Below are 55,938 nucleotides of genomic sequence, written 5' to 3' on the forward strand. Positions count from 1 at the left end.
ATTATGCGTGACAACGTTGTAGCGGCAAAGTTGTAATGTCCGGTTTTGGCAAAGTTCAAATGTCCGCCTGAGTGGTCCATTCGTGGTATTCAGCCTGCCCGGTTGAAACACGATGGAGACGCCAGAGGATGGCTAAATCCGAGGTCATTACAGTCAGCATGCATGAGTTAGACAGGCTCAAGACCGTCCAGGCGGTCGTGGATGGTCAGTTACGGCCTGGTGTGGCCGCCGAACGGTTGGAGATCACGGACCGGCAATTGCGGCGGTTGCTGGAGCGCTACCGGCAAGAAGGCCCGTCAGGGCTCGTGACCCGCAAGCGCGGCCGCCCGAGCAACAACCGGCTGCCGGCCGACCGTGAAGCCGCGGCGCTGAACCTGATCCGGGAACACTACGTCGACTTCGGGCCGACGCTGGCCTGCGAGAAGCTGCGCGAACGCCATGGACTCACGTTGTCCAAGGAAACGATACGCCGCCTGATGACGGCATCTGGGCTTTGGATACCGCGCAAACAGCGGCCGCCGAAGGTCTACCAGCCGCGCAACCGCCGTGCCTGCTATGGCGAGCTGATTCAGATCGACGGCTGCGATCACCGCTGGTTTGAGGAACGCGCGCCGGCCAGCACGCTGCTGGTCTATGTCGACGACGCCACCAGCCGGATCATGGAGCTGCGCTTTACCCATTCCGAGGCCACGTTCACATACTTCGCCGCGACGCGCGCCTATCTGGAGCGCCATGGCAAGCCCGTGGCGTTCTACAGCGATAAGGCCAGCGTGTTCCGAGTCAACAAGCCGAACGCGACCGGCGGCGATGGCCATACCCAGTTTTCCCGGGCCTTGTTCGAGCTGAACATCGAGGGCATCTGCGCCAACAGCAGCCAGGCCAAGGGCCGCGTCGAACGGACCCACCTGACGTTACAGGACCGCTTGGTCAAGGAACTGCGCCTTCGCAATATCAGCACCATGGAAGCTGCCAACGCCTTCATGCCCGAATTCATCGCGGACTACAACGCGCGCTTCGCCAAGGTCCCGCGCAACAGCCATAACGCCCATCGTCCGCTGCGACCGGACGAGAACCTGGATCTGATCTTCGCCTGGCGCGAGCCGCGCTGCGTCTCCAAGAGCCTGACGATCCAGTACGACAAGATGCTCTACCTGCTGGCAGATACACCCGAGCATCGGAAGTTGGCCGGTCGCTATATCGACGTCTATCACTACCCCGACGGCAGGATCGAGCCACGCGCGAATGGCGTCGCCCTGCCCTACACCATCTACGACAAGCTGTCGGAAGTCGATCAGGGGGCAATCGTGGATAACAAGCGGCTGGGGCACGTATTGCAACTGGCGCAGTACGTTCAGGAGAAACGCGACAACACGCGATCTCTCTCTTTGCCTGCCACCGAAGGCGTTGTCCGCAAGCGTGGGCGACCGCCAGGCAAGAAGTCACAGCGCTCGCTGGATCAGAACGACATGTTGGAAGCGCTAAAACGCTTACAGCAGCAACCGTGGCCGCTTAACGGAACTGAGAACTGATTTCCGCTTACTCCTGGGAATTCAAATCCGCCCTGCTGGAATGACAGCCCCACCCTGAGCTGGACTCCGTCGTGTCAGGCCAGCACCACCGCCCTACGGGAACCCCAAAAGACTGAACAAACAAGCTGAAAAGACGCCGGACAACCGGACATTTCAACTTTGCTGGAGCCCGGACATTTCAACTTTGCCTCGACAAACGTTGTTGGCCCCAAATAGTAATGTCGCATTTGAGCCAAATAGAAATGTCGTACCCCCGTCCCGGATCATGCCAAGCTGGCGGCCTTGTTGCCCAGCCAGGAGCGCGATCATGGGCCGACCCGACACGATCACCATGAGCATGCGGGACTGGATCCCTGCAAGATCATCGAGGCCGCCGTGCAGGACGGCCTGATGGTCTGGCGCGCCGCCGAGAAGCTCGGCCTGTCCCGGCGTCAGGTGGAACGTCTGGTGCTGCGCTACCGCGAGGACGGTCCCAGTGGCCTAGGCTCGCGCAAACGCGGCCGTGACAGCAATCGCCCCCTCTCCTTATGGCTCCTGCAATGTCACTCCCTGGCTGGCGAAGATGTGGGCCAGTTCCCCCTTTCGCCGCAGCGCCTGCAGTGCATTCTCCAGCGCTTCGGCCAGGGGCTTGTCGTCAGCCTTGATGGCCATGCCGATGGCCCATCCGCGTGGCGGCAACAGCGGTGAAGCGATGTCAGCCGCGGCAAAGCGCGAAGCGGACTGATTTGTGGCCTTCAGCGCGCTCTCGTATTGCGCGCGGGTCACCATGGCAGCGGCGATGTCGCCGGAAAACAGCGCGCGCAGGACTTCGTCGGCCTCGGGGTAGATCTTCACCCGGTCACGCAGGGCGCCGCCCGCGCCGGACAACAAGGCATTGGCACCGGCGGACCCCGCGGTGGCGCCGGTGGCCTGCCCGCCCAGGTCTTCCAGGCCGCGCAGGTCCGGCACGCGCTCGCGGTCGCGCACCAGCACGATGGTTTCGCGGTAGTACGGCGCGAAGATCAGCGCCTTGTCGTTGGCACGCATGAAGGCGCGGTCGACCGGCACGTGCAGCATCACGTCCGCCGGGCCATAGCCGAGATAATGGCCACGCCAGACCATCGAGCGCAGGTCGTCGGCCATGTCTTCGTCGGCATCGAACGGCAAAAGCGATAGTTGCATGCCCAACTCGCCAGCCAGGGCTTTGGCCAGCGCCACGTCGATGCCGTCATACTGGTTGCCCGCGGCCGCCGAGAACGGCGGCAAGCCTTTGTAGACCGCTACCTTCAGCGTGCCGCTCTGGCGGATGCGGGCCAGGTCTGCCATTGCCGGCCGGGTACAAAGCAGCGCGCCAGCCGCCAGCAAGGCGCCGCAAAACCCGCGCCGGGTACCGGCCGGCGCGGCCGGATCCGGACAAAGCCGCGGTGACATGGGCAGTGACATCGGGTTTCTCCTCAATGTGGAAACGACGCTTCTGAAACAGGGGTTCGCTGACGGACTGCGCCGCCTCACTCGCGCCGCGACTCCAGATAGGTCTTGATCGCCCACACGGCTTCCTGGCTCAGCACGCCGTCAAAAGGCGGCATGTAGACACGGCCATCCCGGGTGCGGCCCTTGCGCACGGTGGTGGTGAAGTACTGCGAGATCTCGCCGATGCAGGCCTGCTTCTTCTTGGCATCGGCCAGCGACATGCAATCGCCATCGAGCTTGCGCAGGTCGGGAGCGATGCCGCCGGACACCGCCTCCAGTCCGTGGCAGCGCGCGCAGTTCTGGTTATAGGCCGAGCTGCCGATGCGCTGGGCCTCCTGCTGTTCGGCGCCGGCGCGATAGGGGTTATCCGGACGCCATTCGCCGCCAAGCTGTGGCAAGGTCCTGGTGTCGACCGCTTGCGGCGTGACATCGCCGTGGGCCCATGCGGTTATGGCGGGGGCGGTGCCCAGCAAGGCGCACAGCGAGAACAAGGCAAGCAGGCGGCGCTGCGATTTCATGGATGTCTCCTACAGTGGTGGATGAGGTTTTGTTTGCCACCGCTTCCGCAAGAGCCATACCAGCCCCGCAGCAGGCTTTCGGACACCGGCTCCCGGCGCGTGCAGCGCACCATCGCCACGGAGGTGTCCTGGAATGCCACATACTGGCAAGCGTTTTGCTACATGACGCAACACTGTCGACCGCACCCCAGCCACGGCGATGAAGGCGACGACAGCGACCCGCGCAAAAATAATCGCGGGCGACTATTCCACAGGAGATCCAGACATGACCACCCCAGCGGAGCCCGGCTACCCTGCCGCGTCCGGCAATGCGGGCGATCTGGCCGGCCAGCCCGAGCGCGCCGAGCAGATTGCCCTGGCCCACCAGCGTTCCACGTCTTATGGCCTGCGCCCCTATGAGTCGCCGGACTTCTGCCCCGTGCTGCAAAGCGAGTTGAAAACCCGGATCGAACGCAGCCAGTCCCTGTTTACCTACGCGCTGCCGGTGATGGAAACGCTCTACGACCAGATCGTGAACACGCAGAGCATGGTGATCCTGACCGATGCCGATGGCCTGATCCTGCACTCGCTGGGCGACGACGATTTCCTGGCCCGGGCCGACAAGGTCGCGCTGCGCGCGGGCGCGGACTGGTCGGAGGAGAGCCGCGGCACCAATGCCATCGGCACCGCGCTGGCCGAAAACCGCGCCACGCTGGTCCACGGCGCCGACCATTTCCTGGAAGCCAATCAGTTCCTGACCTGCTCCTGCATGACCATCCTCGACCCCTACGGCAAGACCGTGGGCGCGCTCGACGTGACCGGCGACCAGCGTGGCTTCCACAAGCACACCATGGCGCTGGTGCGGATGTCGGCGCAGATGATCGAGAACCAGCTGTTCGGCAACGCGTTCCGCGACATGGTGTGCATCCGCTTCCATTCGCGCGCGGAGTTCCTGGGCACGCTGGTGGAAGGCATCGTCTCGTTCACGCCCGGCGGGCGCTTCCTGTCCTCGAACCGCAGCGGACAGTTCCAGCTGGGCCTGTCCATTGCGGCGCTTCAGGCGCACACCTTTTCTTCGCTGTTCGGGATGCCGATGTCCCTGCTCTTCGATGCGGTGCGCGGCGCGCCGGCCGGCATCGTGCAGTTGCAACTGCCGAGCGGCGTCAAGGTCAGCGCGCGCGTGGAATGGAAATCGAGCCCCGCTTCGATGCCCGGCACGGCCGCAGTGGCCGCTGGCACCATGGATGCCGTCACGGCGCCGCGCCGCCTCTATGCCGCCCCGCCCCGGCCGGAAGGACTGGCTGACCTGGACACCGGCGACGCGCAGATCCGGACCGTGATCGGCAAGCTGCGCAAGGTCATCGGCAAGGACATACCGGTGATGGTGCTGGGTGAAACCGGCACCGGCAAGGAGCTGATGGCGCGCGCGATCCACGCGGACAGCCCGCGGCACGCAGGGCCGTTCATCGCGGTGAACTGTGCGTCGATTCCGGAGAACCTGATCGAATCCGAACTGTTTGGCTACGAGGAAGGCGCCTTTACCGGCGCCCGCAAGAAGGGCGGCATCGGCAAGATGCTCCTGGCCAACGGCGGCACGCTGTTCCTCGATGAGATCGGCGACATGCCGCTGCACTTGCAGGGGCGGTTGCTGCGCGCGCTGCAGGAGCGCGCCGTCCAGCCGCTGGGCAGCAGCAAGGTGATCCAGGTCGATGTGCTGGTGGTGTGCGCCACCAACCGCAACCTGCGCGAGATGGTCGCCGCCGGCCAGTTCCGCGAAGACCTGTACTACCGCCTGAACGGGCTCGTGGTGCGCCTGCCCGCCCTGCGCGAGCGCAGCGACCTCGACGTGGTGGCGGGCAAGCTGCTGCGCCAGGACCAGGGCCAGGCCGGCGGGGAACCGCCTCGCATTCGGGATTCCGTGATGGAACTGTTCCGCCGCTATCACTGGCCGGGCAATATGCGCCAGCTCGGCAACCTGCTGCGCACGGCACGCCTGATGGCCGAAGGCGAAGCCGAAATCACCGAGGACCACCTGCCCGACGACTTCCTGGACGACCTGCGCGAGCGGCAGGAGCAGGCGTTGTCGGACGGGCACGTAGGGCGCGGCTTATCGGTTTCCGTGGCGCGCCCGGCCGGCCAGCCGGGCACACCCCCGACCCGGCTGGCCGACGTCGAGGCACAGGTCATCGTGGCTACCGTCAAGGCGCACCACGGCAATATCTCGGCCGCGGCCAAGGCGCTGGGCATCTCGCGCAACACGGTCTACCGGAAGATGGACGAGGCGCGCGGCCTGCCGCAAGCTCCGGACTGATCTTTCCGGTCTCGGCGTGCTGTCACCCTCGCTGCCAGCGCGCCGCGGCGATCGACGCGGCCAGCGCCCTGCCCAGCGCGCCTGTGGCGAGGTGCCCGCCGTCGACCCACTGCAGCTGCGCGCCAGGCATGGCGGCCTGCAGGCGCCGGGCATTGGCGGGACGGCAGACCGCGTCCGCCCGGCCGTGCAGCAATGTCACTGGCAGGCCATGCGCGGCAATTGTCTGCGCCGCCCGAAGCAGGCCCGGCTTGCCCAGACCGGCGCGATTGCGCAGGTAGTGTGACTGGATACGGTACTTGGCGACCATCGCTTCCCGCGTGCGCAGTGACGGGCGGCGCAAGGCTTGCCGCGCGGGCAGCCCCAGCAAAGCCAGTTCACTGTCGCGCCACGCCGCGGCGGTGTCCCATTTCTGGACAGGTGTTCCACTTTGCAACAGTCGTGACACAGTGAGCAGGTCCGCACGGGCATCCGGCAGGCGCTCGCCGCACGGCGTGACGCGTTGCAGCATGCGACGGCCTCCGCGGCGCGGCGCGAACAGGCTGGCGACATCGTCGCGCCCGGTCAGGAACGTTCCCCGCAATACCAGCGCCGCCACCGCGTCCGGGTAATTCGCCGCATAGGCCAGCCCCAGCGCTGCGCCCCAGGAGCCACCGGCCACGCCCCAACGCCTGATGCCCAGCGCCTGGCGCAGCTGCTCGATGTCGGCAAGCAGCGCGCTCACGCAATTGCGACGCAGGGAACCGGTCGGCCGCGACTTGCCCGCACCGCGCTGGTCCGGCATCACGACACGGTGCCGTTGCGGATCGAACCACGCTGCCATCGCCGCCGAGCAACCGCTGCCGGGACCGCCGTGCAGGACCAGCCATGGCTCGCCATGCGGTGGCCCGGCCAGCCGCACATGCAGGCGCTGCGCATCGGGCGTGCGCAGGTAGAAGCAATCGGATGCGAGCGGCAAGTCGGGCATGGATGTTGCCTTGAAGGGAGGCGGCAGCCAGCCTGCCGCGCCAAGTCGAACTATCACTAAACATGCCAACCAAGGAGAGAGACATGAACTGGACCACGCCTGCCTATACCGAGCTGCGGCTGGGCTTCGAAATCACGATGTATATCGCCAACCGCTGAAGCCCGCTGCGCGCGGCGACATGTCAGCGTCCCGGCATGACCGCCGCGAGCGCAGGCGCACGGTACGCAGGCGCGACGCACGCACCGTGAAGCCGGGCCGGCATCGGCTCCGGCTTCGCGGCCCGCGCGCCTGCCCCTTGCGACCATGATCCACCCCAACTCGCTCGCGCCATGACAACCATCCGGGTACTCGGGTCGGCCGCCGGCGGCGGCTTTCCGCAGTGGAACTGCAATTGCCACAACTGCGACGGCGTCCGCCGGGGCACCGTGCGGGCCACGCCGCGCACGCAATCATCGATCGCGCTGTTCGGCAACGGACCGGATTCGATCCTGGTCAACGCTTCTCCCGACATCCTGCAGCAGCTGCGCCAGACGCCCGCGCTGCAACCGGCACGCGCCCCGCGCGATACCGCGATCGCCGCGGTACTGCTGATGGATGCGCAGATCGATCACGTCACCGGCCTGCTGATGCTGCGCGAAAACCGCCAGCCCTTGCCGCTCTATGCCACCGCCGCGGTGCTGGACGACCTGGGCAGCGCGTTCCCGCTGACCCGCATGCTGTCGCACTACTGCGGCTTGCAGACGCATACGCTGCCCTGCGACGGCACGCCGTTTTCGGTAGCACAGCTGGAGGACGTCGTGCTGACCGCCGTGCCGCTCCAAAGCAAGGCACCGCCCTACTCGCCCGGCCGCCACGCGCCGCGCACCGGCGACAACATCGGCCTGCGCATCGAAGACCGGCGCAGCGGCCGCCGGGCGTTCTACGCGCCAGGCCTGGGCAGCGTCGACGACCACGTCTTCGCCGAACTGCACAGCGCGGACATCGTGCTGGTGGACGGCACCTTCTGGCGCGAGGACGAGATGCAGGCGCTCGGCTTCTCCGCCAAGGCCGCCGCCGACATGGGCCACCTGCCCCTGTCGGGCCCCGGCGGCATGATCGAGATCCTCGACCGGCTGCCCGCGAGCCGCAAGATCCTCATCCACATCAACAATACCAATCCCGTGCTGGTGGACGACTCGCCGGAGCGCGCCGTGCTGGCGCGGCACGGCATCGAACTGGCCTGCGACGGCATGGAAATCGCGCTATGACATCTGCCACTGCATGGAACCCCGCGGAATTCGAAGCGCGGCTGCGCGCCAGGGAAAGCGGGTACCACATTCACCATCCGTTCAACCAGCGCATGGCGGCCGGCCAGTGCTCGCCTGAACAGATCCGCGCCTGGGTCGCGAACCGCTTCTACTACCAGGCCAACATCCCGCTCAAGGATGCCGCCATCCTGGCCAACTGCCCCGAGCGCGACACGCGCCGCGAATGGGTGGTACGCATCCTCGACCACGACGGCACCGACACCCGGCCCGGCGGCATCGAGGCCTGGCTGCGGCTGGGCCAGGCCGCGGGACTGGAGCGCGAGGCCTTGCTCGACCAACGGCACGTGCTGCCGGGCGTGCGCTTCGCCGTCGATGCCTATGTCAACTTCGCGCGGCGCGCGCCGTGGCAGGAAGCCGTGTGCTCGTCGCTCACCGAGATGTTCGCGCCCGGAATCCACAAGGAGCGTCTGGCCGGCTGGCCCACGCACTACCCGTGGATCGAGGCCGCCGGGCTGGACTACTTCCGCTCGCGCATCCCGCTCGCACAGCGCGATGTCGATCACGGCCTGCGCGTGACGCTGGGCTACTTCCGCACCCCGGAACAACAGCAACGCGCGCTCGATATCCTGCAGTTCAAGCTCGACATCCTCTGGTCGATGCTCGACGCGATCCAGCTCGCCAATCCATGACCGCCAATCCGCCAGAACTCGCCCGCCCCGTCCTGCACCGGACCTTCCGCCTGCAGTGGGAAGAGGCCCAGCAAAGCTGGGTACTGCTGTATCCGGAAGGCATGGTCACCCTCAACGACAGCGCCGCCGCCATCCTGCAGCGCTGCGACGGCGGCCATACGCTGGACATGCTGATCGACGACCTGCAGGCCGCTTTCGGCGTGCAGGGCATCGCCCCGGAGGTACATGCCTTTGTCAAACATGCAACCGAACGCGGCTGGCTGGTCTGAGCCGTCGGCCGCCACGCAGCCCGGGCCGCCGCTGTGGCTGCTGGCCGAACTGACCTACCGCTGCCCGCTGCACTGCGCGTTCTGCTCCAACCCGGTCGACTATGCCAGGCACACGGCGGAACTCGATACCGCGCAATGGTGCGAGGTCTTCACCCAGGCCCGCGCGCTCGGCGCGGTGCAGCTCGGCCTGTCCGGCGGCGAGCCGCTGCTGCGCAAGGACCTGGAACAACTGGTGCGGCACGCGCACGGGCTGGGCTTCTATACCAACCTCATCACGTCCGGCGTGGGCCTGACCGACGACCGGCTCGCCGCGTTGCGGGAAGCGGGCCTGGACCATATCCAGCTGTCCTTCCAGGACTCCACCCGCGAGCTCAACGACTTCCTGTCCAGCACCCGCACCTTTGACCTGAAGCAGCGCGTGGCAAGGCTGATCAAGGCGCATGGCTACCCGATGGTGATGAACTGCGTGCTGCATCGGCACAACCTGCCGCATGTCGGCACCATCATCGAAATGGCACTGCAGATGGGCGCCGAATACCTTGAACTGGCCAACACGCAGTATTACGGATGGGCCTGGCACAACCGCCTTGCATTGATGCCGTCGCAGGAACAGTTGCTGGAAGCCGAGGCGGTCGTCAGGCAATATCGGGCGCGCGTCGGCAGGCAGTGCCAGATCCTGTTCGTGGTGCCCGACTACTTCGAAGGCAAGCCCAAGAAGTGCATGAATGGCTGGGGCACGACCTTCCTTGGCGTGGCGCCCGATGGGACCGCGCTGCCGTGCCATGCGGCACGGATGCTGCCCGGCCTGGCATTGCCGAATGTCACCGCGCATGGACTGCGGGAGATCTGGCGCGACAGCGAGGCGTTCCGCCGCTTTCGCGGCACCGGATGGATGCAGGAGCCCTGCCGCTCATGCGACCATCGCGAGAAAGACCATGGCGGCTGCCGCTGCCAGGCGCTCCTGCTGACCGGCGACCCCGCCGCGACGGATCCGGTGTGCGAGCGGTCCGGCGAGCATGGCAAGGTCCAGGAAATCGTGCTGCAGGGCCGGCTGGCCACACTGCAGCCGAACACCGACGTGCAAGCGATGGTGTTTCGCAGCGATGGCAACTCGCTGCGACTGGGCAGCGGCAACGAATGATGGGATGTCCCGCAGCGCGCGTGGCACTACGGACGTAGTGCCACGCACCCACTGCCCCTTACCTACCAGACGCTCAGCACCCACTCCGCCAGTTTCCGGGCATCCGCCTCGCTCAGGTTGCCGTGCGCCGGCATGGGAACCGGCCCCCACACACCCTTGCCACCTTCGCGGATCTTCTTGCCGAGCCGCTCGGCCGCCTCGCTGTCCCCCTTGTACTTGGCCGCCACCTCCGCAAAGCCGGGACCCACAAGCTTCGTTTGCATGCCATGGCAGGCGAAGCATCCGTTCTTGTCCGCCACGGGCTGCATAGCGGCCGCCGTGCCCGCCAGAACCACCCCAGGCAGCAGTAGCGAAGCCGCTACGCATACCATCCATTCCTTCTTCATACCGCTTCCCCGCTCTATCACGTTGCAAATAAGAGGGCGTCGCCGCGGCGACGCCCTTGTCTGGCCATCAAGCGGCCCGGATTCAGCCCTTATGCAGCTTGAACACCCACACCGAACCGCCCTGCTCCAGGAAGTTCACGCGCTTGGCGACTTCCCCGCCCCACAGCGGTACGGCGCCGCCCCAGCCCGATACCACGGCCACATATTGCTCGCCGTTGTCTTCCCAGGTGACCGGCGGCGCCACCACGCCACTGCCGGTCTGGAACTTCCATAGCTCCTTGCCGGTCCTGGCGTCGGCGGCCTTCAGGAAGCCTTCCGGCGTCCCCCAGAACACCAGTCCACCGGCAGTGGTCATGACCCCGCCCCACAGCGGCGCGTTGTTCTTGACCTCCCAGACTATCTTGCCGGTCTTGGGGTTGATCGCGCGCAGCGCGCCGATGTAGTCCTCGTTCAGCGGATGGATGGTGAAGCCGGCGCCGAGGTAGGCGGCGCCCTTCTTGTAGCTGACGGGCTCGTTCCAGATATCCATGGCCCACTCGTTGGCCGGCACGTAGAACAGGCCCGTCTGCGGGCTGTATGCCATCGGCTGCTGGTTCTTGCCGCCCAGGAAGCCGGGCGCGGCGAGCACGGACTTGCCCTTCTTCGGGTCGGTGCCGCCGGCCGGGTCGCCGGGGCGGCCTTCGTCGATGTAGTTGGGCCGGCCGGTCTTCAGGTCGATGCCGGTGGCCCAGGTGATCTTCTTCACGAACGGGAACGCATTGACCAGCTTGCCGCTGGTCGCGTCGTTGACATAGAAGAAGCCGTTGCGGTCGGCCTTGCCGCCCATGCGCTTCCCGTCCAGGTCGAAGGTCACGAACTCGTTGACGCCGTCAAAGTCCCAGCCGTCGTTCGGGGTGTTCTGGTAGTGCCAGACGATCTTCCCTGTGGCCGGATCGATGGCGACGGTCGACGCCGAGTAAAGGTTGTCGCCCTTGCGGATATGGCTGTTCCACGGGCCGGGGTTGCCGGTGCCGAAATAGACCAGCCCCGTGGACGGATCATAGGTGCCGCCGAGCCAGGTGGCGGCGCCGCCGGTCTTCCAGGTCTCGCCGGGCCAGCTGGCGTTCTGGGTGCCGGTCACGCCGTTCTCGGTCTTGTTGCCGTCCTTGTCGTACTTGTAGCCCATGTGGCCTTCGACCACCGGGCGCGACCATACCAGTTGCCCCGTCTTGGCATCGCGCGCCTCGACCCGGCCGACCACGCCGAACTCGCCCCCCGAAATGCCCGTGAGCACCATGCCTTTGACGACCAGGGGCGCTGCCGTGTACGAATAACCCTCGGCATAGTCCGCCAGCTTCTCCTTCCACACCACCTTGCCGGTCTTCTGGTCGAGAGCGACCAGTTGCGCATCGAGCGTGCCGAAGATGACCAGATTGTCGTAGAGCGCCGCGCCGCGGTTGACCACGTCGCAGCACGGCATGATGCCCTCCGGCAGCCGATGCTCGTACTTCCACAGCTTGCTGCCGGTCTTCAGATCCAGCGCGTAGATGCGCGAGTACGACGCCGTGACAAACATCTTGCCGTCGTGGATCAGCGGCTGCGCTTCCTGCCCGCGTTGCTTCTCGCCACCGAACGAGAACGACCACGCCGGCACCAGGTCGCCGACATTCCTGGTGTTGATGCGGGTCAGCCCGGAATAGCGCTGGCCTTGCGGTCCCATGCCCCATGACAACACGTCGCCGGGGCTCTTCGCATCGTTCTCGATCATGGCATCGGTCACCGCCGCCTGCGCGGCCAGCGTGGCCACGGCCGCCGCCACTGCCATCACTACTCGTAACGTCCTCATTGTCTTCTCCTCGTTATTTTCCGTTTCCACCGGTGCGCCACTGCGCCGCAACCAGTGGCCCACTTGGCAATTCCCATGCCAATCGGTTTTCGGCGCCAACCCGCCGCTTCCCGCCGCATGGTGGCGTGGGGGCTGTGTCAGCACGCAACATGGCGTTGCACCTGCTCCGGAACTGAACAACCGGCATTGGCCGCGATCAGCCGAAGCCGTGCGCCACCGCATAGCGATGCATCTCGACGCGGTTGGCCAGCCCCATCTTCTTGCGGATCAGCGTCTGGTAGTTGGCCACGGTCTTGGTGCTGAGGCAGAAATGCGCGGCGACGTCCTCGATTGCGGTGCCGCGCGCGAACTGGCGAAACAGGTCGAACTCTCGCGGCGACAGTGCGAAATGCGGCGGCTGCGCACCCATGTCGGCCAAACCGGCAATGTCATCGGACAGCACTTGCTGCCCCGCCGCGATCTTGCGTACCGCGTCCACCAGTGCGTCGGGGGCGCTGCTCTTGGTCAGGTAGCCCGCCGCGCCGGCGCGCATCGCCTGCATCACGACGGCAGCGCTGTCGTGCATGCTGAACACCAGCGTGCGCAGCGCCGGCACACGCACGCCCAGCCGCTGCAGTATCTCCAGGCCGCCGCGGCCCGGCATCGACAGGTCCAGGATCAGCACGTCAGCCCGTGTACGGACCAGCCAGTCGTAGGCGGCATCGCCATCGCCGAACTCCGCCACCACGCGCATGCCTTCGTCCAGTTCGAGCAGGCGCCGGTAGCCGGTGCGCACCACGGCGTGGTCGTCGGCAATCACCACATCGATCGTGTTCATGCTGGCTGGCTCCGTGCCTGCATCGGTGATGGCTCGGGCGCGGGCAGCGGAAAGCTCGCGCTCACCCGGCAACCGCGCCTATCCCCGGTGCGTTCGGCATCCCCGACCAGCAGCGTGGCGCAATGCGCCCAGGCGCGTTCCTGCATGCCCCGCAGGCCATGGCTGCGCTGCAGGGCTGCGTCGATGTTGCCGATGCCCGCGCCGTCGTCCTCCACACACCAGCAGACCTGGTCACCATTCCTTGCGATGCAGATCGACGCCCGGCTGGCGCCGGCGTGGCGCATGACATTGGTCAGCGCCTCCTGCGTCATCCGGTAGAGCGTCAAGGTCAGGTCCGGCCCCAGCACGGCGCCGCCAAGATCGACGGCGCAATCGAGCCTCACCGACTGGCCCGGCTGTCCACGCCAGCCGCGCACCAGGTCCTGCAGCAGCCGGGCCACGCAGGCGACGTGTCCGTCGGGCTGCGCGCCATGCGGGCGCAGCCGATGCAGCAGGTGTCGCACTTCGTCCTGGATCCGGGCGCAATGGCCGGCCAGGTCGTTGGCCACGATCTGCAGCATTGGGGCGTGCGCGCTCTTGCGCACCAGGTAGGTGGCATCGGCGCGCATGGCGGTCAGCACCTGGCCGAACTCGTCGTGCAATTCACGCGCCAGCCGCGCACGCTCGCATTCCTGCGCGTCCAGCAGCTTGCGGCTCAGGGCGCGCCGCTCGGCCTGGTGATGCGCCAGCGCGCCGGCCAGGTGGTTCAGCGCGCGGCGCACCTGATCCAGTTCGCGGATGCGCATGGCGGGCAGGCGCAGGCTGTAGTCCTTGCGCTCGTAGTGGCCAATGGCGTCGAGAATCTGCTGCAAGGGCGCAAGCGCCCGGCGCAGCAGCCATGACAGGCAGCCCAGCAACAGCACGCTGTACGCGCTCAGCAGCGCCAGGTTGCCGATGACGTCGCGGCGTGCCTCGCGCACTTCACTGTCCGGGTTCCAGCGCAGCGCGGCATGGTAGACCGTGCCATCGCGCGCGCGGATGTCCCATTGGCTTTCCGCGTGGGCCAGCTCCGCTTTCGGCGCCGTTTCCACCAGCGCGTGGCCGGCGGCGTCCTCGACGTGCAGGCGCAGGTGGCGCATGCGCGCCGATTGATTGATGGCGCGCAGCGCGGCGAGATGGGCCGCACGCTCCGCCGGCCCGGCGGACTGCAGCGCCGACAGCCGCGCGATCACTTGCGCCGTGGCGGCGGCACCGCTGCGCTCTTCGCCAATGGCCTGCTGCGCCAGCCACAGCGTCACCAGCAAGGCGCAACCGAGGCAGGCGCAGGACAGCCAGAGCGCACGGCTGGCCAGGAAACGCAACATCGTCATGGCAGTGCTCCTCCGGAGGAAGGTGGAGTCCGCGCGGGGTCGGGAGTTTTTCCCGTTGCGCGCGGTACGGAACCTGCTCCCCATCCCCTCAGTTTGTTCAGGTCCAGTCGCTGCCCAACGCAGGCAGCGCGTCCCGATTCCGGAGGAGATGCAAGATGCCAGCCAACCCGTTCCCTGCACCGCCATTGCAGGCCATCCCGCAGGCCATTGAACGCGCCCAGGCGCGGCGCGGCAAGCGCTGCTGCCGCACGGCCACGGCGATCGCCCTGGCCGTGGCCGCGCTGGCGCAGCGCCCCGCTGTTGCGCAATGGGACACTGCTGCTCCAAAACAGGACAGTGCCGTGTTGCCGGAGGTGATGGTGGTGGCGGCCGCGCCGCTGCCCGGCATCGGCGTGGACAGCAAACTGGTGCCCTACACGGTGCAGACCGTGCGCGGCGATGACCTGAACGGCACGCGCGCCGGCAACCTGGCCGACTACCTGGGCCGCAACCTGGCTGGGGTCAACGTCAACGATATCCAGGGCAGCCCGTTCCAGAGCGACATCACCTACCGCGGCTACCGCGCTTCATCGATCGCGGGCGTGCCGCAAGGCCTGTCGGTCTATCTCGATGGCATCCGCGTCAACGAGCCCTTCGGCGATGTAATCAGCTGGGACATGATCCCCGAGGCCGCGCTGCAAAGCGTGTCGCTGGTCTCCAGCGCCAACCCGGCCTATGGCCTGAACAGCCTGGGTGGCGCGCTGGCCATGACGACCCGCTCCGGCCTGGATTCGCCCGGCTTCACTGCCGACCTGTCCTATGGCAGCGGCAACCGCAAGCGCGCCGACCTGTCGGGGGGCTTGCGCAGCGCAGGCGGCTGGCATGCCTTTGCCGCCGGCACGCTGTTCCAGGAGCACGGCTGGCGCGACGACTCGTCGGGGCAGCTTGGGAACATCTTTGCCAAGGCGGGCTACGCGGGCGATACCGACAGCCTGGATGTGTCGCTGCTGCACGGCCGCAGCACGCTGACCGGCAACGGGCTGGTACCGGCCTACCATGCGAGCGGCCATGCCACCGAGCCGGACATCTACCAGCTGAATCGCCGCGCGGTGTACACCTATCCGGACCAGACCCGCAACCAGGTTACGCAGGTCGCCGTCAACGCCCGCCACTGGTTCGACGACAAGACCAGCGCCGCCGCGCTGGCCTATGTGCGCAACAGCCGGCGCGACACCACCAGCGGCGACGTCAACCCCGACTACGAGACCTATGCCGAAGCCTGCGAGGACGGCTTCAACGCCGACGGCAGCGCGCGGGGCGACAGTTGCGGCGTGACCCGAGCCGAAGGGGCGGCACTGCATCCCGCCGTGGTCAACACCAGCCATATGCGGCAGCAGACCGTGGGCGTGGCGCTCAGCCTGGCCAGGGAGACGGAGCGCCATGTGCTCAACGCCGGCATCAGCCTGGACCGAAGCCGGCTGACCTATTCGCAGTACGCCCAGCTTGGCGCCTTCACCAACGACCGCGGCGCGGTGGCCGACCCCGATGCGCCCAACAACCTGGTCTCGGGCGTCGGCGGCAACGCGCGCACGTTCGGCATGTACCTGTCGGACACCTGGACCCTGACGCCAGGCACGTTCCTGACGGCGTCGGCACGATGGAATCTCGCCACGGTGAGCAATACCCTGCAAAACAGCGATGGCAGCGAGCAGGCGCGCGAGAGTTTTACTTACCGCCGCCTCAATCCGGCGCTGGGCCTGGTGCAGAAGCTCGGTGGCGGCGTCTCGGTGTTTGGCGGCTACGCGCAGAACAACCGCGTGCCCACGGTACTCGAACTGGGCTGCGCCGATCCGGCGCAACCGTGCCGCCTGCCCGCCGGGCTGCAGGCGGACCCCTACCTAAAGCAGGTGGTCTCGCACGCGTATGAAGCCGGTGTGCGCTGGCGCCCCGGCAAGGACACGGACGTCACCGCGACGCTCTACCGCATCGACAACCACGACGACATCCTGTTCCTGCGCGCGCCCAACACCCAGATGGGGTACTTCGCCAACTTCGACCGCACCCGCAACCAGGGCCTCGACCTGACGGCCCGCCAGCGCGTGGGCGATGTCACGCTGCGCTTTGCCTACAGCTACCTGCAGGCGACCTATCAGTCGACCGGGCAGTTGGCGGTCGGCGAGCGCACCATCGACGTCCATCCCGGCGTGCGCATAGCTGGACTGCCACGCCACACATTCAAGTTCGGTGCAGACTGGCAAGCGCTGGCGGGACTGACGCTGGGCGCCGATCTCGTCGCCGTATCCGACAGCGCTTCCAGCGGCAACGAAGACGGGCTGCGCAGCGACCCGCAGCCGGGCCAGCCGCCCAAGGCGGCCAACTGGCACGTACCCGGCTACGCCACGGTTAACCTGCGCGCGACATACGAGGTCAACAAGCACGTCGAGTTCTATGCCCGCGTGGCCAACTTGTTCGATCGGCGCTACGAGACCTACGGCCAGATCGCCAACAACCTGTTTCCCGGCGGCACGCTGGTGCAGCCGCATGTCGCGCCGGGAGACAGTGCGACGGCGCTGTTCGTGGCGCCAGGGGCGCCGCGCAGCATCTGGCTGGGTATGGTGTACCGCATGTAGCGGGGGCAGGCTTAGCAGCAAGTCAGCTTTGTTCAAGCGTGAGCAAGAATGAGTCAGTCTGACCGAACGGTTGCTGAACTAGACTGAAAGCATCAGCAAGGGGATGTCCGATGCAGTCGATTGCAGGCGGTAACAGCGCCCCGCATAAACGAAGGGCTCACAACATGACGAAGCGGTTCAAGGTCGGCGACCATGTCAGCTGGGATTCCGAGGCGGGCCGGGTGTCGGGGACCATCATCGCCGTCCATACGCGGGATTTCGACTATAAGGGACATGTCCATCGTGCTTCAGAAGACGAACCGCAGTACGAAATCAAGAGCGACAAGACGGACCATATCGCTGCCCACCGGGGCGCAGTGCTGGCACTGACACCCCACAAGGGCAGCAGGTGATGTCCCGCTCCCCGCCGCCTATCTGGAACGATCGCGCCTGCCCGGCAGCATGCGCCGCAGGCAGGCTTGGGCGTCGAGGCACTCGTGCCTGATCACGCCGGCAACGTGCAGGACAAGCAGCCCAAGCAGAAGATACGACATCGTGGTATGCACCGAGTAGAACAGTTGCCGCAAGCTCGCATCGAGCCAGCCCCAGCGCGGCAGCGGCAAGCCCCAGAATCGCGTGCCGTACTGGTTGAACGAGGATCCCAGATAGCCCGATAGCGGCATGACGGCCATGCACAGGTAGCGCGCGCGGTGCGTGATGCGCGACACCTCCGCTTCCCAGCAGCGCAGCCCTGGCATGGGGGGCGGCTCGGGCCGTCGGATCCGCTCGGCAACCCGCCACGCGATCACGAGCGCGACTGTGAGCCCCAATGACTTATGCAGATTGACCCATTCGGCTTTTCCGGGCGCCCCCCGCGGCAGAGTGGTCATGTAATAGCCCAGCGGGAACAAGGCAAATAGCAACAAGGCGCTCACCCAATGCAGCGCGATCTGAATCCCCGCATACGCACGCAACGCAGTGGGAGATCCCTTCCCGCGCGTTTGTGCCACTGCGCTAGCGTGGCGCATCGAGGCTCCCCACCATGACCGGGTAAGTGACCACGCCCCACGGCATTTTGTAGCCCTGCAACGTATCGACGACCTCATAGCGCTGCGCGTCGATCACCTGCAGGCTGTTCGAGCGCCCGCAGGCCAGCAGCACCTTTTGCGCATCCGGGGTGAAGCTGAAATGCCAGCAGCGCTTGCCGACCGGGACCGACACCACGGGGGCCAGGCTCTTTGCGTCAAAGACCTGCAGGCGATCCGCGCGGCTGGCAGCAACCCAGAGATACCGGCCATCGCGGTCAAACGCGACACCATAGGGACCGCGTTCGGTCGGCACGGTCCTGATCGGCTTGAGGCCGGCGTCCAGCAGCAACAGGTTGTCCGAGTTTTCCATCGTGACCACATAGGTCTTTCCATCTGGCGCCACTTTGACCCCTCGCGGCCGGCTGCCATATGGCGATACATCGATCGACCTGGTTTTTTGCAGCGTCGCGAGGTCGTAAGCGACCAGCGTATCGTCGCCTTCGTTGGCTACCACCAGCAATTTCCCGTCCGCCGAGAACTCGATGCCCTCGGTTTCACGCGCCGCCTGGATACGGCCGACCACGCGCCATTGGCCGAGGTCGACCACGGCCACTTCGGCCGGGGTCTCGTCGCCCTCCTTCCCGTCTTTGCGTTCCCTGCCCTGCGGTCCGCCGCGCGAGGAGGGCTCATAGGTCACGAACGCACGGCGACCGTCGGGCGAGATCCGCATGAATTCGACGTTCTTGCCGATCGCAATGCGCCTGACTTCCTCGCGCGTGCCGGTGTCGACCACCGACACGTCCGAACTCCCCTGGTTGGCAGTGAGCAGCCAGCGGCCATCCTGCGACACCGCCAGGCCGCGCGGGTCGCGTCCTACCGCGATGTCGGCGATTGGCCTGAAGGTGCGCGTGTCCAGCACGGTGACGCCGCCTCCTTGATTGGTGACATAAGCGACCCCGCCCACGGCGGCATGCGCCGGCAATGCCGGTACCAGGCTGCACGCCGCCAGGCCGATGCAACGGATCAGTGGATTCACAGTCTCGCTCTCCTTGTGTTGTGGGCCGCATCAATGGCGCTTGCGCACAGCAAGATGCAGGCCATCCGTGAAGCAGGCGCAGAACGGGAGGAAGCCTGCCCGGCCCTCGCCGCAAGCTGTCTCAGGACGGAACAGTTGTTGTGCGGTTGCTCTGCCATGTCACACCGGACGCTGGCCCCATGCCATGGGAACGAGCGCCCCGTCGTCGGGTCGTCCCTGGTACGCACCTTGCAGAGGCGCGGCCGGTGCCAGGCCCCATTCGAATCGAACTTCTGGCACTGACTTGGCAATGGAGACCTCACCGGTCCCAATAAAAAAAGGAGACTTCATGCAGCGCAATGACATGCTGGGAACCCTCGGCGCAATTGCCATGGCCTGTGCCGCGAGCACGGCCATGGCGCAATCGACGGTGACGCTTTATGGCACCGTCGACTCCGGAGTTCAGTACCGCAACAAGAGCGCGAACAACACAGGCAGCCTCACGGAGTTGAGGTCGGGCGGCATCAGCCCCAGCATCTGGGGCATGAAGGGCGTGGAGGACCTTGGCAGCGGGCTGAAGGCTGCCTTCAACCTCCAGGGGCATTTCAGCAGCGATACCGGCGAGCTGACGAGCGGACCTGGCTTTGGGGCGGAGCTTTTCCGCCGCGAGGCAAACGTCGGCCTCATCAGCAACTGGGGGACCATCACGCTGGGACGCCAGTACAGCCCGGCGCTGATCGGTGTCATCGGCACGGAAGCGCGCGGCTTCAAGGAGCAGTTCTCCAACCTGTACGCCTGGGCCTACAACCAGCTCTCGGCTCCCGGCAACGCGTTGAATGCGGGTGCCAACAGCGGCAACGACATCGGCGTGTTCATCGGCAACGCCGTGCAGTACTCGAACAGCTTCGGTCCGGTCTGGGTGGCCGGTGCCTACTCGTTCGGCGAGATGCCCGGCAGCATGAACAAGGGCAATGAAGTCTCGCTCGGTGCGACTTACAGTGGCCCGGCAACCGTCGCCCTCGGCTATCAGGCGATGAAGGACAGCACCAGCGGATCGACCGTCAGCCGGCTCTGGAGCGCCGGCATCGCGGTGCCATTCGGCGGCGCCTTCCACGGCAGGCTGAACTACATGGATATCGCCAGCAATGCCACGAGCGGGGCGCGCATCTCCACGGTCCAGTCGGCCGGCGCCGGGATCGACTACAGCTGGAACGGCAACAACACGACCACCCTCGCCGGCTACTACAGCCACTACAAGAGCGATGCACACAACAGCTCGACCCGGTCAGTGGTACTGAGCAACGACTATTCGTTCTCCAAGCGCACCACGCTGTACACGCAACTGGCGTATGTCGACGCGGGCTCGGTGGGTACCGCCGATTCGCTCGAGGGCCTGAAGACCACCATCGTTGCCGGAGGTACCGCACCCGGCGCAAAGACGCTGCTGGTGGGTGCCGGAATGAAGCATTCGTTCTGACCGGCACGGACGCGGCCCGCGTCCGCCCGGCGCGGGTTGGTCGCGTGTAGGACATCCTCGGATATCCCACCCCGGCCATACGACGCGAGACTGATGTCATGGCAGCTCATAGCGAGAGCATCATGAAAGACATCACTGTCATCACCAGCGCCGGGCCTCTCATTTCGCTGATCGCCGGCATCCTGATCCTGATCATGCCGCGACTGCTCAACTACATCGTCGCCATCTACCTGATCGTCATCGGACTGCTGGGACTGTTTGGCGGACACCTGCACTGAGCGCAAGCCGTGACCCGCCAGTGACGGTGGCAGCCCCGGACGGAGAATCCGTCAGCGGGAATACACCTTGAACGTCTCGCCTCCCCTGCCCGCGCGGTCCACCGCAGCGATGCGATTCCGGCCATTGTCCTTGGCATGGTAGAGCTGCGCGTCGGTCAGATTGACGAATGTCGCCGTGTCTTCGCGGTCAGTCGGCACCACGGTGCCCACGCCAAAGCTTGCCGTCACGCACTGGTTGTACGGCGAGCGGACGTGCGCGATCGTCTGCCCGGCAATCAGCTCGCGGCAACGCTCCGCGGTAAGCACCGCGGCGTCGGCGCCGGTATCAGGCAGGACCAGCACGAATTCCTCGCCGCCGAAGCGCGCCACGAAGGCGTCCGGTCCGGCAGCCTGCTGCAGCAGGCCGGCGACGCGCTTCAGGCAGGCATCGCCCTGCAGATGGCCGTAGTAATCGTTGTACGACTTGAAAAAGTCAATATCGGCCAGGATCAGTGACAGCGGCTTGCCCGACGCCTGGCCTGCGGCCCATTCGCGCTCCAGCGTGCGGTCGAACATGCGTCGATTGGCAATGCCGGTCAGGCTGTCGCGAAATGAGAGGTCTTCGAGCTCTTTCTGCAGGCGCGCCAGTTCCTGCTCGGTGCGCTTGCGTTCGCTGATGTCGAACATGAAGCCGACCAGGGCATCGACCTCGCCGCGCTCGTTGCGCACCACGTGCACCACGTCGCGCAGCCAGACGTAGCCACCGTCGCGCGTCAGCGCGCGGTAGTCGGCCTCGTGGTCGGTGCCGCTCTGCGACTGCGCCACGCAGAATTCGACCACGGCGGCGCGGTCGTCGGGGTGCATGCGCTCGGCCCAGTCGTTCACGGTCTGCCAGCTCGACGGTGCCCACCCGAGCAAGGCTTCGATCTGCGGGCCGATATAGGTGAACGTCATGGTGGCCCAGTCGATTCTCCACGGGATGGCCTTGGTCGATTCCAGCAGCGTCCGGTAGACGGCGCCGTCGCCATCTCCGAAAACGTGCTGGTTCCGTGCCAGGGTTTCCTCATGCCGCAGGAATGCTGCCTGAAGAAGGATGTGAGACGATTCCGGGCTGTTCATGTTGGCCACTCGCGGTTGCAGGTTGGGAGCACGACTGGCTAACGGCAGGGCGGGCGTAGTTCTTAAGTAAACTTGGCCCTCCCCTGCCCTCGACCCGGTGATCGCTGCCGCGAAGCCGGGAGCCCTTTTGCCCGCAACGCGGCATCGACGCGTCAGGGATCGGAAGTGGCGGCGGCCAGGGCCGGCCTCGGTGGCCGGCCCTGGCCTTCACGTGTCACATCACTTGGTGGCGCAGGTATAGCTCGCGGCCATGTTGACATCGCCGGATCCGCTGTACTTCGGCCAGTTCGGATACTCGCACAGCGGCCGGGTCCGGCCCGGGACACCGACGGTGTCGGTCACGACCTGCGAAGACGGTGCCGTATTCTTCTCGACCCAGTTCTCCAGCGCAGTCAGCGAATCCCACGAGGCGTTGAATACTGAGCTCACGGCATGGCCATAGCCGGGGATCTCGTAGTAGCGCATGAACGCGCTGACATTGTCCGCGCCGCCCATGGTGCTTTGCACCCGCGTGAAATAGTCCTCAGTCGAGCGCGTGCTGACCAGCGCGTCGGACATCCCGTGCGCCATCAGGATCTTGCCGCCATGGTTCTTGAAGGCGGACAAGTCGGTCTTGTTGACGTCCTGGATCGCGGTGAGCTGGCTGATGCGGTCCTGCCAGGACCCCGGGTTCTGCGGGTCGAGCGTGAGCGAGTTGAAGGTCGGGTCGCGCGTGACGAAGTAGCGCACCCACTGGTCCCAGAACACGCTCATGTACGGCGCGGTGGCCGGCATCGGGTTGGCCGGGGCGTCGGTATTGAGGGCCAGCGAGATGACCGTAGGCTGTACCGATGCAGTGCCGGCAAGCCCGAGGTCAGCGCCCCAGACGTTGAAACCAGGATATCTTGTCTCTCCGCTCCCCAGCGCATAGCCAAACACGATTTCCGAGTTATAGACCTTCAAGGCACTGATCTGCGCGTCTGACAGGCAAGTGTCGCCGGTATCGGCGCCGTTGGCGCAACGCACAGCCTGGCCGTTCAGCATCGCCGTCGACGGGTCGAAACTGGCGTTGCAGGCCGCGATATTGCTGATCAGGCCGTCCTTGACACCGTCCAGGTTGTCGCATGCGGCAATGGCTGCGTCATACAGGACCTTGCGCTTGGCCTGGTTCGGATAAGCACCCGGCGCGGCGAACGCGCGCGTGATGCGGCCGAACTGCAGGTCCAGGCTTGCGGCATTCCACGCCGGATAGAGCACGATCGCGCCATCCCAGTCCGTAGGCCAGCGCTGCACCACTGCCAGCGCTTCGCGGCCGCCGGATGAACCGCCGGCGAAATAGGCCTTCTTCGGGCCATCGGCCTGATAGTGCAGCTTGATCAGCGCCACCGCGACGTCGCGGGTTTTCTTCAGCGCGTCGCCGGCGAAGTTGCGCAGCGCCTCGTCATTGGTGCCGAACGAGCCGTCGCGGCTGCCGAGTGCGCCGGCCTGGTGGCCGGAATCGCTGGCGAACGTGGCATAGCCGCGCGCAAGCGGCGTGGGCTGGTCAGTCGGGCCTGCCGGCACGTTGCCGGCCGTGTTAGGGATGGTGCCGTCGTAGCCGCCGCCACCGAACATGACGACCTTCTGGTTCCAGCTCGCCGGCATGTCGACTTCGAACTTGATGGCCGGCGCGGTCGGATCGACCGAGGTGATCGTGCCGGTCACCTTGCAGTACTCGCCGGTGCCAAGCTGGCCGCCGCCGGAGGCCGGCACCTTGACCGCGGCAGTGACGGTCGCGCCCTTGGTGGGCAGTCCGATGCTGCTCGATGCAACGGTCTGGCCGGGCATGTTCTCGCACGACACCGGGGTCACCGGGTGCGTAGGATTATTGGCTTGGTTATCATCGCCACCGCCGCCACCGCAGGCGCTCAAGACGAGTACAGCGGCAGTCGCCATGAGGCGTGGGGCCAGTCCGACTGGCGCTGGCAAGCGTCTACATCCAATGTCTTTTGACATTTTCTTCTCCAGGTGTCTCCAGGGGTGGGATAAGCCTGCGGTGTCGCCGGACGAGATATCCCGGAAGACCTTCCGCAATCGACGTGCCAGCGCCGGTGCGGGAGCGGATGTGGATTGGAATATGCTGTGGCTTTCATATGTGGTGCGCTTGTTATACGTGGCTCAAAATCGCCTGCGCGCGTCGATATGAATCTTTTTCAAACGCTTGAAAGAATCTGCATAGGGGGCAGGCAATAAGCCGTCCTGGCGCTCAAAAATAGGACGGCCCGATGCGCAGCTGGTGGACGAGCGCAAGACTGTGTAACCCATGCAGCCAGATTTCATCCGAAATCGCGAGGGCAATCAGCCAGGACGCCGCGACGATGACAAGGTCGCAGCGCCCGCTCTTCCACCAGTTGAGGGAATGCCGGCCGGCGATCCACGGCACCCCAAGTGGATTCGGCCAGTCGGCCAGCAGGTGCATGACGCCCCCGCAGGCAAATCCGAATGCCGGCGCCGCCAAGACGTGTGTTCCCAGTGCATGGTAGGCCCCCCCCAGCAGGCCGACCCACGCGATGCCCCAGTGCGTCCAGGTCCGATGGGTAATCCAGAGGCGGCGCGACCTTGACCACCATGCCACTTCGAGCCAGTCCGGCGCGGTGCTGCCCAGCAGCGCCGCCACGAAACCTGCCGCGCTTTCCCATACCCACCCGCCACCGCCGCACTTTGCAATGACGGAGGCGGCGATGACCGCCGTCGCCCAACCCGTGGCGTGGTGTGCTTTTGTTGAGGCCATGATAGGACTGCGTTGCTTTGCCGGTGATCAGTGAGGGCGCGCATCTTGGCAGATATGTCCTTAAAACGCCAGAGCCGCCAGAGCCGGATCGCAGGCGCCTCGGGCGATGTCATTGCTGTGCCGCAGCACACGCCGCCCGATGGCCGGGACGCGCGCGAGAGCATTGCCGTCTCGCCTCCATCCACGACACAATGGCACCCGTTCCGGAAACCGGCCGATTCGCGCCTGAGCCGACCTTGCGCAGCCCATCCCATGAAACTTCACCAGCTCCGCGCGCTCGCCGCGGTCGCCGACGCCGGCAGCATCCAGGAGGCCTCGCGCGTGCTGCACATCACGCAGCCCGCGCTCAGCAAGGCCATGAAGGAACTGGAAACCTCGGTCGGTGCCACGCTCTTCGTGCGCTCCAGCAAGGGCATCCGCCTGACGCCAATTGGCCAGCGGCTGGTCGGCCATGCGCGGCTGATCAGCGAGAATGTGCGCCGCGCGCGCGACGACCTCGAGGACATGAAGGGCGCCGTCGTCAGCGAAATCAGTTTCGGCGTCACGCCGGTGACGGCCCTGATACGGCCGGTGGCTGCCGTGCTCGACACCTTCCGCCGCGAATTCCCCGGGGCGCGCCTGCGCATCCAGGAAATGCGGCCGGCGCAATTGCTGGAGCAGGTACGCGAGGGCATGATGGATTTCGCGCTGACGTCGCAACTGCTGCCGGCCGATCGCGGGCTCGACTGCACTCCCGTGTGCCGAGTGCCGTCCGTGATCGGCGCCCGCAAGGGCCATGCGCTGCGCGGCTCGCGCTCGCTGCGCGAGCTTCAGCAGGCCGACTGGCTCACGCTGGATCCGCTCAGCGATTTTCACTCGCCCTTTCCGTTGCTGTTCGCCAGCGCGGGGCTGGAGTTGCCGCAGCGCGTGGTGGAATGCACGTCGATGAGCCTTGCGCTGGACCTGTGCTGGAAGTCCGATGCGCTGCTGCTGCTCTCGGCCGAATCGCTGCGCAACGCGCTGATCCTGCAGACCATCGACTTCATCACCGTCGACGAGCCGCTGCCGGACCGCATGGTGTCGCTCGTGACGCGGGACCGCCACACCCTCACCCGGGCGGCGGAACGCCTGCATAGCCGCCTGCTTGACGGGCTGCAGCAGGTGCACGGCGTAGCCGCCCACGCCGCCTGATGGCGACTAACGAACCCCTTTGCCCGTTCGCACGGCGCCCTTCTCCGGGATTACCCGAGCATAGCCATTGCTCATACCCATGAACAAAAGCTAGGACCGCGAACGCGGCCGTCCTCGTACCATCTGACGCACACAGGATCGGGCGCACCGGTCTCCTGTTCCGGCTACTGCGCCCCAGCGCCATACCAGCGAGGACTCAATGATCGATTCGCAGCCCGCGTCACTCACCCTCCCGCCTCAGGCCGGCGCCGCTGCAGGTGCCGCGCCAGCAGCCGAACGCTCGCATGCGCGCCGCGCCGTGGTGGCCGCCGCCATCGGCAATGGCCTGGAGATGTATGACTTCACCGTCTACAGCTTCTTCGCCGCTACCATCGGCCGGCTGTTCTTCCCGAGCAGCAGCCCGCTGGCGTCGCTGATGCTGTCGTTCGCGACCTTCGGCGCCGGGTTTGTGATGCGGCCGCTCGGCGCGGTGCTGATCGGGCATTTCGCGGACCGCCGCGGCCGCAAGGCAGCGCTCACGCTGACCATCGGCCTGATGACGGCCGGCACTGCGCTGATTGCCTTCGCGCCCACGCACGCGTCGATCGGGCTTGCCGCGACCGTGATCGTGGTCATGGGACGCCTGCTCCAGGGCCTGTCGGCTGGTGGCGAGATCGGCGCGGCCTCGGCGCTGCTGATGGAATCGGCCGGCAAGCAGAAGCGCTGCTTCCTGGTGAGCTGGCAAGGCGCCACCCAGGGCGGCGCCGCGCTGGCCGGCGCGCTCACCGGCGCGGCCATCACCGCGGCATTGTCGCCGGAGGCCATGATGTCGTGGGGCTGGCGCATTCCGTTCATGATCGGGCTGCTGATCGCGCCGGTCGGCCTCTACATCCGCCGCAACCTGAAGGAAACGCATACGGGCGGCGCCGAACACGCCGACCTGAAGTCCGTCTTTCGCAAGTACTGGCGCGTGCTGCTGCTGGGCATGCTGCTGATGACGGGCAGCACCTCGGGCATGTACATCACGGTCTTCTACATGCCGACGTACCTGATCCAGTCGATCCACATGCCGCCGGTCACGGCCTTCCTGGCCGCGTGCATGGCCGGGCTGGCCATGCTGGTCATGTCGCCGCTGTTCGGCAAGCTGGCCGACCGCCTGCCCACGCGCAAGCCGATGATCGTGGCGGCCATCCTGGCGTCGCTGGCCTGGTGCTATCCGAACTTCCTGCTGCTGACCACGCATGCCACGCTGGTGTCGGTGGTGCTGCAGATCGGCGTGAGCGTGACCATCATGTCGATCAGCGGCGGCGCCGGCGCCGCCATGATGATGGAAGCGTTCCCGCGCGAACACCGTGCCACCGGCATGTCGGTGATGTACAGCCTGGGCGTGACCGTTTTCGGCGGCTTTGCCCCGCTGGTGGTGACCTGGCTGATTGCCACCACCGGCTCGCCGATGGCGCCCGCCTGGTACCTGATGAGCGCCAGCACCATCAGCCTGATCGCCCTGTCGCTGTTTCCTTCGCACCCCGGTCGCGACTGACGCGAACCTTTCACGCACGACACCATGAACCAACTGCCCGAGAACCTGAACATCCCCGCGGCGCTGCATGCGGCCTCGCAGCGCTTCGCGCAAGTCCGCCAGCGCATCCATGCCCGTCCGGAACTGGGCGCGGACGTCGGCCATACCGCCGAGCTGGTGGCCGGCCTGCTGAAGCAGTGGGGCTACAGCGTGCACACCGTTGGCGGCCGCGGCCTGGTGGGGCAGCTCAAGGTGGGCGACGGCACGCGCCGCATCGGCCTGCGCGCCGACATGGACGCCCTGCCCCTGCAGGAACGCACCGGACTGCCCTACGCCAGCGAAATCCCGGGCCGCATGCATGCCTGCGGTCACGACGGCCACACGGCCACGCTGCTGGCGGCCGCCGAGTACCTCGCTTCGACGCGCAACTTCACGGGCACGCTGAACCTGATCTTCCAGCCGGACGAGGAAGGCCTGACCGGGGCCCTCGCCATGATGGCCGACGGGCTGTTCGAGCGCTTCCCTTGCGATGGCATCTATGCGTTCCACAATGCGCCCGGGCTGCCGCTGGGTGCGGCCGTGGTGCAGGAAGGTCCGCTGGGCGGCTCGTCCGACCGCGTCACCGTGACCTTCCGCGGCCGTGGCGGACACGGTGCCATGCCCAACCTCGCCGTCGATCCGACGCTCGCCATGTCGGCCACGGTGGTGGCCTTGCAGGGCATCGTCGCGCGCAACGTGGCGCCGGTGGACGCAGCCGTCATCAGCGTCGGCGAAATGCATGCCGGCACGACGTACAACATCATTCCCGAGACGGCAACGCTCAAGCTCAGCGTGCGCGCCACCAGGCCCGAAGTGCGCGAACTGCTGGAGCGCCGCATCCGCGAAGTGGTCTCGCACCAGGCGGCCTCGTACGGCGTGCAGGCAGAGCTCGAGTATGAGCGCATGGTCCCCGCGATCCAGAACAGCACGCGCGAGGCCGGGATCGCCCGTGACGCGGTGGCATCGGTGGTCGGCAACGAGCGCGTGATCCGCGTGCCGCCGTCGTCGCAGATGGGGAGCGAGGACTTTGCCTGGATGCTGGAGAAAATGCCCGGCTGCTACTTTGCGCTGGGCAATGGCATGGCCGGGCAGGCGTGGGTCGGATGCTCGCTGCACAACGATGGCTATGACTTCAACGACAAGCTGATCCCGATCGGCGCGGCATGCTGGGTGGCGCTGGCCGAGCAATACCTGTGCTGACGCGGCTTGCAAGAGCGGGGGCTGTGCGAATCGCTTCGGCCTGTTTCAATACTTACGGATTGTCACGAGTTCTGCGTCATCGCGGCCCGGCGCCGTGCCGTTGTAGGAGGCAAGCACGGCGCAGTGCCGCGCTCTCAAACGATCCTCAGGAGTTGACGCCATGAAGAAGCTGTTCGCTGCCCTCGCCTCCGCAGCCCTTGTCGGTACCGTCTTCGCGCAGACTGGCGTGCCAGCTTCCGCGAGTCAGCCACAGGCGGCCGCGACGAAAGACCAGGCAACGGCGGTCAAGGAAAAGACCGACGCAACGGGCGACGCAAAGGCTGGTGCAAAGGCCGGTGCCAGCAAGTCCACCGCGAAGAGTACCCACCACAAGTCGGCCAAGATGGGGGCTGCCAAGTCCGAAGCGGGCAAGACAAAGGTGGATGCGAAGAAGGAGGGCAACCAGGCTAAGAACAACGCGGAGGCTGCCAAGCCTGGCACGCCGGCCGACGCGGCCAACCCCACAGACAGCGTCAATACCGACAAGACGAAGAAGCAGTAAGTCGCTCCGCTCACGCGAACGGGAGGTCGGTTGCAGGGCAGTCATCGCAACGCTGTTCGCAAGCGGTAGCTTTGGGGAGAGTGCCGGGTGGCTGGCAGGTTCCACCTGGCCTCTCCGCCTTTGTCATCGTTGTGGAGTCGCCATGAAAGTCATTGTCGCGCTGCTGATTGCCATTTCCACGCTGCTCGGCGGCTGTGTCGTGGTGCCATACGGTGGCGGCTACTACGATGGCTACCATGGTTCGCGCGGGTACTGGGGCCACGGCCACGGTTACCGGTGATATCCGTCCCCGGGATGAAGCGCCTTGGCTGGCGCTCCCTTAATGCGGCAATACGGTCAGCCCGGACGCGCCGAGTGAAGTCGTCCTGCGCTGGCTCCTGAGCACGCCATCCTGGTCGAACTCGAACAGGACGGTCGACGATCGGATCTCGCCGCCCGAGAACAGCGGGCCGATGAAGGGAATAAAACTCTCCGCGTGAGGCTTTGAGGTCGCAAACGAATAGACCAGTATGAGCGCCCCATTGCTCAAGGCCGCCCGGGATGTCGGTGCGCCAAGTTGTCCGGTCACGTCGCCGATGGTGGTAAATCCCGGAAGGAAGTTCTCCAGTTGTTCCGGCATGACGTCGACGCCCGTCGATACACAGCCCGTCATCAGGCTGCATACGACAATCCATGCGTGAACCCGGTTCATCTCGCCACCGTCCTGCTGCCTGTACCGCAACGCTGGCGAGACGCCTCGCGCGTGGCGCGAGCGCGGCCCGGCGATGCGTCCAATACCCTCGTCCTTCAAGGATAGGACTTTGCGGTGAGACCGGAATTCGATGGGCGACGATCTTGCCGCGGTGGCGTCGCTTATCCGGTCGAGCGCTTTAGCCGCATCGACAGCGAGAAGCTGTCCGCGGGGTGCACCGTCACCGAGAACTCGAACGCTTCGCCGGCCGCGTCCAGATAGCGGCGCAGGATCTTGAGCACGGCCGCGCCCTCCTCCAGCCCGAGCGCCTTGACGACACGCGCGTCCGCAAGCGTCGAGGCGCGCACGTCCTGTTCGATCTCGGCGATCTGCCGGCCATAGCGCGACTCGATCAGCGTACTGACCAGCTCCGGTGACGTGGTCACCAGCTCGCCAATGTCCGTGTAGGCCGGGTCGATATAGATGTCCGTCCACGCCATCGGCGAGGCGGCAGGCCCTTCGTCCAGGCGGATGCTGGAGATCCGCAGCCTCGGCGTGCCTTCCGCACAGCCGATGTCGCGCGCGAGTTCCCCCGCCACGCTGACGATCTCCACCGATTGCACCCGGCGCGAATGTTCGACCCCGAACTGGACCAGATCGTCGACCGACGCCAGCGTGGGCCGGAATTTCGCCTTGGGCCGCGACGCCTCCACCCGGGTGCCCACGTTCTTGCGCCGCGACACAAGGCCCTGGTCCTGCAATTCCTGCAGCACCGCGCGGATCGTGTAGCGGCTCGCGTTGAACTGCTCGCATAGCTCGAACTCCGTGGGCAGCAGCGACCCGACGGGAAACTGGCCGCCGACGATGCCGTCAAGAAGTTGCCTGGCGATCTCCGCCGAGTTGGTTTTGCTCATCTGGTTCCGACTACATCCGTTGTCATGGGAATCGGTTAAGGGGTAAACCCTCATTTCATAAATATGTTCGAACATATTTAATGCTGAACATGTTCGAACATATTAGCGAACCCGATCTCTTGCCACAAGGTAGCAACATGTCCCTCTACGCGATTCCCGCCGCCAGCACCGTAGTCGACTCCGCGCTCTTCCGCGACGCTTTCGGCACCAAGAAAATGCGAGCCATCTTCTCCGACGGCGCGCTCGTCCAACGCTACATCGACGTCGAGGTCGCCCTGGCCAAGGCGGAAGCGCGTGTCGGCGTGATTCCGGCTGAAGCGGCCGAGGTCATCGCGCGCGAATCGAACATCGAACGGATCGACTTCAACCACATGCGCGAGGAGACCGACATTGTCGGCTACCCGATCCTGCCGCTGGTGCACCAGCTCGTGACAATGTGCGGTGAAGCCGGCCGCTACGTGCATTGGGGCGCTACCACGCAGGACATCATGGACACCGCGGTCGCGCTCCAGGTCCGCGATGCGCTGGACAGCATCGACGCCGACATCCGCGAACTGCGCGCCATTCTCGCCGATTTGTCGGGGAAGCACCGCAATACCCCGATGGCCGGCCGCACGCACCTGCAGCAGGCGCTGCCCGTCACCTTCGGCTACAAGACCGCGATCTGGCTGGCGATGTTCGACCGCCACCAGCAGCGCCTCGCCGAACTGCGTCCGCGTGTGGCCGTGGTGGAGTTCGCCGGCGCTGCCGGCACACTCGCGTCGCTCGGAGACAAGGGCTTCGAAGTGCAGCGCGCGCTGGCCGAGGAGCTGGGCCTGGGCGTGCCGGCCACCACGTGGCACGTGGCGCGCGACGGCTTCGCCGAAGCCGTGAACCTGCTTGCGCTGGTCACTGGCTCGCTGGGCAAGATCGCGCTCGACATCATGATCATGGCGTCGACGGAATTCGCGGAAGTCTATGAGCCGTTCGTGAAGGGCCGTGGCGCCAGCAGCACGATGCCGCAGAAGCGCAACCCGATCTCGAGCGAACTGATGCTGGCGGCGTCAAAGGCCGTGCGCCAGCACGCCGGTCTGATGGTCGACGCGATGGTGCAGGATTTCGAACGCGCAACCGGCCCCTGGCATGCGGAGTGGATCGCCATTCCGGAAAGCTTCATCCTGACCTCCGGCGCCCTGCACCAGGCGAAGTTTGCGCTCGGCGGACTCGTGGTGGACACCGCGCGCATGAAGCACAACCTTGGCATCACCAATGGCCTGATCGTGGCCGAGGCCGTAATGATGGGCATGGCGCCGCATATTGGCCGCCAACAGGCCCACGACATAGTTTACGACGCCTGCCGCACCGTCAATGAAGCCGGCGGCACGCTGGCCGAAGCGCTGTGCGCTCTGCCCGCCGTGACCGAGCATTTTGACCGCGCGGCGATCGAGCGCCTGTGCGACCCGGCCAACTATCTGGGGCTCGCCCCGCAGATGGTGGATCGCGCCATCGAACTTTCAGGCAAGGTGGCCTGAGCACGAACCCCGGTGGAGGAAGACAACATGCAAGACCAGACCATCCAGACCCCTGCCGCACCGCCGGCTGCCCCGCGGCTGCCTTGGTATCGCAAGCTCGGCATGCAGGTGCTCGTTTCGCTGATCCTCGGCATCGCCGTCGGCTTTGCGTTCCCGGCGTTCGCGTCGAAGCTGAAGCTGCTCGGCGATATGTTCCTGTCGCTGATCAAGGCCGGCGTGGCGCCGCTGGTGTTCCTGACCATCGTCCACGGCATCGCCTCGGCCGGCGACGTGAAGAGCGCCGGGCGCGTGGGCTGGCGCTCGATCCTCTACTTCGAGGTCATCTCGACCATTGCGCTGCTGATCGGCATGCTCGCCGGCAACCTGCTGGAGATCGGCAAGGGCATGTCGAACGTCGCCGGCAGCGCCGCCGCGCCGGCCGCGAAGGCCGCCGCGCCGCAGGGTTTCCTGGAGTTCATGATGCATATCGTGCCCGACAATTTCGTCGGCGCCTTCGCCAAGGGTGAACTGCTCCAGGTGGTGGTGCTGGCGGTGATGGTCGGCATCGGCATCCTTGCCATTCCGGAGACGCGCCGCGCCAGGATCAACGACGGCCTCGACACCATCTCGGAAGTCCTGTTCTCGTTCATCAACCTGGTCATGAAGCTGGCGCCGATCGGCACATTCGGCGCGGTGGCCTACTCGGTCGGCAGCAACGGCGTCGCCGTGCTGGTCGCGCTGGCGCAGTTCGTCCTGAGCTTCTATGCGGTGGTGGTGCTGTTCATTGCCGTCGTGCTCGGCATCGTGGCCAAGCTGGCCGGATTCAGCCTGTGGCGCTTCCTGCGGTACATCAAGGATGAAATCCTGATCGTGCTCGGCACGGCATCGTCGGAAAGCGCCCTGCCGCGCCTGCTGATCAAGCTCCAGCGGCTGGGCTGCGCCAAGCAGACCGTCGGCCTGGTCCTGCCGACCGGCTATGCCTTCAACCTCGATGGCACGTCGATCTTCATGGCGATGGGCGTGATGTTCATCTCGCATGCCTACGGGGTGCCGCTCACGCTCGACCACCAGCTCGGCATTCTCGTGCTGATGCTGCTGACGTCGAAGGGCGCGGCCACGGTGTCGGGCGGTTCCTTCGTGGTGTTCGCCGCAACCGTGACGTCGACCGGGGTGCTGCCGGTCGAGGGCCTGGCGGTGATCTTCGGCGTGTACCGCTTCCTGTCGATGGCGATTTCCACCTGCAACACGATCGGCAACAGCGTCGCGACCGTGGTCGTGGCCAAGTGGTCCGGCACCTTCGATGCCGAGACCGCGAAGCGCCACCTGTATCCCGAGCGCTATCCCGACATGGCCGCCGCCGATGCGACGCTCGACGACGGCACGCTGCTGGGGGACGACGCCAACGCCGCCAATCCGCATTCGTCGGGCATCCCGATGCAGCGCGCCACCGCCCACTGAACGGCACCACAGGAACGAACCTATCATGGCAACGTACCGCACGGAGCATGACGCCTTCGGTCCGGTGGACATTCCCGCCGACCGCTACTGGGGGGCGCAGACGCAGCGCGCACTCGGCGTATTCGAGGTGGGGGAGGAACGCTTCCCCGGCTGCCTGATCCATGCTTTCGGCCTGCACAAGATGGCCGCCGCTCAGGCCAATCTGCGTTGTAGCGTGCTCGATGCCCCGCTCGGCGACGCCATCGTCGCCGCCGCCGCGGAATTGCGCAGCGGCCGCTTCGACGATCATTTTCCGCTGACGATCTGGCAGACCGGCTCCGGCACGCAGACCAACATGAATGCCAACGAGGTCATCGCGAACCGGGCCAACGAACGGCTGGGGCAGCCGCTGGGCACCAAATCGCCCGTTCATCCGAACGACCACGTGAATGCCTCGCAGTCCTCCAACGACAGCTTTCCATCGGTCATGCACATGAGCGCGGCCATCGAGCTGGAAGACCGGCTTGTCCCGGCGCTTGGCGGCCTGCGCGACAGCTTGCGCGAGCGCGCCGCCGCGTTCGCCGACGTGCTCAAGATGGCCCGCACCCACCTCATGGACGCAGTACCCACCACGCTTGGCCGCAGTTTCGACGGCTTCGCGGCGCAGGTCGACAACGCGCTCGCGCGCCTGCGCGATGCCATGCCGCGCCTGCTGGTGCTGCCACAAGGGGGCACCGCCGCAGGCACTGGCCTGAACGCCCCGCCCGGCTTCGACCATGCCTTCTGCGAGGAGGCCAGCCGGCTGAGCGGCCTCGCATTCCGACCCAATCCCTGCAAGGTCGAAGGGATGGCGGCGCACGATGCGCTGCTGGAACTCTCGGGCGTGCTCAATGTGATTGCCGCCTCGTTCACGAAGATCGCCAACGACCTGCGCTGGATGAGCTCTGGCCCGAACTCGGGGCTGGGCGAACTGCTGCTGCCTGACGACAGGCTGACGTCGTCCATCATGCCGGGCAAGCGCAATCCGACCATCGCGGAAGTCATGGTGCAGGCGTCCATGCAGGTCGCGGGCAACCACGTGACGGTGACCATGGCGGCCTCGTCCGGCAACTTCGAACTGAACGTCGCGAAGCCCGTGCTGGTCTACAACGTGCTGCAGTCGATCCGGCTGCTGGCCGATTGCGCGAACGTGGTGGCGACGCGCCTGATCCCGGGCATTCAGCCGGGCGCCGAACGGCTGGACCGGGATCTGCAAAGCCCCTTGCTGGCCGTGACGGCGCTCAATCCGGTCATCGGGTACGACCGGGCGGCTGCCATTACCCACCACGCCACGCGCCGCAAGATCACGCCCCGCGCGGCGGCGATCGAGCTTGGATTGCTGGATGGGGAAACCTTCGACAGGCTGGTGGACCTGCGGCGCATGGCGGGAAGATGATCGGATGAGGCCGGTTCGAAGACGGCGCGACGCGAACCGGCTATCCTGACGCCTGCCGAGACTCCCGCGCGCGCCAATCGGGAACGGCAACGCAAACCATGCAGCGCCTTTTCCCCGTCGCCACCGTGATGACCGCAACGCCGTCCCCGCCTCTTCTCGACGAAGTCCTGCGTACCGTCACCCGCCGCTACCAGGTGACGGAGACGCCCGTTCCATCGGGCCAGAGCCGCGAAGCCCGCGCGGCCGAGCGGGTCGCGATGGCCATCGAGCAGGCGCGGCACTCGCTGGCCCGCGGCGAGGTGCCGGACGCTTCGCTGAAACGCCAGTTTGCCGACGCGCTCGCGGACATGATCCATGAAGCCATTCATCCCGATTCCGGCGACCCGGTCTTCCAGGCCATGGTGCTTCGGCACAGGGCCGCGCCCGTGCGCGAGTTCGCGTCGCTGTCGGCGCGCGCCGAAGGGGACCGGCGCGCGGTCCTGGCTGCCGTGAACGCGGTGGCGCACCCGAACCGGCAACAACGGATGACCCCAGGCTCGCAGCGTGAAGCATTGGCAGACCTGCATGCGTCGGCGGCCGCTTCATCATGGCCATCGCTGCGCGGCATTGCCCAACGCCTCATCGACGCGCCGGATAGCAAGAATGACTCGCCCGTAGCGCTCGCCCTGACGCGGCTGCTGGACAACCCTGCCCTGCAGCGCTTGCAGCGCATCGAAGCCCTGCAAACGGACGAACTGGTGCGCCAGTACGCTTCGCTATGGGATCGCGCCGGACCTCGCCCGGGAAGCGCGACAGCGGTTGCCCAGGGTGCGTCAGCGCAGCAACGCGGGGCCGGCGCCGAGGCCTTGGCGGCGCAAGCGCTCCAGGTTCTCGCGCAGCGCCTGAACGAGGCGGAACGCGACCCTGCGCGCTATCGCGTCGTGACTTCGCTGCGCGTCCCGGCTTCGATTCCCGCGAGCCATGAACGCGCAAAGACCGAATGGGACGTGGTCTTGCTGCGCCGGTCGGTTCCGGTCGATCGCCAGCCAGCCTGGGATGTCTGCCTGCTCGTAGAGGTCAAGGCGTCCGTGGACGCGGCGACCACGGACTTTCCGCGCCTGCTGCGCGGCCTGCGCCTGCTTGCCCACGCGAAGGACGATGCGGCTTATGCGTTCGCCTCCCACGAGGGAACGGTGCGCCTGCGCGGCGCCGCGCTTGCCGCGCTCTGTGCCGCGCCCACGCTGACGCGTACGGTGCTCTATTGCTGCGACGCCCGCGCCGAGACGGCCCCGCGCCTGCTCGGCGCGGCGAGTCGCATGCAGCTCCTGTCGGCGGACGAGAGCCTTGCATTCGCCAGCCACCTCGCGGCAAACGAGCCTGCGGATGCCGGGGACCTTGAACCGCTCTGGCTTCCGTTGCTGGAAGCCGAGCGCTGGAAAACCGTGCTCAACCAGTATTCGACGCTGCGGCAGGTGCGTGAACTGATGGTCCATACCGAAGACCTGCTTCGTGCGATCGACCGGGCCGTTGGCAAGGTTTGATGGCCCGATCGATAGTGCTGGCCCCCGCCTTCCCCGCTCACCCGTTTCAATTCTGACTCACACTTTTGCTTTCCCCCTTCGTGGGGTTGCCTGATCGGCCTCCATCGGCAGTCGGGGTGTCGGACCGTAAACCACGACTTTTCCGCGGGAAAACTCGACCTTTTCCATACCGATGGTCAGCACTCTGGACCATGCCCGGCTCGTCCATAGAGCGTATTTCCGCCTCCCTGTCGCGCGACTAGATTGAACGCATCGCTGGCATCGAAGAAGTGCCATCGAACTTCGATCATTCGCACAACCCGGGGAGCGGTCATGAAAAACATCCACGTGAAGCTGGCGGTCGTGCCACTAGCATGCCTGGCCGTCGTTGTTGCCGGTTGTGGCGGAGGCGGTGGCGACTCGGCCCCGGCCGCTACCACGGCGGCTCCAGGCTCCAGCACCACCGCGCCAGTGACGACGCCGACTGCGTCCACCAGCGCCTTGCTGTCGGGCACCACCGATCCGGGGCCCGATATCGGCAAGGACGGGGATTTCTACGTGAACACCACCACCGGGATGCTGTTCGGGCCCAAGGCAAACGGCGCGTGGCCTCCCGGTGTTGCGGTCGCAGGATCTCCGGGAGCCAAGGGGGATACGGGCGCACCCGGCAATACCGGTACCGCCGGCAGCACGATCCTGACCGGCTCGGTGGACCCGACCAGTACCGTTGGCAATAACGGCGACTACTACATCAACACCTCGACCGGGACGCTGTTCGGGCCGAAGGCCGATGGCACCTGGCCACCGGGCGTGCAGCTCGGCGGCGGCTCATCGGGAAGCGGTAGCGGCACGGTCCTGACCGGCCACGGGGCGCCGGGCAACGATATTGGCGCCGATGGCGACTACTACCTCGACACCGATACCTGGACGCTCTACGGACCCAAGGTCAACGGCCAATGGCCCGCGGGCGTGGTGCTGGCCGGCCAGCCCGGTGGTGGCAGTGGCGGCACTGGCGGCACCGGAGGCACCCCTGTCGGCAACGGCGGCCAGGTGATCTACGGCAGCGGTGCGCCGACCGACAGCATTGGCGTCGATGGCGACTTCTACTTCGATACATCGACCGGCACGCTATATGGGCCCAAGGCCGGCGGCCATTGGCCGACCACGGGCGCCACCGTACCTACGGTCTATAACGGCAACTTCAACGTGCCGGACTCGCTCAGCCGCGGGCTGTATGTCATGACGGGTGCCGGGGGCGCGGTGGCATTGCCGTCGGACTTCGCCGTCGTGATTCCTTATGACTGCGCCAGCGTCAAGCTGACCGCGTCCACGCTCGGCAAGCCCATCGGAAGCCTCACCATGGCGGTTTACAAGGTCACGGGCTCGGGCGCGGGTGCGACCAGTACCCCGGTGAGCAACCTGAGCTGCCGGATCAGCAACGGGCAGCAAAGCTGCAGCCAGGAAATGCCGGCCGGGACCGTCAACCATAACGACAAGCTGCAGGTGCAGCTCAACACCAACCAGGCTACCGGTTGGGGCGGGCTCGCTGTCAATCTGGCCTGCGTGAAATAAGGCCAGGCTCAAACAGGGGAGCGGAGGTGCCAGGGCGGCGGCAGGATGCAAATCCTGCCGCCGCTCTGGCGTTCAGAAGTTCGCTTCGATGGCGGCCTTTGCGCCCTCCGGGACCTCGTTCGGAATGACCCGGTGCGCAAGGATCTCGTAAGTGCGGGCCGTCGCCACTTCCTTCGGATCCACCAGCCGCTTTGGGCCGCCAAGCCAGGCAAAATGATCCATGCCATCGTCGCTTCGGAACCAGGCGAAATCGCCAATGCGGTCGAGGCCGCGCTTGACGACCTTCAACAATGCCAGCGCCTCATTCGACACGCCAAGATAGCGTCGCGTGTCATGGACGATCGTGCCGAGGTTGCGCAGCTTGTCCGCGCCTGAACGGCCGCCGTCCTCCGTCACCTGGTTCTGCACCAGTTCGACAACCAGAATCCCCTTGTGAGCAGTGATGCGCGCGTGCATGGAACCTCCAGACTGTGCGAGTGGCTTCACACAGCAGGAGAAGCAATTTTCCGGCCAGTATCGAGGCCTTGTGCGCGAACCGGCCCATTGCCACCCGGGCCGGTCCGCCTTGCACGGCAATTTGTGAGCGGGACACCACGCCTTGCGCGGCGAGGCAGGATATTTGCCGGATCCGATGATTTTCCCGGCGGCGCCGCTGCCTGGTCCTGTTGGTGCGGAGCCAACGAAAATCCTCCTCGGGACCAGCGCCCTTTTACATCGCTGCCACCGCCCGCTGGCGAGCAACTTCGGCCTGCGGGGCGCCCGCGTTGTCGGCATGCAGCGTGAAGTCGAAGCGGATCAGCGAGAACGGCTTGTCGACGCCGAGCGCCTGCATCGCGGCCGCGTCGTCGATGCGCGTCACCGGCGGCACCAGCCCTTCGCGCGTGGCAAAGGCGAAGTCGTCCCACAGATAGGGATCGCCGTCGATGTTGATCTGCGTGGTCAGCTTGCGGTGGCCCGGCGCCGAGACGAAGAAGTGGATATGGGCCGGGCGCGTGCCGTGGCGATCGAGCGTCTTGAGCAGGCGGTCGGTGGCGCCGCCCGGCGGCACGCTGTAGCCCACCGGCACGATGCTGCGCAGGCGATAGCGCCCTTCGCTGTCGGTGACGATGGTGCGGCGCAGGTTGAACGCGCTCTGGGTCGGATCGAAGTACGAGTAGTTGCCCAGCGAATTCGCATGCCAGACCTCTACGTTCGCATTGCGCAGCGGCTTGCCGGTTTCGTCGAATACCCGACCCTCCATCACCAGCACCTCGCCGTCGTCGGTGCCGTCGTCAAGCCGGGCTTCGCCCTGCGCGACCGGCGCGCCGGCCACGTACAGGGGGCCCTCGATGGTGCGCGGCGTGCCGCCGCCAATGCCCGCGCGCGCTTCGGCTTCGTCCATGCGCAGGTCCAGGAAGTGGTCGAAGCCCAGGCCGGGCGCGATCAGGCCGAGTTCGCCGCTGCGGCCCGCCTCGGCCAGGTAGTTGAGGCCGGCCCAGAACTCCTCGGGCTGGATGTCGAGATCCTCGATCATGTGGAACAAGTCGCGCACCATCCGGTGCACGATCGCGGCGATGCGCGGATTGGCATCCGGGCCGGTGGTCTCTTCGATGCGGTTCAGTACGGCGTCGATGGCGATCTTGTCCATGGTTGTCTCCTATGGCCTTGTGGGTGAAGTGATATGGGGAACGTTGTCGATGTCAAAGCGAGCGGAACAGCGGGCTGCGGGTGGCCTGGCTCGCGTCGGCCGCCGACAGGAACTTCTCGGTGAAGATGTCTTTCTCGAACAGCCGGCCCTGCATCAGCGTGGCGATGCAGGCCTCGATCATTGGCGGCGGCCCGCACAGGTAGGCGCGCCAGCCGCGGAAGTCGTGGCGGAAGTGGCGCCCGGCCAGGTCGTGGACATAGCCGCGTTCGCCGCTCCAAGCGCTCTGCTCTGGCTCGCCGGACAGTACTGGCAGGTAGGTGAAGTTGTCGTGCTGCTGCGCGAGCGCCTCGAATGCTTCGCGGTAATACAGTTCGCCGGCATTGCGCGCGCCTTGCACCAGCACGATCTCGCGCGGGTCGCCGCATGCCAGCAGGTCGAGGATCATCGAGCGCGGGCTCGACAGCCCCGAGCCGCCGGCCATGAACACCAGCGGCCGTGGATCACTCTTGCGCACGAAGAAGCGGCCCAGCGGGCCGGATAGCTGCAAGCGTTCGCCGACCTGCAAGTGCTCATGCACATAGGTGGTCGCACTGCCGCCCGGGACCAGCCGGATGTTCAGCTCGATCTCGCCCGCCGCCGGCGCGCTGGCAATCGAGAACGCGCGCGGCGTGGCTTCCTTGCCGATCCACACATTGACGTACTGGCCCGGCTGGAACTGCAGCGGCTCGCCTTCGATGCGCAGGAACACGCCCTTGATAGTTGGCGTGAGCGCGTCGATGCGGGCCACTTCCGCGGTGAAGTCCAGCAGCGGCAGGCATTGCGCGTCGGGGTCGGGCTCGATATCGGCCTCGATCACCATGTCCGACATCGGCCTGGCGCAGCAGGCCAGGCACTTCGCTTCGTCGCGCTCGAAATCCATCAGGGCGAACGGCGAGGCCTCGCCATGGTCGAGTTCGCCTTGCAGGGTCTGCACCTTGCAGGTTCCGCACAGGCCGTGGCCGCAGGCATGCGGCAGCCAAACTCCCGCGCGCAGGCACGCGTCGAGCACGGTCTGGCCCTCTTCGATGTCGATGGTCTGGCCGAGTGGTTCGATGGTCAGTTGGTAGGTCATGTCAGCCTCCGTAATGCCGTAATGCCGTAATGCCGTGGTGCCGTGGTGCCGTGGTGCCGTGGTGTGACAGCGTCAGTTGCCAGAGCCGCCAATGCCATTCAGGCCGGGGGTACGCAGCCGCAGCAGCGACTTGTGCCCGAGGCCGTTGGCCGCAAGGCTGGCGGACGTGTCCGGCGCGAATGGCTCGCCGCCGCGCAGCCATTGGACTTGCGTCCAGTCGATAGCCGCACCATCGGGATGCGCCGCCAGCAATGGCGTGATGACATCACTGACCAGGGCGCCGAACGGCATGTCAGGTGGCAGCGGGAGCGTGAAGGGGCTGCAGAACAGCAGGTGCTGGTCCCAGCCGAAGTACACCAGCTGGTTGCCGTGGAAGTTCTCGACGCGGTCGCGGGTTTCGCCCGCGTAGCCGGGATTCAGTGCGATGACTGGCATGATGGTCTCCGGTGTGGGGTTCAGTCGTGTCCGTGGTCGCAGCACGGCGCGCTGCCGCCCTGCTCCGCTGCCGGCGTGCCTGCGGCACCGGTCCAGCGGTCCCAGTTGGCGCGGTCCTGCGAGTCGGCGAAGTCGCCGCGGTCGGCGGGGCTCAGGTGGTACCAGTCGAGCACCTCGGGCAGCGTCGCGCCGCCGCAGTTGCCCTGGAAGATCTGGTGCACCGGCAGCCAGGCCTGCACGTACTTCTCGGGCTCGTCAACGAAGATGTCGCGGCAGCCGTCCGAGCAGAAGTGATAGCGGTCGCCGTCGTGCTCGGCCTCGCGGTAGCAAATCTGCGTCGGGTCGTCGGGCTCGGTGAAAGCCATCGGGATCTGGCACACCTGGCACAGCATCGGCAGGCCCGGGTTGTACCAGCGCTGGCCGGCCTGCTGTTGCTGCTGCCAGTAATCGAAGCGCGGCTTGTAGTGCCGGTCGAAGCTGTCGGGATACTTCTCGGCCAACCACGTCATTTCGGACGCCTCCGGCACCCAGGTGTGGATCGCTGCGGCGTGGTTGAAGTTGTAGAAGATCGACCAGGCGATGTGCGACAGGTGGTCCTTCTCCTTCGCGGCCTGCTCGTGATACTTGGGCATGCGGATGCCGTAGCGCGCCAGGTCGGCGAACAGCGCGCCGCCGTTCTGCTCGAAGTAGATTTCCCAGGCTTCCTTCCAGCTCATCACGCGCCTGGGCAGCATGTAGTCCATCATCATCGCCACCAGCGTCAGCAGCCGGTAGCCGCGCCAGAACCACTTGTCGATCCACTTCTGGATGATCGGACGGTTGGCCGGGTCCTGCTCCAGCATGAACTTCACCACTTCGAGCCCGAGCGTCATGTGGCGCGATTCATCGGACTGCGCGGAGAAGCCGAAGGTCACCGTGGCCATGTCGCCGTTGTAGGCGGCGCCCGACATGAAGGGCATGAACAGCAGGTTGGTCAGGACGTACTCGAACGAGAACGAGATCGCCGTGATGAACTCGAACGGCCCCGCCGTCATGGCGTCTTCGAAGTACGACTTCGGCACCGACAGGTACCACAGCCGGTCATGCAGGTGGCGCCAGTCGGAAAAGCCGTTGAAGTACTTGTTGTAGTGGCTGATGGTGTGGACCTGGGTCTGGCAGTGGCGCAGCTCGTCGATCGACTGCATCTGGCACGCCACGCGCGCGCCCACGCCGCGCAGCGTGCGCCCGGCCATGGCAAAGCCGCGGTGCGCGGCATACTCCAGCGGCGACACGCCTGTCAGGAACAGCTTGAGCGCGTTGACGTAGCGCGCGTCGCTGACATTGAGCTGGCCGTTGTTCTGCTGGAACGCGTCGATGATCGCGTACAGCTTGCGCTCCTTCTCGGACTGGAATTTCCAGTACGCATCCATGGTCAGGCGGAACGGATCTTCCCAGCCGTCCCAGTCATGGATCACGATGCCTTCGAACTTGTCGTGCGGGAATACGGCATCCATGGGCTGATAGGTGGTTTCCCAGCCGAGGTCGCGCGTGAGGATCGCGTACTTCTCCTTGAGCGACAGCTTGGGGCTGGTAGCCTGCCGCGCGGCGGTGGCGATTGCAGTGGCGGTGGTCATATCCTTGTCTCCAGTGTTCTTGCTGTTCAACTTTCGGCTCAGTGCCACGCCAGTACGAACTGGTCTTCGCTTTCGTCGATATTGCCGGCCAGCGAAATCAGGCCGAGCTGCAGTTCCTGCACGTCCCACGCGCGGCCGATGCGCTCTTCCACGCTGGCGCGGTTGATTTCCAGGCGCCCGGGCGCGTCGATCTTGACCATGGCCGGATAGCGGTTGATGGTGGCGTGCGGGTTGTCGGCCTCGATTGCGTCGATCACGGGACGCATCTCTTCGTTGGCCTGCAGGGCGATGAATACGATCTGTGCGGTCATGGCGTTCGTCCTTGATGTCATGCAACAGCGTCGGTGACGCGGAGCAGCCCCAGCCCCGCCAGGCGCTTGTCCAGCGTGGCAACCGCTTCACCAAGCACCGCATCGGCTTCGCCGGCGAACAGGCGGCGTACCAGCGGGGCCAGCGCGTGCTGGAAGCGGTCGAGCCATGCAAAGGCAAAGCCTGCGATCACGCCGGCATTCGCGGGAGATTCCTGCGCGGCTGCCTTCACCGTTGCATCGACCCAGCGCGTGGTCTCGGCATACCAGGCGGTCATGAAGTCGGTGACCAGCGAGAACGCGGGGCTTTCGGCGGACAGGCGCGCATCCAGGCGCTGGTAGACCAGCGGGTAAAGCAGCCCGTCCATCACGAGGTTCTGCGCCACGTGCAGTTCGAACCAGTCGTCACGCACGATCAGGTCTTCGATCGCATGGCGCAATGGCTGCCAGGCCAGGTCTTCCATCCATGCCGTCTTGGCGGCTTCGACCGCGGCCTTGTCGCCGACCAGCAGGCCGATGCGGGTCAGGTACTGCGCAATGCCCAGGCGATCCATGGTGTGGAACATGGCGGCTTCGGTGATGGCCGAGCCGTAGCCATAGGCCGTGATCGCGGCGTTGTTCATGTTCGCCGCCCACTCGACATGGCGCAGCGGCACCACGCCGAGCGTCAGCAGTTCGCGCAGGGGCGCCGGCAGCGATGCCAGCAGGCCGCGCTTCTCGACGAAGTCCAGGTTCTTCTCCATCGCGTCCTGCTGGCGCGCACGGGCGTTGACGTACGTGCCGTAGTAGAACTGGCGCGGGTCCTTCAGCGCGTACCAGTCCTGCATGACCACCTGCGTGCGGCGCACGTCGTAGAGTTCGTATTGCGGCTGCCACAGCGGGCGGTAATGGAAGCTGGTCTCCGGCTGCAGGTCGTACATCGCCTCCTGGTAACGCGTGGCCGGCTTGTCGGCGCCCAGGCGCCGTTGCAGGTTGGCGAAGGTCTGGCGGATCGGACTGACGCTGTCGGTACGGATATCGATTTGCATGGTGGGTTGCTCCTGTCTCCCTTGTGGTGTTCGGATCGGCCGCGGCGTCAGGCCACGGTTTCGCTCCATTTGTCGCGCTCGAATTCCAGTGCGCGGCCCAGCAGGTGCGACACCGTGATGGCGCACTGCGTGGCGCAGAACGCGGAGAACTGTTCGGGGCGCATGACCAGCTCCACGTAGAGCGCCGGGTCGCCGAGCGAGAACTCGAACTCGACCCAGTGTTCATCGCGCGCGGTCACCCGGACATAGGGCTGGGCACGTCCGCGGGCCGGGACGTTGGCATGGAAAAACGGTGTGGTCATGTCTCGCTCCTGCTGCGATGCACATCGGTGGGTGTGCATGGTTCCGGGTGTGGAGACATATAGCGAAGGCCGTGCCACCGGCTGCCAGGCCGCATGGCACAAGGGATTGCGGGAAATTCCAAGGCGTTGCCACGGCGCACCCGCTTGATGATTTGATGAGGGGATCAAGCCTGTTTTCATCAAATGATCAAATCCACGGATATTGCGACGCACCATGCTGTCCACGGGGAATCCCCGCGCTTGCCTGGCTTGCGAAACCGCGTGTTAGGCTACGGAAAAACCGAGGCCAAGGACGTTCCTCTCCGGATCGATTCGCGCCCGCAGGCATTCTGGAGATGGAGATGACCGCGCCCCCCAAGCAGCCGCCATTCGACCTGGCTTCGCTGCTGACGATCGACCCCAAGGCCGCACAGATCCGGCTCGGCGATTCCCGCATGGTGCTGATGCACACCGAGGCCCTGAGCTACCTGCGCAAGGAGATCCTCGATACGCTGGGCCTGGAACGCGGCAAGGGTCTGCTGATCCGCATGGGCTACGCGCAGGGCATGCGGGACGCCGAGATGGTCAAGCGCGAACGCAAGGAGGAACTCGAGACCTCGCCCAACGACGCGTTCCTGCTTGGCCCGCAACTGCACATGCTGGAAGGCGTGACGCGGGTCGATCCGGTCCGGCTGGAGATCGATCGCGACACCGGCCACTTCTATGGGGAATTCCTTTGGCAGGACTCCTGGGAAGGCGAAGCGCCCTACAACGAGGAACTGAGCCGCGAGGAAGGCGGCTGCTGGGTGCAGCTCGGCTATGCGTCGGGCTACAGCAGCACCTTCATGGACCGGCTGGTCATCTACAAGGAAACCGAGTGCCAGCGCCGCCTCGATGCGCTGTGCCGCATCGTCGGCAAGCCAGCCGAGGCCTGGGACGACCCCGACTACCTGAAGTACTTCGAGCCCGACTCGGTCATCAGCGACCTGCTCACGCTGCAGCAGGAAGTCAGCACGCTGCGCGAGACCCTGTGCGGCGCCAACCAGGGCAACCTGATCGGCCAGTCCCCGGCGTTCCGCGAAGCCTTCGGCCTGCTGTCGGCGGCGGCGGACAGCCATATCACCGTGCTGCTGACTGGCGAGACCGGCGCCGGCAAGGAGATGTTCGCGCGCTGGCTGCACGACCACGGCCCGCGCGCCGAGCAGCCGTTCATTGCCGTGAATTGCGCGGCGATCCCGCACGAGCTGATCGAATCCGAGCTGTTCGGCGTCGAGAAAGGCGCCTACACGGGCGCACAGCAGTCACGCCCCGGCCGCTTCGAGCGCGCGCACGGCGGCACGCTGTTCCTCGACGAGATCGGCGACCTGCCGCTGTCGGCACAGGTCAAGCTGCTGCGTGTGTTGCAGAACGCGGAAGTCGAGCGGCTTGGCGGGGTCGAGACGCGCAAGATCGATGTGCGGCTGATTGCGGCCACCAACGTCAACCTGGCACAGGCGATCCGCCAGGGGCAGTTCCGCGCGGACCTGTTCTACCGGATCAGCACCTACCCGGTCGCCATCCCGGCCCTGCGCGAACGGCGCGAGGATATCCCGGAACTTGCGCAGGCGTTCATCCAGCGCTTCAACGCGCGCTACCAGAAGCAGGTGCGCGGGCTGAGCCAGCGCGCCCGCGATGCGCTTATGCAGTACCAGTGGCCCGGCAATATCCGTGAACTCGAGAACATGATCGAGCGAGGCGTGCTGCTCGCGCCCGCGGCGGGGCTGATCGACATTTCCCACCTGTTCGCCAGCCAGCAGCAGGCCACCGAAGCGCCCGAGGACGCCGATGCCCTGCTGCAAAAGCTGCTGGACCAGCAGGTGTCGCTGCCGCAGATCGAGGGGCGGCTGATGCAGCTCGCCATCGACACGACGCGCGGCAACCTGTCATCGGCGGCGCGCATGCTGGGGATCACGCGGCCGCAGCTCGCGTATCGGCTGAAGAAGTGAACGGCCGGCCTACTGGTAATCGAACGTGAAGGTCGCCGCGCTGGCCAACGTCCCTGCGGTTATCGGGAGGCCGTTGTTCAGGCCGATGTACCGCACGGCATAGTTGTACGAAGCAGGAATATTCGCCTGGATACTACCCAGCGGATTGCGCACCTGCAGCGGCACGGGCTGATAGCTGCCGCCGCTTACGATCTGGAAGCCGGCGCCTGTAGCCGCTCCCGGCGCTCCGGCATTCGATGGGCCAAGGACCCCGGAGGCGGCAGCCTGCACAGGCGTGCCGGCCGCACCGTCGAATGTGACGCCGACATTGGCTACCGCGTCACAGGTGACGCCGATGGTGAACGGTGTAGTGCCTGCCGTTGCACCGGAGGGACGCAAAGCGGAAGCCCGCACCGCTGGCAGCGTGACAGTCGAAGGATAGGTCACGCTGCAGGTGATCGGGCGCGAGACGACGTTGCCGCTGAAGCCGATGTAGTTGACGTCGCGGCCGCCCAGGGCACCGGCGGTCGATCCTCCGTAGACGCCAAAGCCGAAGCGGGTCTGCGTGGCGTCCAGCGTGCCACCACTGACCGGTCCTGTCTTGACGAACTCGATCGAGACCGAGATGGCGTACGTCATGTCGGCATTCAGGTTGCCGAGCCCCTCGCCCCGGGTGTCGCAGCGGACCCCCGCCGCATTGCTGATGGCCTGCCCTGCCGCGTTGCGCAGGCGAATGCCAATCCCGGCAACCCCGGTCGAGTAGACGCCGCTCGGGCCCTCGGTGCCGGACCCGTAGTAGCAGGCCACGATTTGCGCGCCTGGAATGACGTATGGCGCGACGTTGGTACAGGTCCCTGTGAAGGTGTAGTTGCGCACCGTGCCCGGAATGGTGCTGCCGACCGGAAGCGTGGTCACTACCGCCATATCGCCCACGGCCTGCAGATATGGCATCGCGGGCGTCGCCGTGCAGTCGGCACGGGCCATCTGCGCGCCAAGCAGCAAGAGCGAAAACAGCATGCCATGCAGTGCCGCCTTCGGGCGTGCCCGGTTATCGGACCAGTTCATTTTGGTGCTCCTTGCTTATGCGTCGCGATGCATCCGCGCTCTCGATCGTGGACGTGCCATCGCCGCACATGCTCTGGGCAAATGGCAACCCCGCGCGCGGGGACGGGTCCTGCGCCGGCAGCGAATAGGCGAACGAACAGGTATCGGCGTTCTGCGCCCCCCACTTCGCTGTAAGCACCCCCGCACCGCGCCGGAGGCCCCGCGCGACCAGTCGTCCGTCCTGGCCGACGGTTCCCGCAAGGTGCCCGTCGATATCGAACACCTCGGCACCAAATGGCAGCGGCTTGCCGTCGGCAGTGCGCACGCGCAGGATCACAACCTCGCCACCGCTGCCGGTATCGAAACGCACGCGCACCACGGCGCCGGAGGTCGGCGCCACCTGCTGCATGGTGGACCGCAGCTCCACGTTGAGCGGCAGGTCCTTCGGATCGATCTCGATCTGGTTGCGCGAGAACGGCATCAGGTTCGGCACCGCGGCACGGCCCCATGGGCCGACCCGCACGCCAGTGGCATTCGCGACGCGTGCGCCGGCGGCGTTGTCGGCCTCGATGATGGCAACCGTGTCGCCCAGCGTCGGCATGAAGGTCACGCCACCGGCATAGGCCACGATACCGCCCGAGATGCCGGCGCCGAGCTGGCTGTAGCTGTTGCTGCGGCCCGCATTGGCGGTCAGCGTCGCCACGGGCGAGACATAGCCGACATTGGCTGCAACACTGTTGGCGACCGCGCTGTCGCCGCCACTGCTGTGACTGGCGTTCAGGCCATAGGTCAGGGTATTGTCGGTCCCGAGCGTGCCGGTCAGCGATTCCTGCACGCCCGTGACGCCGGACGAGTCCCTTTGCAGGCTCGTCATGGAGTACGGTGCCTGCGGCGCCTTGCCGAGCGGCACGCCCAGTGTGAGCATGATGCGGTTTTCCCACTTGCCGCTGCCCAGGTTGATCTGCCGGGTGGCCGAAACACCGTAGCTCACGCGCTTGTAGCTGCTGTTGTAGCCCGCCTGGAACTGGGTGTCGCGTCCGCCGCGGTCCCAGTAGTCCTGGGTGGTGCCGGACAGGTAGAAGTTGCCATACCCGGGCGGCAGGCTCTGGCTCACGGTCACTTGCAGGCGTCCGCGGCGGATGCCCTGCAGCGGTGCGTCGGTGGTGGCCGTCTCCTGGCTGCGCGTTGCCACGGCATCGGCAAAGTTCAGGAAGCCGCGGGTGGAATACCGGTAGGCGGCCAGTGTCACGTTGGTTCGCGTCGGGGCCACCAGTTTGCTGTAGGACAGGCGCACGCTTTGGCCGCTGCGGTGCTGGTTGGCGAGCCGCGTGCTGGCTTGCGTGATGTCGGCGCCGAAGGCGCCATAGCGCGTGCTCAGCGCCATCCCCAGCACAAACGACAGGTAGTTCTCGGCCGCCAGTACCCCCCCATAGCCCGTGAACAGGTTGGAGATGCCGCGCTGTACCGTCGCTTGCATGAAGAGTGGCGTGTCATGGACACTGGTGTTCCGGTACTGGCCCGATGTCACGCCATAGCGCCACACACCCGGGCGCAGCGCGTTGACCACGGGCGCGTAGGGCACCGCCGAGGCACGCACGCTGCCGTCGGCCTCGGCCACGAGCACCTCCAGGTCGCCGCCGTAGCCGGTCGCGTAGAGATCGTCGATCTCGAAGGCGCCGGGCGCGACCGTGGTCTCGTAGATGATGTTGCCGTTCTGGCGCACCTGCACCCGCGCATTGCTGGCGGCAATACCGCGGATGGTCGGCGCATAGCCGCGCTGGGATTCGGGCAGCATGCGGTCGTCGGTGGCGAGTTGCACGCCGCGAAAGCCGAAGCTGTCGAACATGGCGCCGTCGGTAAAGGCATCGCCGATCACGAGTTGGCTGCGCAACGGCACGATCGAGCGCTGCAGGCTGGTCTGGATTGACTGGTAGCGGTTGCCGCTGACCGAATCGTGCGACAGGCTGCCATAGTGCCGGAAGCGCCAGGGCCCCACGTTGAGGCCGGCATTCAGGCCAAGATAGCCTTGCGTCGAGGACATCCCGGCGCTGTCCGTGTGATAGACGCTGGCGTTGTACTGCAGGCGCGCGGCATTGATGCCTTCGTCCCAGTAGCGCGGATCGACGTAGCCGCGCGCGCTACGGTTCAGGAAGGACTGCGGAATGGTCAGTTCCAGCCGTTGTTCACCGTTATCGAATCCGGCGCTCGCACCCGGCACCAGTTCGGGCAAGGTCAGGCAGTCCGCGGGCGTCGTGCGGGCCAGGCGGTCGGCCGCTTCCGGCGCAAGGCGCGTGATGTCCACGCCGGCGCGCTGAAGCAGCGCACGGTCAAAGCAAGGCTGGACATTGCCGGTATCGGCGTGGGTCTGGCGCAATTCGACTTCGACCATGCCCAGCCACGCGCCGTTGACCTGCAAGTCGGCCCGATAGGTCCCGGGCAGCGGCACGTTGCCCTGGTTGAAGCGCGAGATGTCCAGCCTGGTGCCGCCTGGCTGCCGCAGAAATTCGTCATTGAATTCGATTGCCCCTGGCCCCGTCGTGGCGGCACGGCTTGACGCCGCAGCGAACAGCGACAGCGCCACCACGCAGAGCGGGCACAGGCGCGGCGGGAACAGGCGGGTATTTCTACTGACTCGCATCACGATTGCTCAACAACTGTGGCAGCCACCGCCCTGCCAGTGAGCGGCATCTGTCGGACTGGAGAGAACTGAGGGAACCGGCAGGCGGCGCGGCGCGCGGCCTTTTGGGAGGATGGCTAATTGGCCGCTGCCAGCTGCGCTTCGCCGTCGTTTGACCCGCCCCAGTCGTTCAGGGTGTGGTAGCGGACCTTGCTGTCCGGGCCGGGGATGTCGCCCCTAAGCGGGAACCGGAGGGTTTCGCCAGGGCCCACCATGGCCCCGCGGTCGTTGACGGCGCGCCTGCCGCCGCCCGCCAGTTCGACGCTGACGACCGAAACGTGGAATGGGGTCGGGTTCTGGCACTCCAGCACGGACTGGCCATCGGCCCTGGCGAGACGCCATACAAGCTTTGCCGGAGCTTCGCCCGCCTCGCCTTTCAGTCCCGCAGGGCGGTAGAAGAACTTGATGCGCGAACGGAATGCCAGCTGGAGCTTGTTCGGGCCGGCCTCGTCGGCGTTCGGCTTGGGCGGGATTTCAAGCACGTTGAGCCAGAAAACCGATTCGCGATCCGTGGGCAGGGGCTCGCCGGTGTAGACGATGCGCAGGCTCTGGCCCTTGCCGGAATCGATGCGCGCGACGGGCGGTGCCAGCACGAATGGAACGCTGATGCTTGCCGGAGGCGCAGAGGGGTCGCCGTTATCCAGCCAGGACTGCACCAGTGCGGGTGTCTTGCTTTCGTTGGTCAGCTTGACGGTGACTTCCCGGTCCCGGGCACTGTAGATGACGCGGGTTCCTGCAATGACAACCGAAGCCTGTGCGGCAGTGGCGGCCGCAAGGCTCATACCAATCAGCACGGCCAGCAGCATCGCGCAACGGGGCCACCTTTTGAAGAGTATGTAACTAGGCATCGCAACTTGGTCGTGTCCGGCACGAGCGCGGCCGCTGGCTGCGTTCGTGCCGGACACGCGGCTTTACTGGTAGGACAGGATGTAGGTCACGCTCGACGCAACGGAGCCGGCCGTCGCGGCGCCACCGGTTGCCACGTACTGGGCCGCGTACGGCAGCAGCGCCGTGCCGTCCGGGTTGATCGGCTGGGCCAGCGAATTCTGTGGGGCCCCGTCGGAAGCGCCAATCGAGATGGGACTGCCATTGGACGGGTTGAGCAGCCCGATCTGCACGTTGGCCGCACCGCCGCTGCCGACGATGTCGGTGTTCACCAGGCGGCCCGTGGCCGGGTCAACATTGGCGCCGGCTTCGAAGAATGCGTGGACGTTGCCGCTGGCCGGATTGCAGTTGCTCAGCGCAATCTGGAATCCGGTCGTGCCGGCGGTGCTGCCGGCGGCGGTCAGGTGGGTCTTCGAGACGTTGGGCAGCGTTACGGTAAAACTGCCTGCATTGCCGGTCGTGATAGTGCAGGTGGTGTCGGTAATCTGACCCTTGAAGGTTATCGTGCCATCCGATGCATGCGCAAACGGCGTGCCGATACACGCACCAGCGATCAGCAGTGCGGTGAAGAGCTTGGTATTCATTCTGGATCTGTCTTTAGGTTGGAAAGTTGCGAAACCGGGGCCAGGTCGGTCTGACGCGGCCCACTGGCTCCTGGTCTCGTGGCCATGCGCCAACATGACGGTGCACGGCCACAGAACGAGTGGAATCGTATTCACGCCGCTCTGCGGCCTGAATAAGGGATCCCTTAATCTGGTGGCGATTTCTAAGTGCCCGGGAAATCCGCATGGTTGCAGCCCTGGCAAGCTGTCGCGATTACCCGCCCGGAAGCAGGCCGTGTTCGACGGCGTACTGGTACAACTCGAAGCCGCTGGTCAGCCCGAGCTTCTTCATTGCCATGCTCTTCTGCGCGCTGATGGTCTTGCTGCTGCGATTCGCCTGCCGCGCGATCTCCACCAGCGAAAAACCCGCGGCGCATTTGCGCAGCACCTCGAGTTCGCGCTGCGACAGCCTCGGCCCAGGCTCGACAGCTTCCATCTCGACTTCCACCATGGGTTGCTGCGACGGCGGAAAGTAGCTACGGCCACTGAACGCCGCGCGGATCGCGGGCACCAGGTGATGCAGCGGATCCGCCTTGCTGAGGATGACGGAAACGCCGGTCTTGCGAATGCTCTGGAGCAGCGCGGGGTTGTCGAACATGGTGATCACCACGATTCGCGTGGCCGGATAGCGCCGTCGCAGGATCTGCAGCATCGGCAGCCCGTCGCCGATCTCGCCGCCCGGCATCGAGTAGTCGGTGACAATGACATCGCAGGCCGTGGTTTCCAGCAGGCGGACCAGTTCCGTAGAGTTCCTGGCCATCCCGACCATCTGCATCCCGAGTTCCCGGGCCAGTTCCTGGCGCATGCCGCCCAGCACGATCGGGTGGTCGTCGGCAATCAACACCTTGATCATGGCCAGGTCTCCTTTGCAAATGGGGGTCTTCCAGCAGTTCCGCGCGATCCCCGGCGGCATGGTCCGGGCTGGAACCGCTTGCTGACTGGATAGTAGGTTTCCTACAGAACGCCCGATATTGGGCAAAGGCTGAATGCCCTATCGGAAATTTCAGACGGGATTGCAGCGCGTGTCCGGTTGCGCCGAAATCCGGGCACAGGGTTGCATTGATGCGCTGTTGGAGACACTTTTTGCGAACGATGGAGCGGGAACTGCTGAGGCAACAATGCGTCGATTGTCCGAAAGGTTTTCTTTTTGGACTGACTGGGACGCGAGATTTCCCAGTACATTTTTAGTCACTCCGCTTCCCCCCAGGGCAGCCGAGTGTTCCCTTGCTGCAAATCGGCGCCCGCTCCTTACGGAGCGGGCATTTTTTTGATGATCTGGCCGACGGAGGGGATTGCGGAAACGGGAGACGCGGCATCTTTGGCCGCGTACGGGGAAGAGAAAGCGTCAGCACGGGCGACGCTGATGCCTCTGGAGGGCGACGGGCTACCGGTGGCAGCAGGCGGCCACCGCGCGGTTCAACTCAAGCCAAGAAACTGACCACCCCGTCAACAAACGCCTGCGGCAACTCCCAGTTCGACAAATGGGCCGCATCGAGCGAAAGATACTCCGCTCCCGGCACAGCCTGCGACACCTCGCGACCTTGCGCGGGCGTGGTGGCAGCATCCTGCTCGCCAACAATCACCAGCATCTTTGCCGCGATCCGGGGCAATGCATCCCGCAGATCCGCATCCCGCACAGCCGCGCAATTGGCCGTATAGCCAGCCGGATCGCACGCGAGCAGCATGTCGCGTACTGGTGCCATGGCCTGTGCGTGCGACGCGCGATAGGACGGCGTGAACCAGCGCTCCAGCACCCCCGGCACGATGGCTGCCATCCCCTCGCGCTGCACGGTGGCAATGCGGTTGTCCCAGACTGACGCCGGCCCGATCAACGCGGCCGTATTGGCCAGCACAAAACGGCCGAAGCGATCGGCGTGATGCCGCGCCAGCCACATGCCGGTCATCCCGCCCATCGACAGGCCGCAGAAATGCGCGCGCCCGACGCCGGCATGCTCCATCACGGCGAGCACGTCGGCACCCAGCTCGGCCATGCCAAACGGCTCGGCCGGCACCGACGAGCGCCCATGACCACGCGTGTCATAGCGCAGTACGCGGAAATGCCTGAGCAGGGCCGGCATCTGCGGGTCCCACATCTGCAGCGTCGTGCCCAGCGAATTGGACATGACCAGCACCGGCGCGCCGGCGGCGCCCTCGATGGTGTAATGGATGGACACCCCGGCGCGGGTGGCCGTACCGGTGCGGGCTTGAAGATCGGAATGGGTCATGTCAGGCAGCCCGCCACGGCGGGCACGGTTTGGGTTCAGTCAGCGCGGATGCCGCGCTGGCGAATCAGCGCACCCCACTTCTCGGTTTCCCTGGCCAGGTGGTCACGCAGCACGGCGGGCGAACTGCCGATCGGCTCCGCGCCGATCAGCGCCAGGCGCTTCTGCACGGCCGGCTTGCGCAGCGCTTCGAGCATTGCGCGGTTCAGCGTGTCGATCACCGGCTGCGGCGTCTTTGCCGGCACGAAGGCCGCGAACCACGGCGACAGCTCGTAGCCGGGCAGTCCCGCCTCGGCGACGGTCGGGACGTTGGGCAATGCGCTGGAGCGCTTGGCCGTGGTGACGGCGATCGGCGTCAGCTTGCCCGAATCGATCTGCGGCTTGGCCGAGGTGATGCTGTCGAACATGTAGTCGACCTGTCCGCCCAGCAGGTCGGTCATGGCCGGACCGCTGCCCTTGTACGGGATGTGCAGCATGTCCACGCCTGCCATCGACGTGAACAGTTCCGCCGCAAGGTGAATCGATGTCCCGTTACCCGCGGAGGCATAGGTGTACTTGCCCGGCGACGCCTTCGCGTGGGCGATGACTTCCTTGACCGTGGTTTCCTGCCGGCGCGCCTTGTTGGCGACCAGCACGTTCGGCACAACGGCCAGCAGCGAGACCGGGGCGAAGTCCTTGACCGGGTCGTACGACAGCTTGCCGTACAGCGCCTGGTTAACGGCCATGCCGTTGGCCACGATGATCAGCGTATAGCCGTCGGCCGGCGACCGCGCCACCAGTTCGGCGCCGATATTGCCACCGGCGCCGGGCCGGTTCTCGACCACGATCGACTGGCCGAGCGTGCGCGACATGTCTTCGCCCAGCGTGCGGGCGATGTTGTCCATGGCGCCGCCCGAGGGGAACGGCACGATCCAGCGGATCGGGTGGTCGGGATAGGCCGCGTGCGCGGCCGGTGCGGCGAACGAAAGGCTTGCCGCCAGGGCAAGCGCGCCTGCGCGGCCGGTGCAGGCCAGCCGCTGGAACAACGTCTTCATGGTCTCCTCTCTTCGAGCCCGCGCAATGCGGGTTGTTCTTGTCCCGGACCGCGTTTCAGCGGATCGACGACGGGTGTTTGGCCAGCGGCGTGACGTGGATCTTCATGTAAGGGAACAGCGGCAAGCCCGACAGCAGCGTATGCAGCTCGTCGTGCGAGGCCACGTCGAAAATGCTGTAGTTGGCGTACTCGCCGACCACGCGGTACAGCTGCTGCCATTTGCCTTCGTGCTGCAGTTGCTGGGCATACGCCTTTTCGCGCGCCTTGATGTCATCGGCCTGCGCGGCGGGCATATCGTTCGGCAGGTTTACATCCATCCGGACCAGGTAAAGCATGGCGTTCCTCTTTGTGAGTCAGGTTGTTCAGGCGTGATCGCGCCGGTAGTGCGCGAGCTTGTCTTCATCGAGCGCAAGCCCCAGCCCCGGGCCTTCGGGCAAGTGCAGGCTGAAGTCGCGGTAAGCGGGCCGCTCGACCACGATGTCATCCTTGAGCAGCAGCGGGCCAAACAGCTCCGTGCCCCACGCCAGCTGCGGCAGCGTGCAGAAGCCATGCGCGGCGGCGATGGTGCCCACGCTGCCCTCCAGCATCGTGCCGCCATACAGCGCGATGCCTGCGGCATCGCCCACGGCAGCCGTGCGCAGCATGCCGAAGATGCCGCCCGACTTGGCGATCTTCAGCGCGAACACGTCGGCGCCGCCGATGCGCGCGAGTTCCATCGCATCCTCCGGACCGCACACGGCCTCGTCCGCCATGATCGGCACCACGAAGCGCGCCGCCAGCCGCGCCAGCGCCGTGCGCTGCTCGCGCGGCGTGGGCTGCTCGATCAGGTCGATGCCCGCGGCTTCGAGCATGGCGATGCCGCCGGCGGCATCGGCCTCGTTCCAGGCCTGGTTGATGTCCACGGTCACGCGGGCGCGGTCACCGAGCGCGCGCTTGA

53 protein-coding genes and 1 pseudogene (1 of these 54 only partly in view) are annotated in these 55,938 nt (G+C 66.0%); 23 read left to right on the forward strand and 31 right to left on the reverse strand.

Going from position 1 to position 55,938, the window contains the following annotated elements; all coding sequences use genetic code 11:
• The first annotated feature begins 128 nt into the window (after positions 1–128).
• Both AC3FKG_RS25580 and AC3FKG_RS25585 read left to right on the forward strand, forming a co-directional pair.
• The gene (locus tag AC3FKG_RS25580; RefSeq protein ID WP_488743847.1) at positions 129–1,529 is read left to right on the forward strand and encodes an ISNCY family transposase; all 1,401 of its coding nucleotides are present in this window, start codon (positions 129–131) and stop codon (positions 1,527–1,529) included.
• 390 nt (positions 1,530–1,919) lie between these two features.
• Positions 1,920–1,985 (forward strand): annotated as a pseudogene (locus AC3FKG_RS25585) (hypothetical protein); the annotation flags it as partial.
• 69 nt (positions 1,986–2,054) lie between these two features.
• On the opposite strand, the gene AC3FKG_RS25590 reads toward AC3FKG_RS25585, so the two are convergent.
• Both AC3FKG_RS25590 and pedF read right to left on the reverse strand, forming a co-directional pair.
• A complete protein-coding gene (locus AC3FKG_RS25590; RefSeq protein ID WP_488744463.1) occupies positions 2,055–2,951 on the reverse strand; it encodes a substrate-binding periplasmic protein in 897 nt (298 codons plus the stop codon).
• A gap of 65 nt (positions 2,952–3,016) precedes the next feature.
• Entirely contained in the window at positions 3,017–3,496 is a 480-nt protein-coding gene (pedF, locus tag AC3FKG_RS25595) for a cytochrome c-550 PedF (RefSeq protein WP_483711348.1), read from the reverse strand.
• A gap of 265 nt (positions 3,497–3,761) precedes the next feature.
• On the opposite strand from pedF, the gene AC3FKG_RS25600 reads away from it, so the two are divergent.
• Positions 3,762–5,786, forward strand: a complete 2,025-nt coding sequence (locus tag AC3FKG_RS25600; RefSeq protein WP_483711349.1) for a sigma-54-dependent Fis family transcriptional regulator — start codon at positions 3,762–3,764, stop codon at positions 5,784–5,786.
• A 22-nt stretch (positions 5,787–5,808) separates the two neighbouring features.
• Here AC3FKG_RS25600 and AC3FKG_RS25605 read toward each other — a convergent pair whose 3' ends face one another.
• On the reverse strand, positions 5,809–6,750 hold the full coding sequence (locus AC3FKG_RS25605; protein ID WP_488744464.1) for an alpha/beta fold hydrolase: 942 nt from the start codon (positions 6,748–6,750) through the stop codon (positions 5,809–5,811).
• Between the two features lie 83 nt (positions 6,751–6,833).
• Here AC3FKG_RS25605 and pqqA point away from each other — a divergent pair, with 83 nt between their 5' ends.
• The 5 genes from pqqA to pqqE all read left to right on the forward strand — a co-directional run bounded on the left by pqqA (position 6,834) and on the right by pqqE (position 10,096).
• A complete protein-coding gene (gene pqqA, locus AC3FKG_RS25610; protein WP_009277446.1) occupies positions 6,834–6,908 on the forward strand; it encodes a pyrroloquinoline quinone precursor peptide PqqA in 75 nt (24 codons plus the stop codon).
• A gap of 171 nt (positions 6,909–7,079) precedes the next feature.
• Entirely contained in the window at positions 7,080–7,997 is a 918-nt protein-coding gene (pqqB, locus tag AC3FKG_RS25615) for a pyrroloquinoline quinone biosynthesis protein PqqB (protein ID WP_488744465.1), read from the forward strand.
• Positions 7,994–8,686: a pyrroloquinoline-quinone synthase PqqC gene (gene pqqC / locus AC3FKG_RS25620; protein WP_483711352.1), complete on the forward strand. Its 693-nt coding sequence runs from the start codon at positions 7,994–7,996 to the stop codon at positions 8,684–8,686. Before pqqB ends, pqqC begins: the two co-directional genes overlap by 4 nt.
• The gene (pqqD, locus tag AC3FKG_RS25625) at positions 8,683–8,955 is read left to right on the forward strand and encodes a pyrroloquinoline quinone biosynthesis peptide chaperone PqqD (protein ID WP_483711353.1); all 273 of its coding nucleotides are present in this window, start codon (positions 8,683–8,685) and stop codon (positions 8,953–8,955) included. Before pqqC ends, pqqD begins: the two co-directional genes overlap by 4 nt.
• Positions 8,927–10,096 carry a pyrroloquinoline quinone biosynthesis protein PqqE gene (pqqE, locus tag AC3FKG_RS25630; RefSeq protein WP_488744505.1) on the forward strand — a complete coding sequence of 390 codons (1,170 nt, stop codon included), beginning with the start codon at positions 8,927–8,929 and terminating at the stop codon, positions 10,094–10,096. The genes pqqD and pqqE overlap by 29 nt, the downstream gene beginning before the upstream one ends.
• A 62-nt stretch (positions 10,097–10,158) precedes the next feature.
• Here the strand turns inward: pqqE and AC3FKG_RS25635 are convergent, their stop codons facing one another.
• The 4 genes from AC3FKG_RS25635 to AC3FKG_RS25650 all read right to left on the reverse strand — a co-directional run bounded on the left by AC3FKG_RS25635 (position 10,159) and on the right by AC3FKG_RS25650 (position 14,473).
• Positions 10,159–10,482, reverse strand: a complete 324-nt coding sequence (locus AC3FKG_RS25635) for a c-type cytochrome (RefSeq protein ID WP_488744466.1) — start codon at positions 10,480–10,482, stop codon at positions 10,159–10,161.
• Positions 10,483–10,564: 82 nt separating this feature from the next.
• Positions 10,565–12,307 carry a PQQ-dependent methanol/ethanol family dehydrogenase gene (locus tag AC3FKG_RS25640; RefSeq protein WP_483711355.1) on the reverse strand — a complete coding sequence of 581 codons (1,743 nt, stop codon included), beginning with the start codon at positions 12,305–12,307 and terminating at the stop codon, positions 10,565–10,567.
• 196 nt (positions 12,308–12,503) lie between these two features.
• Complete coding sequence (locus AC3FKG_RS25645; protein WP_488744467.1) at positions 12,504–13,124, reverse strand: response regulator; 621 nt, start codon at positions 13,122–13,124, stop codon at positions 12,504–12,506.
• Complete coding sequence (locus tag AC3FKG_RS25650; RefSeq protein WP_488744468.1) at positions 13,121–14,473, reverse strand: histidine kinase; 1,353 nt, start codon at positions 14,471–14,473, stop codon at positions 13,121–13,123. Before AC3FKG_RS25650 ends, AC3FKG_RS25645 begins: the two co-directional genes overlap by 4 nt.
• A 155-nt stretch (positions 14,474–14,628) precedes the next feature.
• On the opposite strand from AC3FKG_RS25650, the gene AC3FKG_RS25655 reads away from it, so the two are divergent.
• Both AC3FKG_RS25655 and AC3FKG_RS25660 read left to right on the forward strand, forming a co-directional pair.
• Positions 14,629–17,082: a TonB-dependent receptor gene (locus AC3FKG_RS25655; RefSeq protein WP_488744469.1), complete on the forward strand. Its 2,454-nt coding sequence runs from the start codon at positions 14,629–14,631 to the stop codon at positions 17,080–17,082.
• A gap of 164 nt (positions 17,083–17,246) precedes the next feature.
• Positions 17,247–17,474 (forward strand): hypervirulence associated TUDOR domain-containing protein, encoded by a 228-nt coding sequence (locus AC3FKG_RS25660; protein WP_488744506.1) that lies wholly within the window; start codon positions 17,247–17,249, stop codon positions 17,472–17,474.
• 18 nt (positions 17,475–17,492) lie between these two features.
• On the opposite strand, the gene AC3FKG_RS25665 is transcribed toward AC3FKG_RS25660, so the two are convergent.
• Both AC3FKG_RS25665 and AC3FKG_RS25670 read right to left on the reverse strand, forming a co-directional pair.
• Complete coding sequence (locus AC3FKG_RS25665) at positions 17,493–18,035, reverse strand: cytochrome b (RefSeq protein WP_488744470.1); 543 nt, start codon at positions 18,033–18,035, stop codon at positions 17,493–17,495.
• 40 nt (positions 18,036–18,075) lie between these two features.
• Positions 18,076–19,125 (reverse strand): cytochrome D1 domain-containing protein, encoded by a 1,050-nt coding sequence (locus AC3FKG_RS25670; RefSeq protein ID WP_488744471.1) that lies wholly within the window; start codon positions 19,123–19,125, stop codon positions 18,076–18,078.
• Between the two features lie 328 nt (positions 19,126–19,453).
• On the opposite strand from AC3FKG_RS25670, the gene AC3FKG_RS25675 reads away from it, so the two are divergent.
• Together AC3FKG_RS25675 and AC3FKG_RS25680 are read left to right on the forward strand one after the other, a co-directional pair.
• Entirely contained in the window at positions 19,454–20,581 is a 1,128-nt protein-coding gene (locus tag AC3FKG_RS25675; protein WP_488744472.1) for a porin, read from the forward strand.
• Positions 20,582–20,712: 131 nt separating this feature from the next.
• Positions 20,713–20,859: a DUF3096 domain-containing protein gene (locus AC3FKG_RS25680; RefSeq protein WP_483711488.1), complete on the forward strand. Its 147-nt coding sequence runs from the start codon at positions 20,713–20,715 to the stop codon at positions 20,857–20,859.
• Between the two features lie 51 nt (positions 20,860–20,910).
• On the opposite strand, the gene AC3FKG_RS25685 is transcribed toward AC3FKG_RS25680, so the two are convergent.
• The 3 genes from AC3FKG_RS25685 to AC3FKG_RS25695 form a co-directional block, all read right to left on the reverse strand.
• Positions 20,911–21,957 carry a GGDEF domain-containing protein gene (locus tag AC3FKG_RS25685; protein WP_488744473.1) on the reverse strand — a complete coding sequence of 349 codons (1,047 nt, stop codon included), beginning with the start codon at positions 21,955–21,957 and terminating at the stop codon, positions 20,911–20,913.
• Between the two features lie 219 nt (positions 21,958–22,176).
• Complete coding sequence (locus tag AC3FKG_RS25690; RefSeq protein WP_483711363.1) at positions 22,177–23,931, reverse strand: tannase/feruloyl esterase family alpha/beta hydrolase; 1,755 nt, start codon at positions 23,929–23,931, stop codon at positions 22,177–22,179.
• A 250-nt stretch (positions 23,932–24,181) separates the two neighbouring features.
• Positions 24,182–24,706: a metal-dependent hydrolase gene (locus tag AC3FKG_RS25695; RefSeq protein WP_483711364.1), complete on the reverse strand. Its 525-nt coding sequence runs from the start codon at positions 24,704–24,706 to the stop codon at positions 24,182–24,184.
• A 252-nt stretch (positions 24,707–24,958) separates the two neighbouring features.
• On the opposite strand from AC3FKG_RS25695, the gene AC3FKG_RS25700 reads away from it, so the two are divergent.
• The 5 genes from AC3FKG_RS25700 to AC3FKG_RS25720 all read left to right on the forward strand — a co-directional run bounded on the left by AC3FKG_RS25700 (position 24,959) and on the right by AC3FKG_RS25720 (position 29,434).
• Positions 24,959–25,876: a LysR substrate-binding domain-containing protein gene (locus AC3FKG_RS25700; protein WP_483711365.1), complete on the forward strand. Its 918-nt coding sequence runs from the start codon at positions 24,959–24,961 to the stop codon at positions 25,874–25,876.
• Between the two features lie 199 nt (positions 25,877–26,075).
• On the forward strand, positions 26,076–27,395 hold the full coding sequence (locus AC3FKG_RS25705) for an MFS transporter (RefSeq protein ID WP_488744474.1): 1,320 nt from the start codon (positions 26,076–26,078) through the stop codon (positions 27,393–27,395).
• A gap of 24 nt (positions 27,396–27,419) precedes the next feature.
• On the forward strand, positions 27,420–28,613 hold the full coding sequence (locus AC3FKG_RS25710; RefSeq protein WP_483711367.1) for a M20 aminoacylase family protein: 1,194 nt from the start codon (positions 27,420–27,422) through the stop codon (positions 28,611–28,613).
• A gap of 160 nt (positions 28,614–28,773) precedes the next feature.
• On the forward strand, positions 28,774–29,154 hold the full coding sequence (locus tag AC3FKG_RS25715) for a hypothetical protein (RefSeq protein ID WP_488744475.1): 381 nt from the start codon (positions 28,774–28,776) through the stop codon (positions 29,152–29,154).
• Positions 29,155–29,296: 142 nt separating this feature from the next.
• The gene (locus AC3FKG_RS25720; RefSeq protein WP_483711369.1) at positions 29,297–29,434 is read left to right on the forward strand and encodes a hypothetical protein; all 138 of its coding nucleotides are present in this window, start codon (positions 29,297–29,299) and stop codon (positions 29,432–29,434) included.
• 39 nt (positions 29,435–29,473) lie between these two features.
• Here AC3FKG_RS25720 and AC3FKG_RS25725 read toward each other — a convergent pair whose 3' ends face one another.
• Complete coding sequence (locus tag AC3FKG_RS25725) at positions 29,474–29,845, reverse strand: hypothetical protein (RefSeq protein WP_483711370.1); 372 nt, start codon at positions 29,843–29,845, stop codon at positions 29,474–29,476.
• Positions 29,846–30,006: 161 nt separating this feature from the next.
• Positions 30,007–30,738 (reverse strand): GntR family transcriptional regulator, encoded by a 732-nt coding sequence (locus AC3FKG_RS25730; RefSeq protein WP_483711371.1) that lies wholly within the window; start codon positions 30,736–30,738, stop codon positions 30,007–30,009.
• Positions 30,739–30,875: 137 nt separating this feature from the next.
• On the opposite strand from AC3FKG_RS25730, the gene pcaB reads away from it, so the two are divergent.
• The 5 genes from pcaB (at position 30,876) to AC3FKG_RS25755 (ending at position 38,171) form a co-directional block, all read left to right on the forward strand.
• Entirely contained in the window at positions 30,876–32,249 is a 1,374-nt protein-coding gene (pcaB, locus tag AC3FKG_RS25735) for a 3-carboxy-cis,cis-muconate cycloisomerase (protein WP_483711372.1), read from the forward strand.
• Positions 32,250–32,276: 27 nt separating this feature from the next.
• Positions 32,277–33,686, forward strand: coding sequence for a cation:dicarboxylate symporter family transporter (locus tag AC3FKG_RS25740; protein WP_483711373.1), 1,410 nt, complete (start codon positions 32,277–32,279; stop codon positions 33,684–33,686).
• A 25-nt stretch (positions 33,687–33,711) separates the two neighbouring features.
• Positions 33,712–35,100, forward strand: coding sequence for a class II fumarate hydratase (locus AC3FKG_RS25745; protein WP_488744476.1), 1,389 nt, complete (start codon positions 33,712–33,714; stop codon positions 35,098–35,100).
• 128 nt (positions 35,101–35,228) lie between these two features.
• A complete protein-coding gene (locus AC3FKG_RS25750; RefSeq protein WP_488744507.1) occupies positions 35,229–36,620 on the forward strand; it encodes a 3-deoxy-D-arabino-heptulosonate 7-phosphate synthase in 1,392 nt (463 codons plus the stop codon).
• A gap of 312 nt (positions 36,621–36,932) precedes the next feature.
• A complete protein-coding gene (locus AC3FKG_RS25755; protein WP_483711375.1) occupies positions 36,933–38,171 on the forward strand; it encodes a hypothetical protein in 1,239 nt (412 codons plus the stop codon).
• A gap of 72 nt (positions 38,172–38,243) precedes the next feature.
• Here the strand turns inward: AC3FKG_RS25755 and AC3FKG_RS25760 are convergent, their stop codons facing one another.
• The 8 genes from AC3FKG_RS25760 to AC3FKG_RS25795 form a co-directional block, all read right to left on the reverse strand.
• On the reverse strand, positions 38,244–38,627 hold the full coding sequence (locus AC3FKG_RS25760; protein WP_488744477.1) for a hypothetical protein: 384 nt from the start codon (positions 38,625–38,627) through the stop codon (positions 38,244–38,246).
• 253 nt (positions 38,628–38,880) lie between these two features.
• The gene (gene catA, locus AC3FKG_RS25765; RefSeq protein WP_488744478.1) at positions 38,881–39,798 is read right to left on the reverse strand and encodes a catechol 1,2-dioxygenase; all 918 of its coding nucleotides are present in this window, start codon (positions 39,796–39,798) and stop codon (positions 38,881–38,883) included.
• A gap of 52 nt (positions 39,799–39,850) precedes the next feature.
• Entirely contained in the window at positions 39,851–40,909 is a 1,059-nt protein-coding gene (locus AC3FKG_RS25770; protein WP_488744479.1) for an NADH:ubiquinone reductase (Na(+)-transporting) subunit F, read from the reverse strand.
• Positions 40,910–40,981: 72 nt separating this feature from the next.
• Positions 40,982–41,344, reverse strand: a complete 363-nt coding sequence (locus tag AC3FKG_RS25775; protein WP_483711379.1) for a phenol hydroxylase subunit P4 — start codon at positions 41,342–41,344, stop codon at positions 40,982–40,984.
• A gap of 20 nt (positions 41,345–41,364) precedes the next feature.
• Positions 41,365–42,957, reverse strand: a complete 1,593-nt coding sequence (locus tag AC3FKG_RS25780; protein ID WP_483711380.1) for an aromatic/alkene/methane monooxygenase hydroxylase/oxygenase subunit alpha — start codon at positions 42,955–42,957, stop codon at positions 41,365–41,367.
• Positions 42,958–42,995: 38 nt separating this feature from the next.
• On the reverse strand, positions 42,996–43,268 hold the full coding sequence (locus AC3FKG_RS25785) for an MmoB/DmpM family protein (protein WP_483711381.1): 273 nt from the start codon (positions 43,266–43,268) through the stop codon (positions 42,996–42,998).
• A 17-nt stretch (positions 43,269–43,285) separates the two neighbouring features.
• The gene (locus AC3FKG_RS25790) at positions 43,286–44,293 is read right to left on the reverse strand and encodes an aromatic/alkene monooxygenase hydroxylase subunit beta (RefSeq protein ID WP_488744480.1); all 1,008 of its coding nucleotides are present in this window, start codon (positions 44,291–44,293) and stop codon (positions 43,286–43,288) included.
• 47 nt (positions 44,294–44,340) lie between these two features.
• Complete coding sequence (locus tag AC3FKG_RS25795; protein ID WP_483711383.1) at positions 44,341–44,595, reverse strand: phenol hydroxylase subunit; 255 nt, start codon at positions 44,593–44,595, stop codon at positions 44,341–44,343.
• 341 nt (positions 44,596–44,936) lie between these two features.
• On the opposite strand from AC3FKG_RS25795, the gene AC3FKG_RS25800 reads away from it, so the two are divergent.
• The gene (locus AC3FKG_RS25800) at positions 44,937–46,559 is read left to right on the forward strand and encodes a sigma 54-interacting transcriptional regulator (RefSeq protein WP_483711384.1); all 1,623 of its coding nucleotides are present in this window, start codon (positions 44,937–44,939) and stop codon (positions 46,557–46,559) included.
• Between the two features lie 9 nt (positions 46,560–46,568).
• Here the strand turns inward: AC3FKG_RS25800 and AC3FKG_RS25805 are convergent, their stop codons facing one another.
• From AC3FKG_RS25805 to AC3FKG_RS25845, 9 genes are all read right to left on the reverse strand, one after another.
• Entirely contained in the window at positions 46,569–47,603 is a 1,035-nt protein-coding gene (locus AC3FKG_RS25805) for a fimbrial protein (protein ID WP_488744481.1), read from the reverse strand.
• Positions 47,587–50,220, reverse strand: a complete 2,634-nt coding sequence (locus AC3FKG_RS25810; RefSeq protein WP_488744482.1) for a fimbria/pilus outer membrane usher protein — start codon at positions 50,218–50,220, stop codon at positions 47,587–47,589. The genes AC3FKG_RS25805 and AC3FKG_RS25810 overlap by 17 nt, the downstream gene beginning before the upstream one ends.
• 116 nt (positions 50,221–50,336) lie before the next feature.
• Entirely contained in the window at positions 50,337–51,065 is a 729-nt protein-coding gene (locus tag AC3FKG_RS25815) for a fimbria/pilus periplasmic chaperone (RefSeq protein ID WP_488744483.1), read from the reverse strand.
• A 105-nt stretch (positions 51,066–51,170) separates the two neighbouring features.
• Entirely contained in the window at positions 51,171–51,728 is a 558-nt protein-coding gene (locus AC3FKG_RS25820; protein ID WP_488744484.1) for a fimbrial protein, read from the reverse strand.
• A 232-nt stretch (positions 51,729–51,960) separates the two neighbouring features.
• Positions 51,961–52,599, reverse strand: coding sequence for a response regulator (locus AC3FKG_RS25825; RefSeq protein WP_488744485.1), 639 nt, complete (start codon positions 52,597–52,599; stop codon positions 51,961–51,963).
• Positions 52,600–53,167: 568 nt separating this feature from the next.
• Positions 53,168–53,971, reverse strand: coding sequence for a 3-oxoadipate enol-lactonase (gene pcaD, locus AC3FKG_RS25830; RefSeq protein ID WP_488744486.1), 804 nt, complete (start codon positions 53,969–53,971; stop codon positions 53,168–53,170).
• Positions 53,972–54,006: 35 nt separating this feature from the next.
• Positions 54,007–55,002 carry a tripartite tricarboxylate transporter substrate binding protein gene (locus AC3FKG_RS25835; protein ID WP_483711391.1) on the reverse strand — a complete coding sequence of 332 codons (996 nt, stop codon included), beginning with the start codon at positions 55,000–55,002 and terminating at the stop codon, positions 54,007–54,009.
• Positions 55,003–55,057: 55 nt separating this feature from the next.
• The gene (gene catC, locus AC3FKG_RS25840) at positions 55,058–55,336 is read right to left on the reverse strand and encodes a muconolactone Delta-isomerase (RefSeq protein ID WP_276100453.1); all 279 of its coding nucleotides are present in this window, start codon (positions 55,334–55,336) and stop codon (positions 55,058–55,060) included.
• 27 nt (positions 55,337–55,363) lie between these two features.
• Positions 55,364–55,938, reverse strand: the 3' portion of a protein-coding gene (locus AC3FKG_RS25845) for a muconate/chloromuconate family cycloisomerase (RefSeq protein ID WP_488744487.1). Its footprint extends 550 nt past the window's final position; the window shows 575 of its 1,125 coding nt (coding positions 551–1,125); its start codon lies off the right edge, out of view — the gene reads right to left on this strand; the stop codon is at positions 55,364–55,366.

The organism is Cupriavidus sp. 22TCCZM04-2, from assembly GCF_057798895.1.

Bases quoted from the DNA above. Each gene is read 5' to 3' on its own strand.
- AC3FKG_RS25580 (WP_488743847.1), top strand. From the start codon at position 129: ATGGCTAAATCCGAGGTCATTACAGTCAGCATGCATGAGTTAGACAGG.
- AC3FKG_RS25590 (WP_488744463.1), bottom strand. From the start codon at position 2,951: ATGTCACTGCCCATGTCACCGCGGCTTTGTCCGGATCCGGCCGCGCCG.
- pedF (WP_483711348.1), bottom strand. From the start codon at position 3,496: ATGAAATCGCAGCGCCGCCTGCTTGCCTTGTTCTCGCTGTGCGCCTTG.
- AC3FKG_RS25600 (WP_483711349.1), top strand. From the start codon at position 3,762: ATGACCACCCCAGCGGAGCCCGGCTACCCTGCCGCGTCCGGCAATGCG.
- AC3FKG_RS25605 (WP_488744464.1), bottom strand. From the start codon at position 6,750: ATGCCCGACTTGCCGCTCGCATCCGATTGCTTCTACCTGCGCACGCCC.
- pqqB (WP_488744465.1), top strand. From the start codon at position 7,080: ATGACAACCATCCGGGTACTCGGGTCGGCCGCCGGCGGCGGCTTTCCG.
- pqqC (WP_483711352.1), top strand. From the start codon at position 7,994: ATGACATCTGCCACTGCATGGAACCCCGCGGAATTCGAAGCGCGGCTG.
- pqqD (WP_483711353.1), top strand. From the start codon at position 8,683: ATGACCGCCAATCCGCCAGAACTCGCCCGCCCCGTCCTGCACCGGACC.
- pqqE (WP_488744505.1), top strand. From the start codon at position 8,927: ATGCAACCGAACGCGGCTGGCTGGTCTGAGCCGTCGGCCGCCACGCAG.
- AC3FKG_RS25635 (WP_488744466.1), bottom strand. From the start codon at position 10,482: ATGAAGAAGGAATGGATGGTATGCGTAGCGGCTTCGCTACTGCTGCCT.
- AC3FKG_RS25640 (WP_483711355.1), bottom strand. From the start codon at position 12,307: ATGAGGACGTTACGAGTAGTGATGGCAGTGGCGGCGGCCGTGGCCACG.
- AC3FKG_RS25645 (WP_488744467.1), bottom strand. From the start codon at position 13,124: ATGAACACGATCGATGTGGTGATTGCCGACGACCACGCCGTGGTGCGC.
- AC3FKG_RS25650 (WP_488744468.1), bottom strand. From the start codon at position 14,473: ATGACGATGTTGCGTTTCCTGGCCAGCCGTGCGCTCTGGCTGTCCTGC.
- AC3FKG_RS25655 (WP_488744469.1), top strand. From the start codon at position 14,629: ATGCCAGCCAACCCGTTCCCTGCACCGCCATTGCAGGCCATCCCGCAG.
- AC3FKG_RS25660 (WP_488744506.1), top strand. From the start codon at position 17,247: ATGACGAAGCGGTTCAAGGTCGGCGACCATGTCAGCTGGGATTCCGAG.
- AC3FKG_RS25675 (WP_488744472.1), top strand. From the start codon at position 19,454: ATGCAGCGCAATGACATGCTGGGAACCCTCGGCGCAATTGCCATGGCC.
- AC3FKG_RS25685 (WP_488744473.1), bottom strand. From the start codon at position 21,957: ATGAACAGCCCGGAATCGTCTCACATCCTTCTTCAGGCAGCATTCCTG.
- AC3FKG_RS25690 (WP_483711363.1), bottom strand. From the start codon at position 23,931: ATGTCAAAAGACATTGGATGTAGACGCTTGCCAGCGCCAGTCGGACTG.
- AC3FKG_RS25695 (WP_483711364.1), bottom strand. From the start codon at position 24,706: ATGGCCTCAACAAAAGCACACCACGCCACGGGTTGGGCGACGGCGGTC.
- AC3FKG_RS25700 (WP_483711365.1), top strand. From the start codon at position 24,959: ATGAAACTTCACCAGCTCCGCGCGCTCGCCGCGGTCGCCGACGCCGGC.
- AC3FKG_RS25705 (WP_488744474.1), top strand. From the start codon at position 26,076: ATGATCGATTCGCAGCCCGCGTCACTCACCCTCCCGCCTCAGGCCGGC.
- AC3FKG_RS25710 (WP_483711367.1), top strand. From the start codon at position 27,420: ATGAACCAACTGCCCGAGAACCTGAACATCCCCGCGGCGCTGCATGCG.
- AC3FKG_RS25715 (WP_488744475.1), top strand. From the start codon at position 28,774: ATGAAGAAGCTGTTCGCTGCCCTCGCCTCCGCAGCCCTTGTCGGTACC.
- AC3FKG_RS25720 (WP_483711369.1), top strand. From the start codon at position 29,297: ATGAAAGTCATTGTCGCGCTGCTGATTGCCATTTCCACGCTGCTCGGC.
- AC3FKG_RS25725 (WP_483711370.1), bottom strand. From the start codon at position 29,845: ATGAACCGGGTTCACGCATGGATTGTCGTATGCAGCCTGATGACGGGC.
- AC3FKG_RS25730 (WP_483711371.1), bottom strand. From the start codon at position 30,738: ATGAGCAAAACCAACTCGGCGGAGATCGCCAGGCAACTTCTTGACGGC.
- pcaB (WP_483711372.1), top strand. From the start codon at position 30,876: ATGTCCCTCTACGCGATTCCCGCCGCCAGCACCGTAGTCGACTCCGCG.
- AC3FKG_RS25740 (WP_483711373.1), top strand. From the start codon at position 32,277: ATGCAAGACCAGACCATCCAGACCCCTGCCGCACCGCCGGCTGCCCCG.
- AC3FKG_RS25745 (WP_488744476.1), top strand. From the start codon at position 33,712: ATGGCAACGTACCGCACGGAGCATGACGCCTTCGGTCCGGTGGACATT.
- AC3FKG_RS25750 (WP_488744507.1), top strand. From the start codon at position 35,229: ATGACCGCAACGCCGTCCCCGCCTCTTCTCGACGAAGTCCTGCGTACC.
- AC3FKG_RS25755 (WP_483711375.1), top strand. From the start codon at position 36,933: ATGAAAAACATCCACGTGAAGCTGGCGGTCGTGCCACTAGCATGCCTG.
- AC3FKG_RS25760 (WP_488744477.1), bottom strand. From the start codon at position 38,627: ATGCACGCGCGCATCACTGCTCACAAGGGGATTCTGGTTGTCGAACTG.
- catA (WP_488744478.1), bottom strand. From the start codon at position 39,798: ATGGACAAGATCGCCATCGACGCCGTACTGAACCGCATCGAAGAGACC.
- AC3FKG_RS25770 (WP_488744479.1), bottom strand. From the start codon at position 40,909: ATGACCTACCAACTGACCATCGAACCACTCGGCCAGACCATCGACATC.
- AC3FKG_RS25775 (WP_483711379.1), bottom strand. From the start codon at position 41,344: ATGCCAGTCATCGCACTGAATCCCGGCTACGCGGGCGAAACCCGCGAC.
- AC3FKG_RS25780 (WP_483711380.1), bottom strand. From the start codon at position 42,957: ATGACCACCGCCACTGCAATCGCCACCGCCGCGCGGCAGGCTACCAGC.
- AC3FKG_RS25785 (WP_483711381.1), bottom strand. From the start codon at position 43,268: ATGACCGCACAGATCGTATTCATCGCCCTGCAGGCCAACGAAGAGATG.
- AC3FKG_RS25790 (WP_488744480.1), bottom strand. From the start codon at position 44,293: ATGCAAATCGATATCCGTACCGACAGCGTCAGTCCGATCCGCCAGACC.
- AC3FKG_RS25795 (WP_483711383.1), bottom strand. From the start codon at position 44,595: ATGACCACACCGTTTTTCCATGCCAACGTCCCGGCCCGCGGACGTGCC.
- AC3FKG_RS25800 (WP_483711384.1), top strand. From the start codon at position 44,937: ATGACCGCGCCCCCCAAGCAGCCGCCATTCGACCTGGCTTCGCTGCTG.
- AC3FKG_RS25805 (WP_488744481.1), bottom strand. From the start codon at position 47,603: ATGAACTGGTCCGATAACCGGGCACGCCCGAAGGCGGCACTGCATGGC.
- AC3FKG_RS25810 (WP_488744482.1), bottom strand. From the start codon at position 50,220: ATGCGAGTCAGTAGAAATACCCGCCTGTTCCCGCCGCGCCTGTGCCCG.
- AC3FKG_RS25815 (WP_488744483.1), bottom strand. From the start codon at position 51,065: ATGCTGCTGGCCGTGCTGATTGGTATGAGCCTTGCGGCCGCCACTGCC.
- AC3FKG_RS25820 (WP_488744484.1), bottom strand. From the start codon at position 51,728: ATGAATACCAAGCTCTTCACCGCACTGCTGATCGCTGGTGCGTGTATC.
- AC3FKG_RS25825 (WP_488744485.1), bottom strand. From the start codon at position 52,599: ATGATCAAGGTGTTGATTGCCGACGACCACCCGATCGTGCTGGGCGGC.
- pcaD (WP_488744486.1), bottom strand. From the start codon at position 53,971: ATGACCCATTCCGATCTTCAAGCCCGCACCGGTACGGCCACCCGCGCC.
- AC3FKG_RS25835 (WP_483711391.1), bottom strand. From the start codon at position 55,002: ATGAAGACGTTGTTCCAGCGGCTGGCCTGCACCGGCCGCGCAGGCGCG.
- catC (WP_276100453.1), bottom strand. From the start codon at position 55,336: ATGCTTTACCTGGTCCGGATGGATGTAAACCTGCCGAACGATATGCCC.